Below are 57,671 nucleotides of genomic sequence, written 5' to 3' on the forward strand. Positions count from 1 at the left end.
CAACGTCGGGCCACCCCAAACGCCTCATCCACCCGAGCCAGATCCTGCTCGCTCAGGGTGCCCGTGCGGGAGCTGACCAAGGTGTCTTGCGTCATGCATCGACCTGAAAAAAACAGTCGACTATGGATTCGGTAACGCTCGATCAGGTCGATGCATTTCATAAATATCCCCCAATCGGTCCCCTCTCCCTCCGGGAGAGGGTTAGGGTGAGGGCCATTCCCAAGCCCTGCACATCAACGTCGGGCCACCCCAAACGCCTCATCCACCCGAGCCAGATCCTGCTCGCTCAAGGTGCCCGCGTAGTAATGCAACTTGGTCCAGGCCATCAGGTAGTCGTAGCGGGCCTGGGCCAGATCGCGGCGGGTCGTAAACAGTTGTTGTTCGGCGTTCAGCGCGTCCAGATTGGTTCGCTCGCCACCGAGAATGCTTTGCTTGGTCGAGACCACCAGCGCTTCGGCCGAGGTCAGGGCCTTCTGGTAGGCGCGCAGTTTGTTGACGCCGGACAGACAGGCACTGAACTGGCGACGCAGTTCGATCAGCGTTTCGCGGGTCTTGCCGTCCAGCTCGTATTCGGCCTGCTCCATGTTGCGACTGGCCTGACGGGTCGATGCCGACACCCCGCCACCGGCGTACAACGGCACGTTGACTTCGATGCCGATGGTGTTGGTGTCGTAGCGCTGGTTATAGGTGTTGCCGCTTTCCGATTCGTTCTGGCGCATCGAAGCGTAGGCACTGACTTTCGGCAGGTGTCCGGCGCGGTTGCGCTCCACTTCATAACGGGCCACTTCCACGGCCTGACGTTGTGACGCCAGGTTCGGGTTATTGCTGATCGCCAGTTCGTGCCAGGTGTCGTAGTTGGCCGGCATCAACGCGAAGGTCTGGAAATTCTGGTCCAGGGGCGCCAGGTCAGTGATGTCCACTGCTGGCACACCGACCAGCGCACCCAGCTCACGCAGCGCGGCATCCTGTTCGTTGCGGGCCTCGATTTCCTCGGCGGTCGCCAGTTCATAGCGCGACTCGGCTTCGAGAATGTCGGTCCGTGTGCCTTCGCCCTGTTTGAACATGTGCTCGTTCTGCTGGAACTGCTGCTCGTATGCCTTTTTCTTGGCCTGGGCGATGTCGATCTGATCCTGAGCGAACAAGGCCTTGGTGTAGTTGTCGAGCACTCGGACCAACAGCTCCTGGCTCTTGCCCCGGAAGTTCTCGTCGGCAAACAGCGACTGCGCCACACCTTTGCGATACGCGGCGTAGGCCTCGTAGTCGAGCAACGGTTGTTGCAGGGTCAGGTTGGAGCCGTAACTGTTGTAGTTGCGGTTTTCAGTAAAGTTGCCGCGATCGGTAAGTTGCGTAACCTTCGAGGTGTTGTGGCCCTTGTTGTAGTTGTAACCGACTTTCGGCAACAGCCCGGCGCGGCCAATGGCCCGGTTTTCAAGGCCTGCATCGCGTTCCTTGATCGCGCCGAGGAACACCGGGTCATTGCGCAACGCCTGTTCGTAGATCTCGAACGGCCCCATGGCCGCCACCGCACTGTTGCCCGCGAGCAGCGCGAACGCTGCCGCCAGCATGGAAAGCTTATTCATACAGCCGAACATCCTTATTCTTCAGTCAACGCGGAGCCGGCCCGGTCGAGCAGCGGTTTGAACAGGTAGTTGAGGAGAGAACGTTCGCCAGTGCGCACGAACATTTCCGCCGGCATGCCGGGCTTGATCACCAGGCCGTTGAGCTTCTCCATGGCCTGATCGCTGACGCTGCTGCGCAACACGTAATACGGCACGCCGGTTTTCTCATCGACCATCTGGTCGGCGGAAATCAGACTGACTTCGCCGGGAACACGCGGTGTCTTGCTCTGGTTGAAGGCGGTGAAAAGGATGTCCACTGGCAGGTGCGTGCCGACCTTGTCGATCAGGTTGATCGGCAGGTGCCCTTCCACTTCCAGGCGCGTGCCTTGCGGAACGATTTCCAACAGGGTTTCGCCCTGACGCACCACGGCGCCTTCGGTGTGCACACCGAGGTTGACCGCGACACCGTCCGACGTCGCCACGATCTCGCTGTGTTGCAGATCGAAACCTGCGGAGGTCAGTTGCTCGGACAGGGTGACGCTTTTCAGCTGCGCATCGGCCAGCTGGGTGCGGACTTCCTTCTGGTATTCCTCGCCGTGCTGTTGCAGTTTCAGGCGCGACTCAAGAATGCCCTGCTCCACACGACCGCTTTCGCCGGTGTTCTCAGCCAGTTGCTGTTGCACTTGCGACAGCTGACGCTGGTACTCCATCAAGCGGTTGCGCGGAATGTAGCCGTTGTCCGCCAGGGGTTGCAGATTGCTCAACTGCTGTTGCAGGGAGTCGGCCTGGGCGTTGAGATCGGTACGCGCACGGCGCATGCCGGCCAGTTGCGAAGTGGCGCCTTCGATGCTGGCGCGCAGTGCGGCCTGCTCGCGGGAATAGGCTTCACGGCGACTGCTGAACAGTTGGCGCTGACCTTCCAGCACCAGGGCCAGACGCGGATCCGCGTTGTCGCTCAGTTCTGCCGGAAACGTCACCTGCTTGAGGTTGTCGCGTTCTGCCTGCCAGCGCGCCAGACTGGCCCAGGCCATGCGGTACTGGGCTTGCAGCGATTGCACATCGGCGGCGACCTGGGTCTGATCGAGGCGGAACAAAGGCTGGCCCTGCTTCACGATCTCGCCTTCGCGTACCAGAATCCGGCTGACCACGCCGTTGCTCATCGATTGCACGGCTTTGCGTTTACCGGAGACCACCACCGTGCCCTGCACCGGAATCCCTTGATCCAGCGGCGCCAGTGCAGCCCAGGCAAAGAAGCTGCCGGCGCCGGCCAGTGCCAGAATCCAACCCATGCGGGCGAAGAACTTCGCGTCGCGCTCCGGACGCTCAGTGACGTAGGCCTCTTCCATGGTCGCTTCGTTTTGAGTATTCATGCTCGCGCTGCTCATACACCCGAGTTCCTTGTCGAGGGCTGGTACTGCCGGCTCATGCTGAGCCCGCCCGGTGCCTGCGCGTTTTTTTCAGTTTGTTGTGGCTGTTGCGCCTGGTTGCCGGAAAGTGCCTTGAGCACGTCATGGCTCGGGCCGAAGGCTTGCAGACGACCATCGTTAAGCACCAGCAACTTGTCGGCTTGAGCCAGTACCGAAGAACGGTGCGTCACCAGCACCACCGTGGTGCCCTGCGCCTTGAGTTGCACGATGGCGCTGGACAGTGCGGCTTCGCCGACGGTATCGAGGTTGGAGTTCGGTTCATCCAGCACCACCAGGCTCGGCGTGCCGTACAGCGCACGCGCCAGGGCCACCCGTTGTTTCTGGCCGCCGGACAGGCCGCTGCCATCCTCGCCCAGTTGCGTGTCGTAGCCTTGCGGCATGCGCAGGATCATTTCGTGTACGCCGGCCTGTTGCGCGGCGGCCACCACCTTCTGCGGGTCAGCCTCGCTGAAACGCGCGATATTTTCGGCGATGGAGCCGCTGAACAACTCGATATCCTGTGGCAGGTAGCCGATGTACGGGCCGAGATCATCGCGGTTCCAGCGATGAATGTCGGCACCGTCCAGGCGTACCGTGCCACCGAGGGTTGGCCACACGCCGACCAGTACCCGCGCCAGCGTCGACTTACCCGAGCCGGAAGCACCCAGCACACCCAGCACTTCACCGGCCGCCAGATTGAAATTGACCATGTGCAAGGTCGCGGCGCGCTGCCCGGGCGGGCCGGCACTGACTTGTTCGAAGGTGATCTGGCCTTTCGGTGCCGGCAGAGCCATGGCGTCGTCGCTCGGCGGAAAGGCCTGCAACAAGGAATCGAGACGACGGTAAGCCAGCTTCGCCCCGCTCCACTGTTTCCACACGGCAATCAACTGATCGATCGGGCTGAGCACCCGGCCCATCAGGATGGAGCCGGCGATCATCATCCCGGCGGTCATGTCGCCCTTGATCACCAGCAAGGCACCCAGGCCCAGCACCAGCGATTGCAGGCACAGGCGCAAGGTCTTGCTCAGCGAACTGATGACTGCACCGGTGTCGCTGGCCTGGTTTTGCAGGCCGAGGAACCGCGAATGCACCTGGAACCAGCGTTTACGCAGCGAGCCAAGCATGCCCATCGCCTGAATGGTTTCGGCATTGTGCAGGTGGCTGGTGGCCAACTGGCTGGATTTTTGCGAATAACCGGCGGCTTCGCCCAGCGGCTTCTTGGTCATGTATTCGTTGAGGCACGCCAGGGCGATCAACAGCAGCGCGCCGGCGGTGGCGAGAACACCGAGCCAGACGTTGAACAGATAAATCACAAACAGATAGACCGGAAACCACGGCGCATCGAAGAACGCGAACAGCGCGGGCCCGGTGACGAACTGGCGAATGTGAGTCAAGTCACCCAGGGACTGGCCGGCGTTACCCTCGCCCTTGAACAGATTGCGCTCGAACGCGGCTTGATAGACCCGCAGGTTGAAACGACGCTCCAGTTGGCTGCCGATGCGGATCACGATGAAGCTGCGCACCACTTCCAGCAGGCCGATGAATGCGAAGAATCCCACGACCATCAGCGACAGCATCGCCAGCGTGGTTTCGTTTTGCGAAGACAGCACTCGGTCATAGACCTGAAGCATATAAATAGAGGGCACCAGCATCAGCACGTTAATCAGTGCGGTAAAGCATCCGACGCTGATCAGAATGCTCTTATAGTCACCCAATGCCTTGAATAAGGGAGCGGTGGCTGGGGCCTTCGCCATCTTCATTGATTATTCCTGAAATGATATTCCTCGCCGTTCTTGGCGAGACTTCAATTAATAGCCCACACACCGGGCGGGACATACACCGCCAGTCTCTGCTTACACTTCAATAACAACTTTCGCGATTAAACCTGGCGTTCGTGTTATTCAAAGGAGGCTTATAACTGAAACGGGGTGCCTTATATTTAAACTGTGAGTCGGTTCCGATGATCAAGGCTGTTTGGCAGCTCGCTTGAGTGTAATCACCAGGCCTGACTTCAAAGTGCTCAGATAAAGCCCATCACGTTGTCGGCTGAAAAACTGGATTCTTGAGCCTTCCTTGCCGGTGATCGAAAGACCGTCCGGATCGGGAAACCAGCCGATGGCGCTGTCCTGCAGCCATGCGCTCAGACAGTCGGCACCTTTGCCCAATGTCTGGTTGGATTCAAGATCGATCAGGCAAGTATTGGACGGTTTGTCCTGCAGCGCCTGGGCCTCGGGAGCTTCGTTGCGGTCGCTCAGGGTCGCTTGCCACTGTCCGGAAAATACCGATGGGTCTTCGAGTCTCAGGCTGCTTGCCATAGTTGTTTCTCCAGAAATCATCATCAGCATCGGCAACAGATAAGCCGCCGCTTTGCGGGTAAAAGCGAATTGGATCATAGGAAATTTCACTCCGGCGAGTAGCCTTGCTTACCAGCCAAGGCGATGCAAGTGAAGAAAGCGGCGCATCACGCGCCGCTTTCCCGGTTCACATCACGCCACGATGTCGCTGAGCGCTGCCTGGCCAACGGTGCTGACCTGGAAATCAGCCACGCCGTGCCCGGAGAAGTCCACCGAGAGCAGGCTGTTGCCGCCCGAGGTGGTCAGGATGGCATCGCCCGCCGCACCGGTGAAGGAACTGACAAAGTGCAGGCCTGCGCCTTTGGTGATACCGGTCAGGTCGATTTTGTCGAGACCGCTGACAAAGTCGAGAATCTGATCGATTGCACCCGGCTTGGAGTCGGAACTGGCTGCGAACACAAAGGTGTCCGAACCCGAACCGCCCCACAGCTTGTCGGCACCGCCGCCGCCCCAGATGATGTCGTTGCCGGCGCCACCCTTGAGTTCGTTGGCTGCGCTGTTGCCGATGATCAGGTCGTTGCCCGAGCCACCGATGGCGTTCTCGATGGTGACGCCCTTGGCGATGGACACGTTGCCCACCAGGCCGCCAACGTCGGAGAACGAGGCTTCATTGAGGTTGATCTTCTGGTTCTGGGTGAAACCCGAGAAGTCGAAGGTATCCTTGCCGCCCGCATCCCACACCGAGAACACCAGCTTGTCCGTTGACGAGGACGCACTGAGGAAGTCGCGACCAGCGTTGGAGTTGAAGCCGTAGGTGGTATCACCGGTACGGGTGGTCAGGTTGGCGCCGTAAAGCTTCTGGATTGCGGCGATGTCATCCATCAGCGGGCCCGAGGCATAAGCTTCGACGCCGCCCTTGCTGAAGTTCTGGCTGGTGTTGCTTTCACTCCAGTAACTCATGAGGCTGTAGCCGCGGGTGTCTTGCCCGTAGGAAGCGTCATTGTAGGTCGGGTTGCCAGTGCCGGCGTTGTAGTCGCCAGGGTGAGACAGGCCCAGGGTGTGGCCAATTTCGTGGGTCAGGGTCTGACGCCCGTAGTTGTTCACGCCCGGAGTTTTGTTGACATCGTATCCACTGCCGGTCAGGTACCAGGATTGACCGTCATAACCTGGCTCGGTGCCTGGCAGGAAAGCAAACGCCGCCGCGCCTTCCTGGCCGCCGCTGTAGTTACCGAAGGTCATGTGGCCGTCGCCACCCTTGGCTGCTTCGGTAAATGTCACGTTGGCGACGTCGGCCCAGGATTGCATGGCGAGCACGGCCTGGGCTTTCTGCAGGGAGCTGAACTGACTGAAACCGGTGACGCCCAGGCCGCTGAAGTTGGCGGTTTTGGACGTCAGAAAGGTGTAGGTCAGCTCGATCTTGCCGCTACCGTCGAGGTCGTGCCAGGAGGCACCGTCTCGCAGCAGTTGGGTCGCAGCTTGATCCACCGAGAAGGAGGGTTTGCCATTGACCGTGAGGTTGCCGCCACGATCGTATTGATGGCTGAAGCTATTGATCTGGTTGAACGCCGAACTGGTCGCTGCCAGTGGTTGTGGCGCCGCGCTCAGCTGGAAAGCCTGTTCGGCGGTATCAATAGCATTAGCTTTTACTTTCGACATAAACACACTTCCTTGTTTAGCAATGGAACAGTTTTTGTCCGATAGCGACAACCTCTGGCGAGATTGTCCTATCACTCGCCCAATGAAGGCGTAAGAAACCTGACACAATTTGAAATCTAACGTCTAGCGTTTTTTTGAGATCAAATTGAACTATTCCGGAAAAGTCCCGTAAACAAAGCGCGTGCCGCTGGAAGAATGTTGTAAGTGTGGTGAGTTTGCCTAATTGTCTGACGATTTCTTATTTAAATATTAAATATCGGTAAGTTGCTTTTTGTTAGGCGCGTCTCACTTTTCTGCACTTTATTAGTGCGGTGCCAGCGAAGTGATATCAAACAAATAAACATAAGTTGCAGGCCTCATATGCCGCTGTCGGAGCGGGGAAAAACCCGCTCCGACAGATTTTTCAGCTGCCGGTGCGGATCTTGTTCCAGACGCGAGTGCGGATCCGGTCGATGTTCAGCGGCATGGCCTCCAGCGCGAACAATTTGCCCATCATTTCCGGGCTCGGATACACCTTGGTGTCGTTCTTGATGGCCGGGTCGATCAGGCTGTCGGCCTGCTGGTTGCCGTTGGCGTAATGCACGTAGTTGCTGATGCCAGCCATGACGTCCGGCTGCAACAGGTAGTTCATGAAGGCGTAACCGGCCTTGGCGTCCGGCGCATCGGCGGGCATGGCAACCATGTCGAACCAGATTGCAGCGCCTTCTCTGGGAATCGAATAACCGATATCGACACCGTTCTTCGCCTCCTTGGCGCGGTTTTCCGCTTGCAGGATGTCGCCGGAGAAACCGACCGCCACACAGATATCGCCGTTGGCCAGGTCGCTGGTGTACTTCGAGGAATGGAAGTAGCTGACGTACGGCCGGACTTTCATCAGCAGGGCTTCAGCTTTTTTATAGTCCTCGGGATTCTTGCTGTGATGCGGCAGCCCCAGGTAGTTGAGCGCTGCTGGCAGCAATTCCGGGCCGTTGTCGAGGATTGCCACGCCGCACTTCTGCAGCTTTTCCATGTATTCGGGCTTGAAGATCAGATCCCAGGAATCTACCGGCGCGTTGTCGCCCAATACCGCCTTGACCTTGGCGATGTTGTAGCCGATGCCAGTGCTGCCCCAAAGGTACGGGAAGCCATGCTCGTTACCCGGATCGTTGGTCTGCAAGGCCTTGAGCAATACCGGATTGAGATTCTTCCAGTTCGGCAGCTGACTCTTGTCGAGTTTCATCAGGGCCCCGCCCTGAATTTGCCGCGCCATGAAATGGTTGGACGGAAACACCACGTCATAACCGGATTTGCCGGTCATCAATTTGCCGTCGAGGGTTTCGTTACTGTCGTAGACGTCGTAGGTAATGCCGAGACCGGTGGCCTTTTCGAAGTTTTTCGCGGTGTCCGGCGCGATGTAGTCGGACCAGTTGTAGACCTTGACCGTTTCCGCTGCCTGAGCAAGGGAAGCGGCGAGCATCAAGGGGGCGAGAGCGAGGATCTTTCGGGTCATGGATCGATTCCTGTATTGGCTATTGTTGTTGGCAGGCAATCAAAAGGATCAAGCAATCAGAAAATCAGGACGTAGGTCTTGCGCACGGTCTCCTGAATGTCCCAGATGCCGAGCGTGTTGGCTGGCAACATCAGTGCGTCGCCACCTTGTATGTGCAGGATTTCGCCGCCATCGTCCGGAGTGAACGTGCAGCGCCCGGAAATGAAGTGGCAGAACTCCTGAGCGGTGATCTGCCGCCGCCAGCGGCCGGGCGTGCATTCCCAGACCCCGGTTTCGACGCCGTCGTCGCGCTCGACGCTGGTGGTCGACGCAATCGCCACCGGTGTGCCGAGCGGCACCGCCACGGGGTTGGACTCGTCCAGTTGCAGCGTGGCGGTGTTCTTGAATTGGGTGATGCTCATGGCGTTACCTGTCTTTTAGTAAAACAACATTCAGTGCATGAAACCTTCCATGAACCCGGCCACCCGACTGGCCAGCTTGCGCCGCCAGGGCGCTGTCGCCGGGTTGGCCAGGGTCTGGTCTTCGTGGACGAAGCTTTTGATGATCGCGTTGTAGCCGAGCCAGCGGCACGGTTCCGGCTCCCAGGCCCGCAGCGCATGGATCCCGCCATCCGGCAGCACCCAGGGTTGATGCACCAGTTCGGTATCGCGCTCGAGAATCAGATCGGCCAGGGTACGACCACCCAGATTGGAGGCGCCCACACCCTCCCCTCCATATCCGCCGGACAGCGCGATGCCATTGGCCCGGTCGCAGAGCATGTGCGGTTTGAAATGCCGGGACATGCCGAGGTTGCCGCCCCAGGCGTGGGTGATCGTGGTGTTTTTCAGTTGCGGGAACAGCTCGCCGAACAGATAACGTCGCAGTTCCACTTCATCCCGGGTCAGATCAAAGTTGTGGCGCAACTGGCCGGCGAACTGATAGCCGCCACGGGCGCCGAAAATCAGTCGGTTGTCGGCACTGCGCTGGCCGTAGGTAACCTGACGACTGAACTCACTGAAGGCCTGACCACGATTCAGACCGATTTCGTCCCAAGTCGCTGCCGACAACGGTTCGGTTGCGACGATCAGGCTCTGCACCGGCAATTGATAACGACCCAGCGGCGGCAGCGTCACCGAATAACCTTCAATCGCGGGAACGATCCAGCGACTGCGCACGCTGGCCTTGTCGGTACGCAGGCTTCCCGCCTGCCAATGGGTTACCGGGCTGTTTTCGTAGATCTTCACGCCCATGCCTTGAACGGTTCTGGCCAGACCGCGCACCAGTTTTGCCGGCTGAATGGTTGCCACATGCGGAGCAAAGATACCGCCGTAAGGCTTGGCGACGCGGATCTGCTGAGCCAGTTGCTCGGGATTGAGCCAGCGGTAATCGTCGTCGGTCAGGCCTTGTGCATGCAGTTTGTTCAGATAATCACGCAGGCTGGTTTCCTGCTCGGGATAGCGCGCGGCGCAGTACAGCACCCCGCCCTTGCGGTAATCGCAGTCGATGCCCTCGCGTTCGAGCACGACTTCCACTTCATCAGGAATGCTGTGCAGCAGATCGAAAGAAGCGTGGCGCTGTTGTGGCGAGAGGCCCGCGAGCAAACGATCCTCGCCCAGCAGATTGCCCATCAACCAGCCACCGTTGCGGCCGGATGCGCCAAAACCGGCGGTTTGCGCTTCGACGATGGCGATGTCCAGGCCTGGCGCGTGTTTCTTCAGGTAGTACGCGGTCCACAGCCCGGTGTAACCGGCGCCGATGATTGCCACGTCGACGTCCAGGTCTTGCCCAAGCGACGGGCGCGCGGTGAGCGGCTCGTCGAGTTGGTCCATCCACAAACTGATAGTGCGCCACGCCGGCATGCAAGACTCCGCCAATCCAGGTTTCGATGGCGTCGATCCTAGTGGCTGACCTCAGGGACTGTCTTGCGCGCGTGTCCGCAAAGAAATTTGCTTGGCGTAAGCCTTGGGCGACTGGCCGGTGTGCTGGCGAAAACAGCTATAGAACGCCGAGATCGAGTTGAATCCGGCAGCGAACGCCAACTCATCGATGCGCAGTGGCGGCGTGGCCTTGTCCAGCGATTGCAGCAAATGCTGGAGCCGTGCCTGATTGACGTAACGATAGAAGCTCTGCCCCAGCACCTGGTTCAGCAGATAGGAAATCTGGTTACGGCTGTAACCGCACTCCTTCGCCACGCGTTGCAGATCCAGTTCGGGATCGAGGTATGGCTGCTGACGCTGGAAATACTGCTGCAGGTCTTCGGCCATGAAACTCAATTGGCGTGGTGACAGGCCCAATCGGCTCGCCGCCGGACGCTGAGTCGGCGCCGCCGCACTTGAGCTCTGCTCGCGGACCAATGACGCATATTCATTTACCCGCCAGATTTTTGCGTCCTTGACGGTAATCGCTTCGCTGGAGCGGAACGACACCAGACCATTGCCGCCGCGCAGAGTCACTTCGTATTGAATGAACGCCGTGTTGCCGTCGATGCGGATCCGGTCGCAATGCTCCAGCGCTTCGTCGGACTCACGGGGCATGCTGACGCGAACGTACTCGCGCAGTTCGTCGAGGCCGAGCACGCGGTTCTGGAAGAAGTCGTTGTACTGGATGTCCGGATGGTAAAGCGCCATGACGCCATCGAGGTCCCGGTGTTTCCAGCACAGGTGATAGCGCATGACCGTTTCGGCCGTGGCCTGGGTCTGCTGCGGGCCGTCATCATCGGCGTGCATAAGGGCCTCTTGGAAAAAGAACCGAGCTTGCCCAACTTCGGGCGCTGCATCAACAAGCCGGTGGCGATGGCATTTTGGCGACGTTTACGTCGGCCGTGACTTACATCAAAAAAATCCCTGCAATCGCCAAATGGCCTGAAAATTCTCACAGGTTTTTCACATCCAGATGCTACTTTTAAGGACAGTCATCGGTTGAGCCAATGAAGGCTCTTCCCACCTACCATGAGCAAACGGAAGCGCTCGATGAAGAAGGCGGGCAACACATGAATAAAGGGTCAAGCAAGGTCACGTTCCCCAATGCCTGCCAGCTGATGCGCTGGCATTTTCATCCTATGGGTTTCGAGGCCACGATGGACGCGCCGGGCAGCATGATCGCTCGCCTGTTCGATCGGGCCAGCGGCGAAACCATGATTGCCATCGCCGGCATTCCCTGTGCCACGGTGATGAATGCGGCGGATGTTGAACGAATAATCGAAGCGGTTGAGGATGAACTGGAAGCTTTCGTTCCTCCAGAGTCGCTCAGGAGTTACGCCTAAATTATTGATAAAAAACAAAAAAGCCCGCTGCGTGCGGGCTTTTTTTGTGGGCGATCGGTTCAGGCGGTTTTCTTTTCCGGTCGGTGATCGACGAAGAACGGCTTGCCCTTGGCGACTCGGTCGGACGCTCGCGGCATGTTCACTGCCTGGGTGTCCTGCGGTTCGACGTACCAGTAGCAATGGCTCACAGCCCGGGTGATACCGACATAAGCCAGGCGCAGGATTTCGTCCTTTTGCGCCGTGTCGTAGGGCTCGTTGTCCCCGGCCTTGCCCAGCCCGGCCAAGCGGTAGACCTGATTTTTATATGGCGAACTGGTGAGGTGCTGACAGTCGCCGAGCAGGAACACCGCGTCGGCCTGCAAGCCTTTGGCGCTGTGATAAGTGAGCTGCTTCAAGCGCCGGGACTCGTAAGGCAAGCTCGAATCAACATTAACTACTGAGCGAATATACTGTTCTATCAATGACTTATCGCTACTTTTTCGATAAAGCATCAAGATCGAATCGCCGTTCCTGTAATGCTCCGCCAAGCGCTGGCCGAGCGCCTCGTCGTCGCGTTCCAGTACGTTGACCGGTTGCAGCGGCTTGTCCTCGCCACTGGCCTTGGCCTTCTTGCCGGGAATAGCCGGCGCGGCACGGACGATATGTTCGGCTGCATCAATAATGTGCTGATGGCTGCGATAGTTGTCGCTGAGCATTACCCGTGTGGTGCTCGGCGATGAAAACTCCTTGTTGAACTCCATGAAGTAGCTCGGCGAACTGCCGCGCCAGCCGTAGATCGACTGCCAGTCGTCCCCCACGCACAGCAAGGATGAACGCTGCGCGCCGCGCCCGACGTGCATGGCCGGGCCACGGCTGCGAATTTCCGCGAGGCTGGCTCGAATCCACGAGACGATCTGTGGCGATACGTCCTGAAATTCATCGATCATCAGGTGCGACATGGGGCGCAGCAGTTCATCGCTGAGCAGTTTGAGGTTTTCCGGCGAGTGCTCGCTGAACAGCGCGAACATACGGTTGTAGGTCATGACCGGCGGCTTTTGATCGAGCAAGTGATCTTCCAGCGCGCGCCAGAACAGGCTCAAGGCCTCGAAGAAAAACCGGTCGGGATCATCCTTGGCGAAACTCATGCGGCCAACGGCGTCTGGCACATCCAGGCCCAGGTTCTCGATGAAGCCTGCGGCGGCGACAAAACAATCCAGCAATGGCGCGGATGCGAGCTCGCCCTTGACCTTGTAATCGAAGCCCGGCCCGGCACTGGCATCACCTGCCAAGGTGGCCAGAACACGCTTTGACGACTCATAGCTATCCAGCCAAATCAATGGCTTACGACAGAAAGCTTGAAACAGGGTGCGCTTTACCGCCCACTCTGCGCGAACCGTCAGCTTGGCATTGGGACGGCAGACTTGTGGATTTTCCCGCGGATCGAAGCCCAGGATGACCCAGGCATCGAGACTCGGAATATAGCCATGACAGTGAAAGGTCGCACCGTTGATTTCGAAGGTCTGACGGTTCGGCTCGACACCCTTGATCGGCCAGGCACCGGCGCGAAACCACAGGTCTTCGATCACGTCGCACAGCTCTTCATCGCGCTTGGCGGCCAGTTCGGTTACCGCCATGCGTTTTTGCACGTCCGGGTGATCGCGCTCCAGCTCCTTGAGTTGCAAGGCATGTCGGGACAGTGGCTGGATCAACTGGCGGAAGCGGTCGTTGTCCGTGTAGAGGCGGTGATAACAGGCATTGAGCTGCTGACGCTGCGCGTCATTGATCCGCAGATCGAAAGGATTGCTGTCGACGTCATCGTCCCCGCCCTGAGGCCGGAGGCTGAGGTTTTCGAAGGCTTGCAAGCGTTCAAACCCCGGCAGGCTGCGAACCATCGGCAGAATGCGTGAGTGGAAAGTGCGCACCAGATCCCGTGCGGCTTTCTGGCTCAGGGAATGCCCCCAGAGGGCAAACAGCTCGATCAGCTTGCCGATGAAGTCCTTGCGCGATTCCCGGGTAAAGGTCACCACGGTCATCGAGTACAGCTCAAAGCCCAGATAATGCGTCAGCAGCAGAATGCGCAGTACCAGTGTCGTCGATTTACCGGCCCCCGCCCCGGCGATCACTGACGTTGAAGGCGTGTCACTGAAAATCATCTTCCATTGCGCCACGCTCGGCTGAGCATGCGCCGGCAGCAAGCGGGCAACGTCTGCCTTCATGCGTTTCTTCAGTTCGGCAGTCAGCGGCAGGCGCCAGTCATCGAACAGGTGATTGTCGATACCCGGTGCGCGATGCTCTGTACTGCGACTATCGCGGATCAACAGGACCTGACGGCCCTCTTCCAGCCCCTCAGCCTTGCCTTCCTTGTAGCCGTAATCGAACCCCGCGGTGTGACCGCTGCGAAAGCCATCGGCCTGGCCGTGCAGCCACGAAGCCCGATGCTGCGCGCGCAGTTGCGTCAGGCCGTGCCCAAGGAAACGCGCCGCCAGGCGTTTGAACCACGGCATCTCGGCCAGGGGACGAAGTTCGGGAGGAAGATCGGGGGTGTGTTGCGCCACGCTGACGGACTCCAGGAGGTGAGGCTGTTGGGGGCTATGGTGTCTGCATTTGCCCTTGAGTTCTAGCGAAATGCTTACAGGTCATTGAGTTAGGCGATGAACTGAAGGCTGCGTGAGAGCGCTTCGAGCTTTTTCATATCAATGCTTTCGATTGGAATGCAGCACTTTTTACGCTTTTTATCGATTGTTGGCTGATAGATGATGCCTGCCATCAATCACCGGTCTCGCTTCGTGGCTCCGGCCGAAACGCCCCATGACGAACCTTTTGAGGAGAAGATCATGCTTGAACTCAGACCCTTCAGCTCGCTGGGCGGCGCCCATCACGGCTGGCTGGATGCCCATCACCACTTTTCGTTCGCCGAGTACTACGATCCGCAACGCATGAACTGGGGCAACTTGCGGGTGTGGAACGACGACATCATTGCACCGGGTACCGGTTTCCCCACTCACCCGCACCGGGACATGGAAATCATCACTTACGTGCGTGAAGGTGCGATCACCCACCAGGACAACCTGGGTAACAAGGGCCGCACTGAAGCGGGTGACGTTCAGGTGATGAGCGCCGGCACCGGGATCGCCCACAGTGAATACAACCTTGAAGCGACCGCTACCAAGATCTTCCAGATCTGGATCATGCCGACCGAAACCGGCGCCCCGCCTTCGTGGGGTGCCAAACCGTTTCCCAAAGGCGAGCGCGAAGGCTTTGTGACACTCGCCAGCGGCAAGGACGGCGACGATGAGAGTCTGCGCATTCGCGCCGATGCGCGTTTGGTGGCAGCGACGATCAAGGCCGGCGAAACCGCCGAATATCGACTCGACGCCGGACGTCGCGCCTACCTGGTACCGGCCACGGGTGTGATTGAAGTCAACGGCTTGCGTGCGCAAGCTCGAGACGGTATCGCGGTGAGCCATGAGCCGGTGTTGACCGTCACAGCGATTGAGGACAGTGAAATCGTGCTGGTGGATCTGGCCTGATCGGCTGAATGACGGGCAAAAAAAGGGCGACCCAACGGTCGCCCTTTTTTATTCAGCGCAGATTACTTCGTGGAAATTGCACCATCCACCAGGGTTTGCGCTTCGGCCACCAGTTGCTTGAGGTGGTCGTCACCGATGAAGCTTTCGGCGTAGATCTTGTAGATGTCTTCAGTGCCCGAAGGACGCGCGGCGAACCAGCCGTTTTCGGTCATCACTTTCAGGCCACCAATGGCCTGATCGTTGCCAGGGGCCTTGCTGAGGATGCTCTGAATCTTCTCGCCCGCCAGCTCGGTCGACGTGACTTGCTCCGGCGACAGCTTGCTCAGCAGGGCTTTCTGCTCAGGGTTGGCCTTGGCGTCGACACGCACCGAGAACGGTTCGCCCAGTTCATCGGTCAGCGCGCGGTAGGCCTGGCTCGGGTCGCGGCCGGTACGGGCAGTCATTTCTGCGGCCAACAGGGCCGGAATCAGACCGTCCTTGTCGGTGCACCAGACGCCACCGTCCTTGCGCAGGAACGATGCGCCGGCGCTTTCTTCACCGCCGAAACCCAGCGAGCCGTCGAACAAACCGTCGGCGAACCACTTGAAGCCGACCGGCACTTCGTACAGACGACGGCCCAGACGCTTGGCCACGCGATCGATCAGGCCACTGCTGACCACGGTTTTACCCACGGCCGCGTCGGCGCGCCATTGCGGACGGTTCTGGAACAGGTAGTCGATCGACACCGCCAGATAGTTGTTCGGCGCCAGAAGACCGCCCGACGGGGTAACGATGCCGTGACGATCGTGGTCCGGATCGCAGGCGAACGCGACGTCGAAGCGCTCTTTAAGGCCGATCAAGCCCTGCATGGCGTGGCTGGACGATGGGTCCATGCGGATCTGGCCATCCCAGTCGACCGTCATGAAGCGGAACGTCGAATCGACGTTCTTGTTCACCACGTCGAGGTCCAGACTATAGTGCTCGGCAATGGCCGACCAGTAACGCACCCCTGCTCCACCCAGCGGATCGACACCCAGACGCAGTTTGGCACCACGGATGGCATCGAAATCGATGACGTTGATCAAGTCGGCGACGTAGGTGTTGACGTAATCGTGACGATGCGTGGTGGCGGCTTTCAACGCCTGCTCGTAGCCGATGCGTTTAACGCCGGCCAGTTTGTTGGCCAGCAGCTCGTTGGCCTTGGCTTCAATCCACTTGGTGATGTGGGTATCGGCCGGGCCACCGTTGGTCGGGTTGTATTTGTAACCACCGCTTTGTGGCGGGTTGTGCGACGGCGTGATGACGATGCCGTCAGCGAGGCCGGTTGTGCGGCCGCGGTTGTAGCAAAGAATGGCGTGAGACACCGCTGGCGTCGGAGTGTATTCGTCGCCCTCGGCAATCATCACGGTCACACCGTTGGCTGCCAGCACTTCCAGGGCACTCGCCCCTGCCGGAGTCGACAGCGCGTGGGTATCGATGCCGACAAACAGCGGGCCGGTGATGCCCTGGGCTTCGCGGTACAGGCAGATCGCCTGGCTGATGGCCAGAACGTGCCACTCGTTGAAACTCAAGTCGAAGGAGCTGCCACGATGCCCGGAAGTACCGAATGCCACACGCTGGGTGGAAATCGAGGCGTCGGGTTGACCGGTGTAATACGCCGTTACCAGTCGCGGGATGTCGACCAACAACTCTGCCGGTGCCGGTTTGCCCGCAAAAGGACTGAGTGTCATGCAAAACCTCTGAAATAGAGTGGTTCAGGAAATTACAGCGGAGTTTACTGGCAGTTTGACCGTAGTGCGATGGGATCTATCCAGTGCATCCCCGATGTTTTTTAACAGCTCAGTCATCGGGGGCCAGCCGCAAGGCATCGCCAAGCAAGCCGACGGCACCTGCCAGGTCAGGCCCGCTACAGCCTATGGCGCTCAGACGCATGTGTTGACCATGCATGCCTTGAGTGCTGAACAGTTCTCCCGGTGCTATCAGCACGTGCTGCTTGAGCAGCCGCTGAAACACGGCACCCATCGCCACCCGACGTGATGAGCGCACCCAGACCGTTGCACCGCCCTGCGGCTCGGCGATGTGCAGTGCATCGCCCAATCCTTCGCGCAGCAGTTCGATCAACTCTGTACGACGCTCCTTCAGCAATCGCTTGAGCACCGGCAGATGTTGATCGACGCGCCCGCTGGCATACAGTCGGGCAATGGCTCTCTGGCGAATCGGCGACAGGCGAAACGAGCGCAGCAGGAAGTGCCGTTGCAGGTCGTTGCGCCACTGCCGAGCAAGTACATAGCCATAGGGCGCCTCGACACCGATGACCTTTTCGAAAGTGGAAAACACCAGCAGACGATCAGGGTCCAGCAAGTCCCGCAAAGGTCGACTTTCGCGGTCATCGCCCAGCTCACCGTAACTGTCGTTTTCCAGCACCCACGTGCCGTGGAGCCTGAGCAGGCGTGCGATGGCTTCGCGATTATCGGAGGGTGCCAGGCTGCCATGGGGCATGTTCAATTGCGACGACAGCAGAATCAGCCGCACAGGCTCGGTCTCCAGTAACGTGGCCAGATGCTGTGGATCGAATTCTCCGCCAAGTTGAACAGGCAGCTCAATGACCTTCACGTTGGCGGACTGAAGCAAACGCAATATCACCCAGTCGCAGGGTGATTCGACCACCACGGTCGTGTTACGCAGCTCCAGAACGGCAATCAGGATCTCCAGTACCCCTCTCATATCGGCGCCGATATAGACATCCTCGGCATGCCAGCAATGAGTCGGCGATGAGGTATAGCGAGCGGCAAGCAGCCTGCGCAACTCCAGCTCTCCACAAGGCTGGGTGAGGGCCTGTGATTGCCGGGGATATTGACGCATGAGCTCCCGTTCAAGCATCAGCAATGGACTGTCCAGTGGTTGAATCGAAGCCGGATCATCGGCACTCAATACGCGCATGCCGAGACATCTCGCGTTGACGTAGACGGTTTCCAGCAGGTCATTGCCCCGGCCAGGCGGCATGACCGTGGACGCCGGCTGTGCGAAATACCCGGACTTGGCCACGGAGTAGATCCGGCCTTCTTTTTCAAGCAACGCGTAGGCGTACTGAATGGTCGATATCGACACATTCAGTCGTTCGGCCAGTTGCCTCAAGGATGGCAGTCGAATCGCTCCTTCGCCCCCCGGCCCGTCGATCAGTTGAGTGAGATAACGATAGACCGACTGATAAGCGAAACCGGTTTCGCGCGAGGCATTCATGAACGAGCGTCCACGGGCATTCTTTGGCGACCGTGCGCGACGCTCACACTCAACCTTCCGCCGAGCGGTCGCCGGTGGCAACCTCACAGTCAACCGGATCCGGGGCGTGCGCGACCTGATCAGCCATCTGGATGGAGTCCATGGCGTACAGCCGGCTGATCAACCGCACGGGCAAACCACTGACATCGGTCATCCATTGCAGAACCTGCTCCGGTGCGTGCAATCCCTGCATCGCGCGATGCAGGTCCGGCATGGCCACCAGCATGCCGGGGTGGCAGGTGCGCAGAAAACGTTCGAGCCCGGCTCCGCCATTGATAAAAGGCGCAAACAACAGGCAGACCAGTTGCGCCTCATTGAGCCCGAAATTCTTTTGCAAGGACGACGCGGCCAGCGATCGATGTTCACTCAGATCCGACAGATTGCCGATCGTCGCCATAAACCGTTCGCACATCTGCTCCGGTACGTTTTTGCGGTGCATCACGGCCAGGCAACGCTGCAGGTATTCCGATACCCCGACGTCATAATCGTGTCCGCCAATGTAGATGGCATGCAGACCGTTCAGATAGGCAGCGACCAAGGGATCTGGCGACTCGCCGATACCCGGCTCGAAGAGCAGCTCTTCAGTCTGAAACCCGAGAAAGTCGCTGAGCAAAGGCCATCGCTCCTCCATCTTGCCCACCACCATGTCATCGATACCGATGTAATGGGTGCGCCGACAGGCTTCGAACTGACCAAGAGGACGCCACGGCAGCAGATCGGTTTGTGCATGGAGTTCGCGATAGTAGTCGCCCCCCATGCCGTCGAGCAGGTTGAACAGTTCTTCGAATCCGCCCCCCCGCTTCGGCAACGCGCCAATGCCGGCCTTCTGTGCGGCGCGATCCAGGCCCTGGAGGAAATGCTCCTGGCTGCGTGCGGCGTCGCTGCTGACCAATGCGTCGACACCGTTGTTCCAGCGTGCAACCTGTCCGTAGAACTCGGCGGTGGCCAGGTACGCGTCGTCCCAAAGCTCCAGGCTCTCACCCCAGCATCGACGGTGGCCAACCATCAGCAGATTGATGCGATTCGCCTCACGCCCCTCGTCGGAGAGGGGCTCCTGGTGGTTGAAAGGCAAGACCTCTCGATTGTCGATCATCAGCAGTTCGACTCTCGGGTCGTCGTACAGAAACAGCGCGCTGAAGCTGCGATGCATGTTGTGCAATGCCGAAGCCGGTGTGGCGCAGCCACGCAGGGTCGCCACCCGCAGCTGAAAGGTCCCCGGAGCCCGTCCGGCAATGCTCAGCTGTGCTGCGCGCAACAGGGCCAGGCTGTAGCAGCAATCACGGGTGCCCGATTGCGTCACCAGCACCTTGAATTCGCCAATACGATCCATGCCCCCGGCGGCCACCGCCAATCGCTGAATCAACAGCTGCAATGCCGTGCGTTCGGCACGGGAAAAGAAACTCAGCAATCGTTGCAATACTTGCTGGTAGACATAGTTCATTGCCTGGTCATGGATCGTGCTCATCAGTACTTCACCCGATATCAAAGATTTTATATTGCGCAACCACGAACATCGGACGCGCAATCATTCTTCATTAATTAATAGACGCTGAAATGCTAACACTTAAGGTTTTGTAGTTATTTGAAACAGTTGAGCTCACAACAATTCACGTTTATCGCTCGCACACCGCAAGCCCCTGTCTTTACTGGGCTTCCACGACAGGGAAGTTTTCCTGGGAAATTTCTTACAATGGCCTGCGCATGATGAGCACAAGAAAAAAAGAAGGGATTACACGAGCGCCCTACAGCAATTAAACAAAAACCGAAATATCGGCTATCGACAAACGATTTGTATTGCGCGGGAAAAATAGAATGCACAGCCATAGCTCATTCCTTGAGATGAAAGTAGTCATTCAATTATCAGGGTCTGGATGGCGATTAGAAGATACAGATCAAGAGTAAAAACCAGTTCAGTTGCTGAACGTCCCCAGGCGTCGCGCCCAGGGTTTCTCATGGTCTGTAGGATGAAACGCACAAGAGTCCGTGGGGCCACGGACTCTGATCACAAAGGTCAGGCAGGTTCGACTTGCAGGGCGACCCGCTCACGGCAAGGGCATTCATCCATGTAGCGGTGAGCTTCGACAAACTCGTTGAACGGGAACACCCGGGTCTTGAGCGGAAGCAGAACGCGATCGGCCGTCAATTGGTTGATATCGCGCAGGGCACGTTGCAAGGCGACGTGATCCTGAACAATGCCCAGCTCCGGCTTCCCGGTGAAGTTGCCGATGCAGTGCACGAAGAACTGGATGTTCTTCTGGAACGCTGCGCAGGCCGGGAATGGCGTCTGATTGCCACCCTGCAGGCCATACAACACCAGACTGCCACGAGGTGCCAGCACATCACCCAGCAGTGACATCTGTGGCCCGCCGAGACCGTCGAACACAACGTTGACGCCGCGGTTGTCGGTAATCTTGTTGATCCGCATCAACAGATCTTCTTCTTCGGTGACGATGACTTTCTCGGCACCGAGGGACAGCAGGTATTCGCGCTCTTCCGCGGTTTTCGTGGCGGCAATCACTCGCACACCCAGCGCCTTGCCCAACTGGACAAAGGAAGGGCCGGCGCAATGACTGGCGTCAGTGACCAGAGCGAACTGCCCGGGTTTGACTCGAGCCAGATCGACATAACCGAAATAGGCGATCAACAGCGGCGTGTAATGCACGCTTGCTTCGATCGGGTTCAACACGTCCGGATAACGGGTCAGCGCCGTGCGTGGCAGAACGATCAGTTCGCCATAGACCGGATAGTCATTGGGACTCTCGGCCGGAAAACTCGCCACCTTGTCACCCACGACCAGGTCTTCGACACCGTCGCCGATGGCCGTGACCACACCGGCCATTTCATGGCCCAGGCCTGAAGGCAGGCGGGCCTGAGACGACGCCAGGTTCTGACGCCAGAGTGTGTCGTACCAACTGATGCCGATCGCTTCGACGCGCACCTGCACTTCGCCGGGACCTGGCTGAGCGGCCGCATGCTCTTCGCATTTGAGCACCTCGGCCGGACCAAACTTGTGAAAACGGATCGTGCGGGACATCGCAAACCTCGTCAAAGTAACCTCTAATGCCCTGAACTCTATCTGGGCTTTCCAGCCAAGACTATCAGTGGCTATTAATAGTCGACATGCCTGTCATTGATTCCGCAGTATGGCCAGCATTGAGCAAATCCATGAAAAAACTGCTGCCGCCTTCTCAGTAAAGCTGAATTACCCGGTGCAGACTACCAGCCTTTCCCCGTAAGATTCATGCCGGCCATTGTTCTCATATGGTCGCTCTCGTCAAGCTTGATGACTCTGCCAGGACTCCAGATGAATCGTAATGACCTGCGTCGTGTCGACCTGAACCTGTTGATCGTATTCGAAACGCTGATGCACGAACGCAGCGTGACCCGCGCGGCGGAGAAGCTGTTTCTCGGCCAGCCAGCGATCAGCGCGGCGCTTTCGCGCCTGCGCGGACTGTTCGACGATCCGCTATTTGTACGCACCGGGCGCAGCATGGAACCGTCTGCTCGTGCGGTGGAAATCTTCGCCCTGCTCTCGCCTGCCCTTGACTCGATTTCGACAGCGGTCAGCCGCGCAGCCGAATTCGACCCGGCCACCAGCACCTCGGTATTCCGGATCGGCTTGTCGGACGACGTCGAGTTCGCGTTGCTGCCCATGCTGCTCAAGCGCCTGCGTGCCGAGGCACCGGGGATCGTGCTGGTGGTCCGTCGCGTCAACTACATCCTGATGCCGGGCCTGCTCGCCTCCGGCGAAATCTCGATCGGCGTCAGTTACACCACCGACCTGCCGGCCAACGCCAAACGCAAAGTCCTGCGCCGCAGCCAGCCAAAACTGCTGCGCGCCGACACCGTTCCGGGGCCATTGAGCCTGGACGACTACTGCGCCCGCCCCCATGCGCTGGTGTCGTTCGCCGGCGACCTCAGCGGCTTTATCGATGAAGAACTGGAAAAGCTCGGCCGCAAACGCCACGTGGTGCTGGCCGTGCCACAGTTCAACGGTTTGAGTACGTTGCTGGCCGGGACCGATATCGTCGCGACGGTGCCGGATTACACGGCGGATGCGCTGACGTCTGCGGGTGGTGTTCGGGCGGAAGATCCGCCGTTGCCGACACGTACGTTTGAACTGCACATGGCGTGGCGTGGGTCGCAGGATAACGATCCTGGGGAGCGTTGGTTGCGGTCGCGGATTCAGATGTTCTTCGGCGATCCGGACAGTCTCTGAAAAGCCTTTCCTAAACCGCTTTGCTATCGGTAGCAAAGCGGTTCAAGCACTCAAGCAGAAGCCCCGGGCCGAGCAAGGCGATAGACCGACAGGCAGTAAAGCAACAACGCCAATGCCGCCAACATCCCGCCCACAACCCCGACATACGCAAAACCAAACTGGCTCCCCACCCAGCTTCCCATCAGTGCCCCGCCACCAATGCCGATGTTGTAGATCCCCGAAAACAGCGCCATCGCCACATCGGTCGCGTCGGGCGCCAGCACCAGAACCTTGGACTGCAACGCCAGACCAAACCCCATGATTGCCATTCCCCAGAAGATACTCAGCGTGCTCAGGTACGAGACCTTGCCATTCAACGGCAACAGCAATGCCAGACACAAGGCGAGCAGCGACACAGCGACGATCAGAAAACGCTGCGGGCTATACCGGTGCAGCCAACTGAACAGCAGAGACCCGAAAATGCCCGCGCCGCCGAATAGCAGCAGGATGAGCGTCACTGTCTCGCCACTCATACCCGCCACGACCTGAACGAAAGGTTCGATGTAGCTGTAGGCAGTGAAATGCGCCGTCACGACCATGGCCGTCAGAACATAGATCGCCACCAGCGCCGGTCGCTTCAACAATATGGGCAGACTTTTGAGCGACCCCGAGTTCTGGCTGGGTAACAAAGGCAAGACCCTGGCCAGCCAGAACACCAACGTAGCCGCCAACACCGCGATCGCGATAAACGTGGTTCGCCAGCCCGTCGCCTCGCCCAATATCCGGCCGAGAGGAATGCCCAGCACCATCGCCAGGGAAGTACCGGTTGCCAGCAAACCCAAGGCCTGAACCTGCTTGCCCGGCGGTGCCAGTCGCACGGCCAGAGAAGCCGTGATCGACCAGAACAATGCATGCGACAACGCCACACCGATCCGGCTGACCAGCAGGACAGCGAAGCTGGTCGCCAGACTCGACAGAATGTGACTGACGATGAACATCGCAAACAGCACGATCAACAGCTTGCGCCGCTCGACGTTGCGCGTCAGCAGCATGATCGGCAGCGATGTCAGCGATACCACCCATGCATAGATGGTCAGCATCAAACCGACCTGAGCCGATGTCATGTCGAAACTGCTGCCAATCGAACTCAACAGACCGACAGGGACAAACTCGGTGGTGTTGAAGACAAACGCAGCGAGTGCCAGCGCAATGACCGCATGCCAATTACCGCCGGTTGTAGTCGTAGAGTTGCTCATTTGAAAGTCGTGCCCATCTGTCGGTTTCGCGTACACCAATTGCCGGAAAGCCTCAGACGACAGGTGGTTCGATGGCGACTCTACTATAAAGAAACGCTGACTTGTTCATTGGGGACGAAACTCGCGTTGAGCACGTGCAAGTGCTCTGAACCGCAGCACACGTCATTGGCCAGCGTAACCTTTGACCCGCATGCAATCATTCGTCAGATCGATCTGCTTTTCGGCGATAACGATGCCATCCCCCACGGCGCTACCCATGCCGTGGGTCTTGTCGTTTGCCGCCGGCGTCGATTGGTAGCTGGCGGTTGCCGCTTTGGCCTGGTACTGGCACTCAGCTTTATCGTGCTGGATGTCAGAGGCGCTGGCGCCCGACCTGGACCAATCATTTACAGAGGTGACACAGGCGCTCAAGAGCATCGCGAGCAACGCAACAATTATTAACTTCATGGTTTCACCGCCTTAATTAAAGGACGCAAGGATTCGGATTGCGATAATCGAGGTCACTTGCAAACGAACGTCACATTGGCCACTTCATTCGCCGGATCCAGCGGCAAGCGAGAGTGCACTTCAAATACACCGAGTTGCTTTCCGAGCGATGCGCACTTCTTGTAGGCATTGTCCAACGCCAACTGACGCGCCCCTGAGTGGCTGTGTTTCGATAGCAGTGCATTCGCCGACGCCTGGTACTCGTAGGGGCCCAGCTTCAAGTCGTGGGATTGCCAGACATAATTGCCGACCAACGCGACAGCGCTCACAGCAATAATCATGTTGAGCTTCATGGCAGATACCGGTCGCTAAACATTTCATTCCTCATAAAGCTCACCTTGTGTGGTCAATAGCTCGACGTGTGTGCGGGTCTGAATCGATCACATCGCCGTGGTGGAATGATTGAGCAGTTCAGTATCGAGGTGAAGAAAAACGAAGTATCTTTCAGTACGGATTAGAAAAGCTTAACGAGGGGGACGGCCATGCAACTCGATGCAAAACAGATGCAGGCGTTCCTCGCTGTAGTCGACAGCGGCAGTTTCGAGAAGGCTGCGGAGCGACTTAACGTTACGCCGTCGGCCGTGTCGCAGCGGATACATGCGCTGGAAGTACGTCTGGGCAGTTCGGTGGTAGTGCGCGGGCGTCCGTGCGAACCCACTCAGGCGGGGAGAAAACTGCTGCTCTATCTTCGCCGTGCGACGGTACTTGAAGAGGAGCTTCTCAACGATCTGACCGGCGACGAAAAGGAGCATCTGCGGGTTGTCATGGCCGTCAACGGTGACACGCTGGCGACATGGTTTTTTCCTGCATTGGCCGAGATATTCGTCAGTGAGAAGATCCTCCTCGACATCGTGGTCGATGATCAGGACCACACCTATGCCTTGCTGGAAAGTGGTCAGGTCATCGGATGCATCGGTACACGCTCACAGCCGATGCGTGGATGTTTTGCAGAATTGTTGGGCTCGGTGCGCTACCAATTGGTGGCGTCGCCCGCCTTTCAGGAACGATGGTTTGCGAAGGGTCTGACACGAACCGCTGCGCGCAAGGCACCGGTTTTCGCATATTCGCGCAAAGACACGTTGCAGTCGGATTTCATGCAGTCTCGTTTCGGCCTGCAGGCTGATGCTTATCCCACCCATTACCTGTCACTTCCGGAGGCACGTCTGAAAGCCATACGCCGTGGCCTCGGATACGGGATGGTGCCGTACATGCAGGTGAGCGATTTGCTTAAAAGTCGAGATCTGGTGGATCTGGCGCCAGGGCATTTCACTGATGTAGCGCTTTATTGGCACGCCTGGGACTTGCAATCGCCGCGCATGGAAATGCTCTCCGAGCGGGCGGTACATGCTGCACGGCGCATCTTGAGCAGCAAAGAGTCAGTGAAGCGCTCAACCATGCCGAAGAAATAACGGGCTTACGGCAGAGTGCTGGCAAAGTGCCTAATGACAAATCCGGTAATACAGTTTAAGTTACCGCGCCCCGACCGATGGAGGGTCGGGCACTTGCACTCAGTTAAGGAAAACGATGGCAATGGTCTATTGTCGTGCTTGCGCCAAGGAGCTTCACGAGTCGGCGCTCACCTGCCCCCAATGCGGGGCTCCTCAAAAGGCCTCCGTGCCGCAAACGCAAGCCGAAATGCCTTGGCTGGCCATCGTTTCGTTGATCCTCGGAATTATCAGCGCACTCACTCTGTTTGATGATTCCGAATGGGACAGGGACGCGATAGTCGGTGTGGGAACTCTCAGCCTCGCGGGCCTCATTTGCGGCATCGTCTGTATCAACCAAAAACACTCAGGAAGAAACCTCGCGATTGCCGGCATTGTTTTGTCAGGTATTGCCGCGTTTGTTTTGTCCTGTTTATCGATTGAATAATTTTAGGGAAAAAAATATGAGTATGGTTTTCTGCCGCGGTTGCGCGAAGGAAATAAGCAGCCTGGCCGTGGCTTGCCCGCAGTGCGGGGCGCCTCAAGCAACTCAACCTGCCTACGCCAGCGGCCCCGCCGTTACGACGGGCAACCCATACCTGGAAGCACTGAAGAACTACGCCGAATTCAAAGGCCGCGCCACGCGCCGCGAATACTGGATGTTCGTTCTGATCAACCTGGGTATCTGCATTGTCATGGGTGTTCTCGATGCAATGCTCAATACCAAGGGCATCCTTTACAACCTCTACAGCCTGGCGATGCTGCTGCCAAGCATTGCGGTAGGTGCACGCCGCATGCACGACACCGACCGCAGCGGCTGGTGGTTGCTGCTGCCGATCGTCAACCTGGTGTTTCTGGTGCAAGACAGCCAGCCAGGTCCGAACCGTTTCGGGCCGAACCGCAAAGGCAACAACTGAGTCACTGTGCAACACGCTGATCGAGACGGCCGCCATGGCCGTCTCTTTGTATCTGCCGTACAGAATTGCGCTCGATCTCATCCTTGCAGGTCGTGCAACACAGATTTGTCATCAATTCATTTGATAGCCCCCTAACGAAAGGTGCATGCTAGAGGGCTTCGCTCGGTCTTATATCATTCCGAATGATAGTTACCTTCGTGTCATTCGATTCGTTTGCTATCAACCCGCCGAGCATCATCCGCCCATCTTCAATACATTGGCGGATGCATCCATGGAACAATCACTCAAACATTTGCGCTTCCCGTTGGCTCTGTTGGCCGTGATGGTGATGAGCGCCTGCGGCAAGACTCCAGAGACCGCCGCCGCCATGCCTGCTGCCAAGGTCAGCGTGGCCAAGGTGCTGGAACAACCGGTCAACGAGTGGGACGAATTCACCGGGCGCCTCGAGGCGCCGGAAACCGTTGAAATCCGTCCGCGGGTCTCCGGCCAGATCGACGAAGTCGCCTTCACCGAAGGTGCACTGGTCAAGAAAGGCGACCTGCTGTTCCAGATCGACCCGCGTCCGTTCCAGGCCGAGGTTCGCCGCCTTGAAGCCCTTGTAGCCCAGGCTCGCGCCAATGCCACCCGCAGCGAAAACGAAGCCGGCCGTGGCGAACGCCTGCGTGCCAGCAACGCCATTTCCGCCGAACTGGCTGACTCGCGTACCAGTGCTGCACAAGAAGCACGCGCCGCTGTCGGCGCTCTGCAAGCGCAACTGGATCTGGCCAAGCTGAACCTGAGTTTCACCCGCGTGACCGCACCGATCAGTGGCCGCGTCAGCCGCGCCGAAATCACTGCCGGTAACCTGGTGACCGCCGACACCACCCCGCTCACCAGCGTGGTTTCCACCGACAAGGTCTACGCCTACTTCGACGCCGATGAGCGTGTGTTCCTCAAATACACCCAACTCGCCCGTCAGGGTCAGCGCGGTGCAACCACTCCGGTGTACATGGGCCTGTCCAATGAAGACGGCAACCCGCACCTGGGCCAGATGAACTTCGTCGACAACCAGGTCAACCCGAAGACCGGCACCATCCGTGGTCGCGCCGTGTTCGACAACAGCGACGGCACCTACACCCCGGGCCTGTATGCACGTCTGAAACTGGTCGGCAGCGGCACCTATAACGCCATGCTGATCAACGATGAAGCGGTCGGCACCGACCTCGGCAAGAAGTTCGTGCTGGTGATGGATGGCGACAACAAGACTGCCTACCGCGCCGTTGAACTCGGTCCGAAGATCGAAGGCCTGCGCATCGTGCGCAGCGGCCTGAACAAGGACGACACGATCATCGTCAAGGGCCTGCAACGGGTTCGTCCTGGCTCTCCGGTATCCCCTGAAGTGATCCCGATGGCCAGCGAGCAAACCATTGCTGCACTGGCTCAACAACGACAAGCGCTGGAAGCCAGCAACCTGCCCAAAGTCGCACCTGCCAAAGGCGCGTCGGGATCGGTTGTGAAACTGGCTGCTGCGACCCCACGCGGTTAAGGGACGACAACTCCGATGAATTTTTCCCAATTCTTCATTTCACGGCCGATCTTCGCAGCGGTGCTTTCGCTGCTGATCCTGATCGCCGGCGCTATCTCGCTGTTCCAGTTGCCGATCAGCGAATACCCGGAAGTCGTGCCGCCAACCGTGGTGGTACGTGCCAACTTCCCGGGTGCCAACCCAAAAGTCATCGGTGAAACCGTGGCCGCTCCGCTGGAGCAGGCCATCACCGGCGTCGAGAACATGCTGTACATGTCCTCGCAGTCCACCGCTGACGGCAAGATCACCCTGACCATCACCTTCGCTCTGGGCACTGACCTGGACAACGCGCAGGTGCAGGTACAGAACCGAGTGACCCGGACCGAGCCGAAGCTTCCAGAAGAAGTGACGCGCATCGGTATCACCGTCGACAAGGCTTCGCCCGACCTGACCATGGTTGTGCACTTGACCTCGCCGGACAAACGCTACGACATGCTGTACCTGTCCAACTACGCGATCCTCAACATCAAGGATGAGCTCGCTCGTCTCGGTGGTGTCGGTGACGTGCAGCTGTTCGGTATGGGCGACTACTCGCTGCGTGTATGGCTCGACCCGAACAAGACCGCTTCGCGTAATCTGACCGCCACGGATGTGGTTACCGCGATTCGTGAGCAGAACCGTCAGGTGGCCGCCGGCCAACTGGGCGCCCCCCCTGCCCCGAATGCCCAGAGTTTCCAGCTGTCGGTCAACACTCAAGGCCGTCTGGTCTCCGAGGAAGAGTTCGAGAACATCATCATTCGCGCAGGCGACAACGGTGAAATCACTCGCCTGAAGGACATCGCCCGCGTTGAACTGGGTTCCAGCCAATACGCCCTGCGTTCGTTGCTGAACAATCAGCCGGCCGTGGCGATCCCGATCTTCCAGCGCCCGGGTTCCAACGCCATCGAAATCTCGAACGAAGTTCGCGGCAAGATGGAAGAACTGAAGAAAAGCTTCCCGCAAGGCATGGACTACAGCATCGTCTATGACCCGACGATCTTCGTGCGCGGCTCCATCGAAGCGGTGGTTCACACCCTTTTCGAAGCACTGATTCTCGTTGTTCTGGTGGTGATCCTGTTCCTGCAGACCTGGCGTGCCTCGATCATTCCGTTGGTGGCGGTGCCGGTATCGTTGATCGGTACGTTCGCGGTGATGCACCTGTTCGGCTTCTCGCTCAACGCCCTGTCGCTGTTCGGCCTGGTACTGGCGATCGGTATCGTGGTGGACGACGCCATCGTGGTGGTGGAGAACGTCGAACGGAACATTGAACTGGGGCTCAACCCCTTCGATGCGACCAAAAAGGCAATGGGTGAAGTGACCGGCCCGATCATTGCCACGGCGCTGGTGCTGTGTGCGGTGTTCGTACCGGCGGCATTCATCTCGGGCCTCACCGGTCAGTTCTACAAGCAGTTCGCACTGACCATCGCGATCTCGACCGTGATCTCGGCCTTCAACTCGCTGACCCTGTCGCCAGCACTGGCCGCTGTGTTGCTCAAAGGTCACGACGCACCGAAAGACCGCTTCTCGCGAGTGCTGGACAAGATCTTCGGTGGCTGGCTGTTCCGTCCGTTCAACCGTTTCTTCGACCGCGCCAGCCATGGCTATGTCGGCACCGTGCGCCGAGTCATCCGTGGCAGCGGCATCGCGCTGTTCCTGTACGCAGGCCTGATGGTGCTGACCTTCTTCGGTTTCTCCAGCACCCCGACCGGTTTCGTACCCGGCCAGGACAAGCAATACCTGGTGGCCTTCGCGCAACTTCCGGACGCCGCAAGCCTGGACCGCACCGAAGACGTGATCAAGCGCATGTCCGACCTGGCATTGAAACAGCCGGGCGTGGAAAGCGCCGTAGCGTTCCCGGGCCTGTCGATCAACGGCTTCACCAACAGCCCGAACGCCGGCATCGTGTTCGTGACTCTCAAACCGTTCGACGAGCGTAAAGACCCAAGCATGTCCGCCGGTGCGATTGCCGGTGCCTTGAACGGCAAATACGCCGGGATCCAGGAAGCCTATATGGCGATCTTCCCGCCGCCGCCGGTACAAGGTCTGGGCACCATCGGTGGTTTCCGCCTGCAAATCGAAGACCGGGGCAACCTGGGCTACGAAGAGCTGTACAAGGAAACCATGAACATCATTGCCAAGAGCCACAACGTTCCGGAACTGGCCAACCTGTTCACCAGCTACACCGTGAACGTGCCGCAGGTCGATGCCGCCATCGACCGGGAAAAAGCCAAGACCCACGGTGTGGCCGTCAGCGACATCTTCGATACCCTGCAGATCTACCTGGGCTCGCTGTATGCCAACGACTTCAACCGCTTCGGGCGCACCTATCAGGTCAACGTTCAGGCCGAGCAACAGTTCCGCCTCGAATCCGACCAGATCGGCCAGCTGAAAGTACGCAACAACAAGGGCGAAATGATCCCGCTGGCGACCTTCATCAAGGTCAGCGACACCTCGGGCCCGGATCGCGTGATGCACTACAACGGCTTCATCACTGCTGAAATCAACGGTGCGGCAGCCCCGGGCTACAGCTCTGGCCAGGCCGAAAAAGCCATCGAGAAACTGCTCAAGGATGAACTTCCGAACGGCATGACCTACGAATGGACCGACCTGACCTACCAGCAGATTCTGTCCGGCAACACCGCGCTGTTCGTGTTCCCGCTCTGCGTGCTGCTGGCGTTCCTGGTGCTCGCCGCTCAATACGAAAGCTGGAGCCTGCCACTGGCGGTGATCCTGATCGTACCGATGACACTGCTGTCGGCCATCACCGGTGTGATCATCTCCGGCGGTGACAACAACATCTTCACCCAGATCGGCCTGATCGTACTGGTGGGCCTGGCGTGCAAGAACGCGATTCTCATCGTCGAGTTCGCCAAGGACAAACAGCAAGAGGGTCTCGACCCGCTGGCCGCTGTACTGGAAGCCTGCCGTCTGCGTCTGCGGCCGATCCTGATGACCTCGTTCGCGTTCATCATGGGTGTGGTGCCACTGGTGTTCTCCAGCGGTGCCGGTGCCGAGATGCGTCATGCCATGGGTGTGGCGGTGTTCTCCGGGATGCTCGGCGTGACCTTCTTCGGTCTGCTGCTGACGCCTGTGTTCTATGTGCTGATCCGCAACTTCGTGGAACGCGGCGAAGCCCGCAAAGCGGCCAAGGCGCACAATCTGCAAAAGCCACTGGAGGCGCACCAATGAGTCTGAAAGTCTTCCTGCCGAGTCTGCTGGTACTGGCCCTGAGCGCCTGTGCAGTCGGCCCGGACTACAAGACCCCAGCCACGGAGGCGGCCAACATCACGGCCGCCACCGACGGCGCCGCCGGCCAGAAGAACTTTGACCGTTCGAAGTTCGAAGGCATCTGGTGGCAGCAGTTCGACGATCCGACCCTCAACCAGTTGGTGACTCAATCGCTGCAGGGCAACCGTCAACTGCGCGTGGCGTTCGCTCGCTGGAAAGCCGCACGGGCGATCCGCGACGACGTCAGCAATGACGCCATGCCGACCATCACCAGCCGCGCCAGCAGCGATCTGGCCAAGGGGCAAATCCCCGGCCAGACCACCAAACGGGTCAACAGCGAACGCTATGACCTGGGTCTGGACATGGCCTGGGAAATCGACCTGTTTGGCCGCATCCAGCGCAATCTGGAAGCCAGCGACGCTGACCAGCAGGCTGCCGAAGCGGATCTGTACCAACTGCAAGTCACCATGATTGCTGAACTGGTGGACGCCTACGGTCAACTGCGCGGTGCACAGTTGCGGGAAAAGATCGCCGTGGCCAACCTGGAAAACCAGCAGGAGTCGCGCAAGATCACCATCAGCCTGCGTGACGCCGGCGTTGGCGATCAGCTCGATGTCGAGCGTGCCGATGCGCGTCTGGCATCGGTCGAAGCCAGTGTGCCGCAATTGCAGGCCGAGCAGGTTCGGCAGAAAAACCGCATCGCAACCCTGTTGGGCGAACGTCCGGACAAACTGACCGTCGACCTGAGCCCGAAGGATTTGCCAGCCATCGCCAAGGCATTGCCGATCGGCAACCCGGGCGAACTGCTGCAACGTCGTCCGGACATTCTCAGCGCCGAACGCAAACTGGCTTCCGCCACGGCGCGCATCGGTGTGGCCAAGGCCGACCTGTTCCCACGGGTCAGCCTCAGCGGCTTCCTCGGCTGGACGGCCGGGCGTGGATCGCAGATCGGTTCCTCGGCGGCCAACGCCTGGGCACTGGGCCCGAGCATCACCTGGGCGGCGTTTGACCTTGGCAGCGTGCGGGCCCGCTTGCGTGGCGCCGACGCCGATGCCGAAGGCGCGCTGGCGACTTACGAGCAACAAGTACTGCTGGCCCTGGAAGAATCGGAAAACGCGTTCAGCGACTACGGCAAACGCCAGCAACGGTTGATCTCGTTGATCCGCCAGAGTGAATCAAGCCGCAAGGCTGCCGATCTGGCTGAAATCCGTTATCGCGAAGGCACCACGGATTTCCTCGTGTTGCTCGACGCCCAGCGTGAACGTTTGAACGCCGAAGACAGTCAGGCCCAGGCCGAAGTCGATCTGTATCGCGGCATCGTCGCGATCTACAAGGCCCTCGGCGGTGGCTGGCAGCCGGAAACGGTCGCCAGCAAGTAACAGTTTTTAAAGAGCTCCTTTGGTTGGCCGCAACCAACCAAATTCTTTGCCCCGCGTATCATTCGGTCGCGGGGCTTTTTTGTGCCTGTCTTTCAGGGTTTTCCAACACCGTGACGGTGGCTGTGGTACCAGCCCTCAATCGGCCTTTGCCCGCGTAATCCGGGTCGATGCCGATCCGAACCGGCACCCGCTGAGCAAGCTTCACCCAGGTGTAGCTGGGATTGATGTTGGCCAGCAATCGACTGCCAGGCGCGTTCTCCCGATCGGCAATGGCAAAGGCGATGCTTTGCACGGTGCCGCCAAACTTTTCGCCACTCATCAATTCAATTCGCACCCGGTCGCCCTCCTCAATCCGCGGCAACTTGGTTTCCTCGAAATAACCACTGACGTAGAACGAATCGCTGTCCACCAGCGCCAGCAGCGCGCCGCCGGCCACCGCGTAATCTCCCTGACGAGTCAACAGGTTGGTGACATAGCCGCTGACAGGCGATTCAACGCGGGTGCGCTGCAAGTCCAGCTCGGCCTGAGTCAGCGCTGCTATCGCCAACTGTACATTGGCTTGCGCAAGACCCAGATTGGCCTGGTTGCGCAGCAAATCAGCCTGGGCCACGGCCACTTCGGTGCTGGACTTTTCCCATTCCTCCCCCGAAATCGCAAAGCCCTGCTTGAGCGTGCGCCTGCGCCGCTCCTCGCTCTCGCGTTGCTTGAGCAACGCCTCGCTGGCGACGATGGCGGCCCGGGACTGGCCGAGCGTAGCCCTGGCCACTTCGACCGAACGCTTGGCATGTTCAACGGCCAGGCTGTAGCGAGCCGGGTCGATCTCCAGCAGCAACTGGCCCTTTTCGACATGCTGGTTGTCCTGCACCGCCAGACTGACGATACGCCCCGAGACATCTGCCGACAGCGTCACCACGTCCGCCCTCACCCGCGCATCCCGTGTCCAGGGGGCGCGGGTGTAATGCTCCCAGGCGAACCAGCCAAGCACGATGGCCAGGAAAACCACTGCCAATGTCGTCAATCGAGTGAGCAACGTCTTCAAGGCTTCAGGCTCCCATCAACAAAATCAAAGTGGCACACACACAGGCATACAGCGCGCCTTCAAACAGCGCTTCATGCCAGACCAGACGCAGCACGCCGAGGCGGCGCAAGACCCAGTCCAGCAACAGAAAGATCGGTATGGCCAGAATCAGGGCCTGAGCAATGGGCGGCAGGTAGACGCCACCGACCTCGAAATCAATGGGCAAGGGCCGGTACTCCTTCAGGGACGTTGTGCTGCAGATACTCACCGTGACGGTCAAGGAACGAGACAACGATCAACAGCGCCACGCGCATGCGAAACACTGACCACAGGTGCTCGTGCGTGGCGGCATGCAGGTCATCCAGTTGGTCACCGAGCACATGCAATGCCGTCAGCAAAGCTGGCAGGTGCACATCCGGACGGCCAGCTAAGAAACGGCCGGTCTGGCGCAAAGCCCCCATCAGTTGCTGGCCGAAAGCGTCCGTAAGCAAAGCGTTGCCCTGCACCTGTTGTCTGAGCTGATGGATGGCGACGCCGAGTGCCACACAGGCGAGGCTGATTTCATATCGTCGTTGCATGTCCGGATCATTGGCTGCCGGCAACAATCCCAACATGGTGGTCAGGCGATCGACCATGCGGCTTTCGAACGCGAATTGCTGTTCGTCCGTAGCGGGCACTTTCGTCAGTTGATACACCTGCTCCCGCGCTTCGTTGTAGAACCGGCGGATTCGCAACACCGGGCGGAACGGAAAGATCCAGGCATAGACGATCAGGGCCAGCATCGCCGCACTGACGTAGGCACCGGCGAATTCGAACCACTGAATGGCAGTGTTCTGCCCGGTGCCTACGTTCTGCGGACCGAGCATCAGGAAACTCGACAAGCCCAGCCCCATGCCAATGCCCGCTGTGGCCGGGCTGGCCAGTCCGACCGCGATGACGTAAAGCAGTGGTGCCAGTAATAACGCCAACCATTCGAAGTCGTTGACCGCCGGCACCAGCATGAACTGATACAGCGCCGAAACCACCAGGGCCAGACCCAGCCCCCGCGCGTAACTTTGTGCGGCGATCAAGGGGCGCGGGAACGTTGCCATCAGTGAACACAGAATTCCCACCAGAATCATCCCGCCACGGGCACCGTCCCATGCCGTTTCGATCCAGATCAGCCCGGCCACCAGTAGTGCGCTGAAGGCACGGATGGCGTTCATGGCTGCCAGGGTGAAATCCAGGTGCAACGGACTGGACTGGCCACGAAACATGCAACTGGCCTTCCGCCCTTCCTGTATCGCTTCGCTCAGCTCGAGAATCTGCTCCAGTTGTTGCAGCAGCCGCGCCTGCTCCCAGCGCAAAGCCCATGCCAGCGAACGCAAGGTCGCGCTCATGCCTTCGGTCAACTGTTCGGCCCTGTAGGCCAGCGCTTCGAACTGTTGTTGCAGGACAACCAGTTGATGCCTCATGTCTTCCGGCAGTGAGCGTCCGTACTGTGCCAGTTGATCGAGAAACGCCAGCTCGTCGGCACGCAAGCGCTGGACCTCCAGCGGCAGGTCGCCGTCCCAGCGCTCGGTCAGCAACTGGCGCTGATGACGCAAGGCTGTCAGGCGCGACGTCAGCAGCATCAGTTGATTGCCCAGCATCAACACCAGATTGTTGGCACTGCGCAGGCGTGGGGCATCGAAATACAGGTGTCGGCGTAGGCCTTCCAGCGCACTGATTTCACCGAGCAGCTGCATTTGCCGGCGCTGGAATTCGGCTTCGCTTTCTTCGGTGCGAATCACAGCGGCGGCATGGGTGGCTACCAGTTTGATCACCTGATCGACTTTGGCGAAGTAGTTACGCGAAACCGCCTCGGGACGGGCCGTCAGCAGGCTGACGACGCAGACACAGGCCACCGCGAGCAAGGTTTCAGTGACCCGGGTAACCGCCAGCAGGAAGGTGCCGTCCTGATCCGGGATCGCCAGCAACGCCACCACCACGGCGGTATAGCCACTGAGCACGAACGCCTGGGAGCTGGTGTAGCGCAGCAATGTGCCGCCGGCCGTGCACAAGGCCAGCCACAGCGCCAGGGTTGTGATGAACGGTAAAGGTGCCTGAGGAAAAATCCCCATGATCAGCACCGCCACGGCAGCACCGAGTGTGGTGCCGATGACCTGACCGAAACTGCGGGCCAACGCCATCCCGGCCAGTGGCTGACTGATGATGACCACCGCCATGATCGACCACTTGGGTTGATCCAGATCGAACAGGAACGCCAGGTATAACGTCAGCAGTCCGGCCGCGATGGTGCGCAGGGCAAACAGCAGCACCGCCTGGCCGGGCTGGATCACTGCCTTGAAATAATTGAACAGGGCTTGCATGAGCGCACTCGCCAAAGGAACTTCACCAAGCGTAGTCACTGCATCGAGAGCTGCCCGGCTTCCAGGGTCGACAGATGTTGTAGGGGTATTCACTCTCAGTAGTAGGCCAGATCAGGCAGAGTGTTTGACTCAAGGCGTCAGCTGACCGAAGCTTGCCCCTCTGCGTCAATATGAATGCTTCGGATACCTGCATGTCTCAGTCCCGCCGCTACTTGTTCATCAGTCTTGGCCTCGTGCTTGTCCTCCTGGTTGCGTGGCTGTCCCTGCGCAACACCGCACCGGTGGTGCCGGAAGCCATCAAGCATGGTTTCAGTGAAGCGTTGGCCGCCGCCCGAGCCGGTCAGCCGGGCGCGGCGCGGGTTTTGTACCAACAACTGGGACGTCCGGACCTGTCGGTCAAGCGACGTGTCTGGCTGCATGCCGAACTGCCGAACTACCCGAGCCCGCAAGCGTTGAAACTGGCGGATGCCGATCTGCAGAACGAATCCCCCGATGTACGAATCGCGGCGATCAGGAGCGTGACCGGCCTGGTGCCGGGCGGCCAGCGCAGTCTGTTGCTCGGTCCGCTGCTCGACGATGAAAACCAGGATGTTCGATTTGCCGCGATCAATGCCCTCCTCGGCTTGTCCCCCGATCAGTTGGGCCTGTATTTCGCTCCGCTGCAGCAAGGCATCGATGTGTGGGAACAGGCGCTCAAGAATCAGCCGGAAAGCGCCGCCAACTACGCGCAACTGGCGCGCCTCTATCTGCACAATGCCGAGCTCAAACAGGCGCAGGAAGCCCTTGAGCAAACCCTGCGCCTGGATCCCGCCAACCTGCCGGCGCTGGTTATGCAGATCGAGGTACTCGACCGCCAGGGTCAGAGCGACGCCGCCCGGCAATTGCTGGCCCGACAATTGAAGGCTCAGCCCGACTCGGCCTATCTGCAACATGCCTTGGGACTGTGGCTGCTGCATCACGATCAACGCGAATTCGCCCTGCTCGGTCTTTCCAAGGCCGTGGAGCTGGAGCCCGACAACAAGGACTATCGCTACGACCTCGCCACCACACTGCACAGCGCCGAGGAACTCGAAGCGGCGCAGAAACAATTGCAGGAAATCGTCCAGCGCCACCCGGCCGATCGCAAGGCGCGGGTCCTGCTGATCAATTACTGGAAAGAGAGTGGCCAGTTACAGAACGTGCAGGTTCTGCTGGCCCAGCTCGAACAGATGAACCCGGACGATCCCTCTCTGCAGCAGGGCCTCTGAGCGACTTCTGACAGCCTCCTCGACACATCCCGCAAGAAATTCGGAACCGCCATCCCGGCAAAGGGTCAAGTAAACAGGCAGCCCAGAACGGCATACATCGCCCGCTGCCCCGTTTCCCTTAGTCATTAGAGGGCATTTTTTGTCTACATCGAACGAGTTGATCAGCGCAAAAGCCGCCACAGGCATCGAAGGCCTGGATGACATTCTGGCCGGTGGTTTGTCTCGCGGTCATGTTTTCCTGCTGGAGGGCGAGCCCGGTACCGGTAAAACCACGGTAGCGTTGCATTTTCTGATTGCCGGTGCCCGTGCCGGCGAGCGCTCGTTGTACATCACCCTTTCGGAAACCGAGCGCGAACTGCGCCAGGGTGCGCTCTCCCATGGCTGGGAATTGAACGAAAATATTGAGATTTTCGAGCTGACACCGCCGGAAAGCCTGCTCAACGCCGAGCATCAGCAGAGCCTGCTCTACTCCTCTGATCTGGAGCTGGGCGAAGCCACCAAGCAGATTTTCGAAGTGGTCGAGCGTTTCAAGCCGACCCGGGTGGTGCTCGACAGCCTGTCGGAGATCCGTCTGCTGGCGCAAAGCTCTCTGCGTTATCGCCGCCAGATCCTGGCGATCAAGCACTATTTCGTGCGGTATGACGCGACGGTATTGCTGCTGGATGACCTGACCACCGAGTCCCTCGACAAGACCGTACACAGCGTGGCCCACGGTGTCATCCGCCTCGAAGAACTGACCCCCAACTACGGAGCCGAACGCCGACGCGTGCGGGTGATCAAGTATCGCGGCCAGAAGTATCGCGGCGGTTTTCACGACTTCACCATCATGGGCGATGGTGTGCATGTGTTTCCGCGTCTGGTGGCGGCCGAACACCGGGGCGATTACCCGCGCCTGCAATTGACCAGCGGAATTGCCGAAATGGACGCGCTGCTGGGCGGCGGTATCGAGACCGGTTCCAGCACTTTGATTCTCGGCCCGGCCGGTACCGGCAAATCGCTGATATCGATGATCTTCGCTGCCGCTGCGGTCATGCGTGGCGAGAAGGCGGCGCTGTTCATTTTCGACGAAGAACTGGGTCTGCTGTTCGAGCGCATGAAGAACATCGGCATCGACCTCAAGGCCCTGCAGGCCACCGGCAACCTGCTGATCGAACAGGTGGATGCAGCCGAACTGTCTCCCGGTGAGTTCTCCCACCGGGTACGCCGTTGCGTCGATGATGGCGACATCAAGACCGTGGTGATCGACAGCATCAACGGTTATCAGGCTGCGATGCCGGAAGAAAACGCGCTGGTCCTGCACATGCACGAAGTGCTGCTGTATTTGAACCGCAAGGGCGCCGCAACCTTCATGACCGTCGCCCAGCATGGTCTGGTCGGCGACATGCAGGCGCCAGTGGACATCACTTACCTGGCCGACACCGTGATTCTGTTGCGTTACTTCGAAGCGATCGGCAAGGTGCGCCGGGCCATTTCAATCATCAAGAAACGCACCGGCCGCCATGAATCGACCATTCGTGAATACCGGATTTCCACCCAGGGCATGACCATCGGTGAGCCGTTGGAAGCCTTTCAGGGCGTACTGCGCGGCGTTCCGACCTACCTCGGCGCGAGCAATCCGCTGCTCAAGGAAGACAACTTGTGACTGTCACTGTGCCGCTGTCCGAACGGGCGCTGATCCTGGCGCCCCTGGGTCGTGACAGCCAGATTGCACTGATGATCCTAAACGAGGCCGGTTACGGCGGCCTCATCACATCCGGCCTGGGGAATCTGTGCGCCGAACTTGAACCCGGCGCCGGTCTGCTGCTGATTGCCGCCGAAGCCCTGAATGGCCCGGAACTCGAAGGACTGCTGCGATACCTGGAGCAACAACCGGCGTGGTCCGACTTGCCGATCGTCTTGCTCACCCATCACGGCGGATCCGAACAAGGCCCCTCTTCGCGCCTCAGTGAATTGCTGGGTAACGTGACATTCCTTGAGCGCCCTTTCCACCCGGCGACCTTGATCAGCCTGGTCTCTACCGCTCTGCGCGGGCGTCGACGACAGTACGAAGCCCGCGACCGTCTTATCGATTTGAGCGAAAGCGAGCGGCGTCTGCAATCGACCCTCGAAACCCTTGAGCAACAAGTCGAAGAACGCACGGCGCAGTTGAGGCATAACGAAGAAGCGTTGCGCCAGTCGCAGAAAATGGAAGCGGTCGGCCAGCTCACCGGTGGTATCGCCCACGACTTCAACAACATGCTCACCGGGATCATCGGCAGCCTTGAGCTGTTGCGTCGGCGCCTTGCCCGTGGCCGTACCGACGACCTCGATAGCCTGATCGATCTGGGCGTGACATCCGCCAACCGCGCCGCCGGCCTGACCCACCGTTTGCTGGCGTTTTCACGGCGACAGTCGCTGGACTCCAAAGCCGTGCAGATGAATGATCTGGTGCAGTCGATGGGCGAACTGCTGCAGCGCAGCCTGAACGAGAGCATCCAGCTCGACATGCGTCTGCACGAACAGTTGTGGGTGGCCGAGGCCGACCCCAACCAACTGGAAAGCGCCCTGCTCAACCTGGTGATCAACGCCCGGGATGCGATGCCCAATGGCGGCAATCTGCTGGTCGAGACAGGTAATCAGGTGCTGGATCGCGATTTCACCGCGACCTACAGCAATCTGTCGCCCGGTGATTACGTGGTGTTGAGCGTGACCGACAATGGCTGCGGCATGCCGCAGAGTGTGATCAGCCGCGCTTTCGATCCGTTTTTCACCACCAAACCGATCGGCCAGGGCACAGGACTGGGGCTGTCGATGATCTATGGCTTCAGCAAGCAATCCGGTGGGCATGTATCGATCGACAGCGAGATCGATCAGGGCACCACGGTGAAACTCTATCTGCCGCGCTTCCAGGGTGAGTCCCTGCCCCACGCGCCAATCGACACGGAACAGACGCCCGATGCCGTGGAAGGCGAAACCGTTCTGATCGTCGAAGACGACCCGGCCGTACGCGTACTGGTCAGCGCAGTATTGAGTGAGTTGGGTTATGGATTTGTCGAAGCCTGCGACGCCGACGCAGCCGTGCCCATCCTGGATTCGGCGCAGCGCATTGATCTGCTGATCAGTGATGTCGGCCTGCCGGGCATGAATGGCCGGCAACTGGCGGAAATCGGCCGGCAATACCGGCCTGACCTGAAAGTCCTGTTCATCACCGGTTACGCCGAGCACGCTGCGGTACGCGGCGGGTTTCTCGACCCGGGCATGCAGATGATCACCAAGCCGTTCACCTTCGATCTGCTGACGGCGAAGGTACGGGAGATGATCAAGAGCTGAGGCGCTTAACGCCTCAGGCCAGCAATTCCTGAATTTTCTCCTGCAACACGTCCAGGTCGAACGGTTTCTCCAGAATCGGCGCCCGGCGCGTGATCGGGCTGCCGGTCTCGCGGATTTCCTGCGGATAGCCGCTGATGAAGATCACTTTCAGATCAGGACGCAATTTGACGGCGGGTTCGGCGATCTGTACGCCGGAGATCCCGCCCGGCAAGCGGAAATCAGTAATCAACATGTCCAGATGCGGCTTGCTCGCCAGAATCTCGAACGCCTGCTCGCCGTTTTCGGCCTGCAATACGCGATATCCCTGGCCTGACAAATAATCGGTCAGGACCATCAGGATCACCGGTTCGTCCTCGACGACGAGTACTACATCTTGTGCATCTACGCTCATGGGAAGCCTTTGTTCGGTCAATAGCTGCTGATACGACCGTGTGGTCACTCAGAGGTTGCGTTTGTTTCGCCGTTTTCCTGGAGCGGCAGACAAACGCGAAACAGGGCGCCCTCGTTGATCTTGCTTTCGACGACGATGGAGCCGCCATGGGCGGCGACGATCTGTTCGGAAATGAACAGACCCAGCCCGAGGCCGGCCACCACCGTCTTGGCGGAAACCCGTTCGAACTGTTGAAAAATGCGTTTCTGGTTCTCCTCGCTGATACCGATACCCTGGTCCGCGACTTCAACCCGGGCCTCATTGCCTTTGCGATAAACCCGAACCTGGATCAGACTTTTACCGCCATAACGCAAGGCATTGGTCAGCAGGTTCGACACCACTTGCTCGATGCGGAACTCGTCCCACTGCCCTTCCACCGGTTCAGCGGCGGTGAAACTGACTTCGGTCTCGGCGGCTTCAATCTGCTGAGCGAAGTTTTGCAGCAGATTGCTCACCAGTTGCGCGAGATCGAACCGACTCGGTCGGATCGACAGCTTGCCGGTGCGGATCCGCGACACGTCGAGCATGTCCTCGATCAGCCGGATCAGACTTTTGATCTGGCGCTCGTCGCGGTCGACCATGGCGTGCATCTTGTCCAGGGTGAACGCGGCGGCGTTGTCCCGGGCCAGGTGCATTTTGCGCAGTTGGGTTTCGAGGATAAGGCCGTTGAGCGGCGTGCGCACTTCGTGGGCGACGATCGACATGAAATCGTCGCGCATGCGCACCGCCTGCTCCAGTTCGCCCTGGGTGCTCTGCAACTGTTTAAGCAGCGCCTCCTGCTCGCGCCGGCTCTGCTCCAATGCTTCGACCTGTTGTTTCATCGCCTTGCTCTGGCGATACAGGTCGACAAAGACGTTGACCTTGCTCTTCACCGCATGGATATCCAGCGGCTTGTGCAGGAAATCCACCGCGCCGCTTTCGTAGCCTTTGAACGCGTAGTTCAGTTCACGGCCGGCCGCGCTGACGAAGATGATCGGGATGTTTTTGGTCTTCTCGGTGCCGCGCATCAGTTCGGCCAGTTCGAAGCCATTCATGCCCGGCATCTGCACGTCGAGGATGGCCATGGCGAATTCGTGTTGCAGCAACAGCGACAGCGCTTCGTCTGCCGACAGCGCTTTGTAGACGGTGCGGTCTTCGCGTTTGATCAGCGCCTCAAGAGCCAGCAGGTTCTCGGGCAGATCGTCGACGATCAGCAGTTTTGCCTGGATATTACTCAGCATGCAATTCGTTCCAGCTCGACAAGCAGACGGCCGATGCCGCGTATGGGAAGTATGTGATCCGGTTGATGAATCTTCAGGGCCGCCTCGGGCATGGTCGCCACCAGAGCGTCGTCCGGATCCTGAACGATGGTCAGCCCGCCATGGCGTTTGACTTGTGCCAGACCTCGCGCACCATCGTGATTGGCCCCGGTCAGCAACACGGCGGCCAACTTGGGACCGTAGACATCGGCAGCGGACTCAAACAGAAAGTCGATCGAAGGCCGCGAATGGTGCAAGCGGTCTTCCAGGCTCAACGACAGGCTACGGTCCTGCTCCACCGACAGGTGATAGCCCGGTGTGGCGAAATACACGGTGCCGGGCTGGATGTCCTGTTTATCGATGGCTTCGGTGACCGGTAACGCCACTCGCCGGGCAAACACTTCGGCAAGTTGGCTGCGCCGCTCCTCCGGCAGATGCAACACGATGATGATCGGTAACCCGAATCCTGACCGCAGCGAACCGAGCATGGTCAGCAAGGCCTCGACGCCCCCGGCGGAAGCTCCGACCACAATCGCCTCGACCCGAGGCAAATCCGCTGCACTGTTCATGATTTTCGGTAGATCCGTTCGTGTTTCACCAGGGGTTCGAACTGGTTGGAATAGCCGGAAAAGTCCAGCGTTTCCTTACTGCCCAGTACCAGGAAACCGCGGTGGCACAACGATTCATGGAACAACCCGAACGCTCGATCTTGAAGTTTTTTATTGAAATAAATCAACACGTTACGGCATGAAATTAATTGAGTTTCGGAGAATACGCTATCGGTTGCAAGGCTGTGATCGGCGAATGTCACGTTCTCGCACAGGCTCTTGTCGAAAATCGCATAGCCATACGCTGCTGTGTAGTAATCGGCGAAAGAGCGCTGACCACCGGCCTGCTGATAGTTCGCGGTGTAGGCGCGCACGTTCTCCATCGAAAAGATCCCCTGCTTGGCCTTGTCCAGCGAGCGCGGGTTGATGTCGGTGGCGTAGATGATCGTGCGATCGAGCAGACCTTCTTCGCGCAGCAGGATCGCCATCGAATAGACCTCCTCACCGGTGCTGCACCCGGCGATCCAGATCTTGATCGACGGATAAGTCTTGAGCAGCGGCACCACCTCCTGACGGATCGCCAGGAAGTGCGACGGATCACGGAACATCTCGCTGACCGGAATCGTCAGCAATTGCAGCAATTGCATGAACGCGGTCGGGTCGTGCAGGACCTTCTCCTGCAACGCCGAGATGGTCGCGCATTCGAACTGGCTCAGCGCATGCTGCACCCGGCGCTTGATCGATGCGCCGGAATAGTCACGAAAGTCATAGCTGTATTTGAGGTAGATCGCCTCGATCAGCAAGCGCAATTCGATTTCGCTGTTTCGTTCTGCTGGGTAACTACGTTCCACTAAATGCGTTCCATCTTCGGCAACCACACGCGAATCAGCGAGAACAGGCGATCCAGGTCAATGGGCTTGGCCAGGTAATCATTGGCGCCCGCCTGCAGGCAGCGCTCCTGATCGTCCTTCATGGCCTTGGCCGTTACCGCGATGATCGGCAGCTTGCGCCAGCGCGGATCCTTGCGGATTTCCATGGTGGCTTCAAAACCGTCCATTTCCGGCATCATCACGTCCATCAGCACCAGATCGATGTCCTCGACTTCATTCAGTTTTTCAATCGCTTCGCGGCCGTTACGGCCGATCACCACGACTGCACCCTTGGTTTCCAGTGCGCTGGTCAGGGCGAAGATGTTACGTACATCGTCGTCCACCAGCAGCACTTTGCGACCCTCGAAGACCTTGTCACGGCTGCGGGCGGTCTTGAGCATCTTCTGCCGTTCATGGGACAACTGCGATTCGACTTTGTGCAGAAAGAGTGTGACCTCGTCCAGCAGACGCTCCGGCGAGCGTGCGCCCTTGATGATGATCGAGCGCGAATACTTGCGCAGATCGGCCTCTTCGTCGCGGGTCAGGTTGCGCCCGGTGTAGACGATGACCGGCGGGAACGAGCAGATGTCTTCGGTGGACATGCGCTTTAGCAGATCGTTGCCGAGCATGTCCGGCAGCTTCAGGTCGATGACCATGCAATCGAAGATCGTTGTACGCAGCAGCTCCAGCGCGTCTTGCGCGAGGCCGACGGCGGTGATTTCGATGTCGTCATCACCGATCAGGCGGGCGATGCTTTCCCGTTGCAGATCGTCGTCCTCGACCAGCAGCACGCGTTTGACCTTCTGGGTCAGCTTGGCTTCAAGGCGTGCGAACACGTCCTTGAGCTCTTCGCGAGTGGTCGGTTTGACCGCGTAACCGATAGCGCCCATGTGCATGGCCGCTTCGACGCGGTCTTCCACGGAGATCACATGCACCGGAATGTGCCGGGTTTCGGCGTGCTCTTTCAAACGTTGCAGAACGGTAAGGCCCGAGTGATCCGGCAGGCGCATGTCCAGCAGGATCGCGTCCGGCACGAACTCTTTCGCCAGGTCATAACCTTCATCCGCACCGTGGGCAACCAGGCATTGATAACCCAGTTCGTGGGCCAGATCGTAGAGGATGTGGGCGAAGTTCGGCTCATCTTCCACCACCAGAATGCAGCGAGTGGCGAAGGGTGCCTTGGTGCGGTCATCGTTGAAACGCGGGATATCCACGGAGGCCAGCGGTGACACCGCCACGGCAGGCGTAATCACTGGAGCGGAGGCTGGCGGACTGAAGGTCAGCGGTGCAACCGGCGTGTCGCCCGGCTCGCGGTATTGCTGCGGCAACACCAGCGTAAAGGCACTGCCCTGCCCCGGTGCGCTGCTGACGCTGATCGAGCCGCCCAGCAATGTCGCCAGATCCCGGGAAATCGACAGGCCCAACCCGGTGCCACCGTATTTGCGGTTGGTGGTGCCGTCGGCCTGGCGGAAAGCCTCAAAAATGCTTTCCTGCTGATCCTGCGCAATCCCGATCCCGGAGTCGCGCACGATAAAGGCAATGCGATCATCTGGTTGGCCAGCGATGGTCAGGCTGACCGTACCGTGTTCGGTGAATTTCACCGCGTTGGACAGCAGGTTCTTGATCACCTGCTCCAGACGCTGGCGGTCAGTGAACAGCGTGATTGGTGCGTCCGGCTGCAACTCGACGCTGAACGCCAGTTTCTTGTCCGCCGCCAGAGGTTCGAATACACCGCGCAGGCCTTCGGCCAGGCGCGCCACACTGGTGTTTTCCGGAACCACTTCGAGTTTGCCGGCTTCGACCTTGGAAATGTCGAGAATGTCGTTGATCAGGTTGAGCAGATCGTTCCCGGCGGAATAGATCGACTCGGCAAACTTGACCTGCTCGGCGCTGAGGTTGTCCTGCGGGTTTTCCGCCAGCAGCTTGGCCAGGATCAGCGAACTGTTCAGCGGCGTGCGCAGCTCGTGGGACATGTTGGCCAGAAACTCGGACTTGTACTTGCTCGAACGCTGCAACTCTTCGGCGCGCTCTTCGAGTTGTACCTGGGCCTGATTGAGCTCGGTGTTTTTCTGATCCATGGCGTCGCGCTGCTCGGCCAGGGTCTGGGCCTGTTCGGCCAATTGCTCGTTGGTCTGTTCCAGTTCGACTTGCTGGGTTTCCAGATGCGCCTGGGACTCCTTGAGAATCCGCGACTGCTCTTCCAGCTCCTCGTTGGCGGTTTTCAGCTCTTCCTGCTGCACCTGCAACTCTTCGTTGAGTTGCTGGGTTTCGGCCAGGACTTCCTGCAAACGCTGGCGATAACGCGCGGCTTCGATGGACATGCCAATGTTGCCGGCAATCAATTCCAGAAGCGCTACATCACGGTCGGTGAGCGGACGCAGGAAACCCAGTTCGATCACGCCGTTGACCCGGTCGTCATCGCTGGTTGGCACCACCAGCACGCTGCGTGGCAGGCCTTCGCCCAATCCGGAGCTGACCTTGAAGTAGTCGGCCGGCACTGAATCGAGACGAATCACCTGCGCCTGCTGCGCAACCTGGCCGACAATGCCTTCACCGCTGTAGATCGATTGTCCCTGTTCTTCCTGCTCGCGGGAGAAGCCATAACTTGCCACGCGCTTCAGACCGCCGTGTTCTTCACGCACATAAAGCGCGGCCACGGCGCTGCCCAGATATTGGGCACAGAATTGCAGAATGTTGCGGCCCAACAGGTTGAGCGTCAGTTGCCCCAGCACTTGCTCGGCCAGTTCGGTCTGGCCGTTGCGCAACCAGGCTTGCTGCTCCAGGCGATCAGCACTGGCCTGTTGTGCGGCAAGGTTGGCGCTGTAGCTGTCAGAGAGACTGACCAGGTCGCGTCGGCCGACGTAGGCGAGTAAACCGCTGATGCCGGCGATGAATATCAGGTAAAGGCTGATGCTCCAGATCGTGGTGCGGCGCACGTCTTCGTTGCGCGTAGTGCGCAACGTCTGCTCGGTATCGATCACGTCCTCGAACTGCTTGCGGATCTCGTCGGTCAGACGCTTGCCCCGACCGGCCTTGACCGCCGCCTTGTAGTCACCGCTGGCACGCTGCAGGTCGATCATCGATTGCGCGTAGGTTGCCCACTCGGTTTGCAAGGCTTGCAGGCGACGCAAGCGGTCAGTCTGCACCGCGTTGTCGGCGGTCAGCTCAAGCAAGGTATTGAGCGCCACGTTGATTCGCGGCTTCGCCGTTTCATAGGGATCGAGGAAATGCTCATCGCCACTGAGCAGGAAACCGCGCATGCCGGTTTCCAGATCAACCGTGAGTTTCACTGCCTCATTGGCGTTATTGATCACCCGGTCGGTGTGTTCCACCCACTGGATCACCGACAACAGATAGGTGATCAGGGAAACAAAGAACACCGCGCTGATCACGCCCACACCCAAAGGCAGACTGATGTTGCGACTCAGTAGTTTGCGAAACCGTTGTTCATCAACCGAAGACGGAGAGGACATTTGGCAGCCTTGTCGAACTGTTGAAAACCAGGGAGTTTGCCCCAAAACGGCGGCATGGATCCATTTTTCTCACAGTGTTAGCACTGTTTTCCCACATTTGCCTGCGCCGATTCACAGGCCAACGGTTATCCTTACCCGCCCGTTTGCGCCTATTCTTTTTTGTATCCGCTCGGGAACTTGTGGCTATGCGCCACTTACTCATGCAGGAGCCCGGCAATTTTGATCGACCGGCGCCATCCCCCCCCATTCTTGAGAGCCGCCAATATGTCCAGCACTGCGTCCACCATCCTTGTAGTAGAAGACGACGCCATCGTGCGCATGCTGATCGTCGACGTACTGGAGGAACTGGAGTTCAAGGTTCTGGAAGCGGACGGCAGCGAGCAGGCGCTGGAGATTATCAAGGATGTGAATCAACACATTGACCTGATGATGACCGATGTCGGCCTGCCGATCATGGACGGCCGCCAATTGGCCACCGAAGCTCGCAACTTGCGCCCTGCACTACCCATCCTGTTCGCCAGCGGTTATGCCGAGACGATTGAAGTGCCGGCAGACATGCACGTCATCGGAAAACCGTTTTCGATCGATCAATTGCGCGACAAAGTAAAAAATGTATTGAAGAACTAGCCGCGAGTACTTGGGCACTTGCCCGGCTACTGCACTTTGAAAGTATTAATATCTTTCCGAATAACCTTGAAATCAGACACAGCTATTCGAGCGCTGCGGGATTCACTTACCCTGCAACGCCGCAATAGCTCTCTGCATTTCTCGCAATAAATTTGCACATCTATTGAGGGCAAACACTCTATAAGAGAACAAGGATATTTACTTATGCAGCCCGTCCAGCACGGCACTCAGACGTCGCTTGAAAAAAACATTTTCCATGCGTCGTTACTGAACCAGAAATTCGAACTCGATCTACAAGAAAGCTCGATCATCATTCGAGTTCTCAAGGATCACATCAGCCAGCGTTCGAACGACGATCTCGTCAGCCTTAAGGATGTCATCGCCCCGCGCACAGCAGGATCAACGCTTGACGACGCTCAGGAGTTTGCCAGCGCTGCGTTGGCCAAGATGCTAAAGTCCGAGGCCTTCATTGCCCTGCAGCAGCTCTACAAATTCTCTTCCGATCCTGTTGTGTCTGTCGACAAAAGCGCTTCAATCAAGGTGTTGAAAGAAGGTGCCTGGATCAACTTGACTTACGACCTTCAGACAAAATATTACTTGCAAGATGATCTTCAAGTTATTGCCGAGTGCGCTGAACAAAGCGGTGGTTTTGTCTTTGCCGGGGAGTTCATTGGAATTCAGCAGTGGCTGGAATTCCAAAAATACACACTCCCCGAAACAGTCTCCGACACAAAAAACCTGATTGCATTTCTCGAGTTCAAGATGCCGGCCAGGCCGGACACTGGGAACTATCACGAGCTGCTGATGGAGCGGCCGGACTCACCCTTTCATTTATCAAGCGACGATCGCCTGATCATCACAAGCGTGATCGCCGAGACGACTCAAGGGCGCAATAGTCTGTTGCAGCACATTGCGCTGAAAAACTTCAGCATTGTTCCCGAAGACATCCGGCGAGAACATGCAGGTTCCTACCTGAACAGCTTCCTGAGCAAGCCGGACGCAAAGAAATTGGGCCGCACCTTGCTTGAGCGACTTGAATGGCATCTCGAGACGGATGAGCCGGAGGTGGCCGAGCGTCAACTCAAGTGCATGATGGCGACGGCGGTGATTCTCGACCTGATGCCCCAAGTTGAAAAGCAGGCTGGCGAGATTGCCGGTTATGCGCTCTATCGACCCGACAACGCTTCACGGACAGCATCCGAGATCGTCAAGGAGGTCGAGAATCATCTGATCGCCGAAAAACTGATCGAGTCGCACAACGCTCAACTGGCTGCGCACCTGTTGCTGGCAGGGGTGGCACCGGAACTACTGGTACAAGGCATACCCGTCGAGTTGACCATCGACCGGCCCGGCTGGGTGGTCTTCGCACAGGCGGTGGCACTGATTGAACTGACCTCACCCGGCGCGTCCCGGCTCATGAGCTATGAGGAGGTCAAGTCCTTTTCCGATCTGGCTCCGGTCAGCCAGGAGCAACTGACACTTCATGAATTGACGGCAATCAAACCGATCATCCATTGGGCCATGCTCAATGGTCTTCTGCCCTACAGTGGCGATTCCGACTACAGCACCGAGTCCTATGCCAAAGCTGCTTCGAGCTTCGGCCAATATGCCGAAGCACTGAACCAGATCGAATCCGGCCTTTCAGCCAATCCGCCCGATCGTCGCCAACTGGCCTTGAACGCGCTGAAAAGCGTGATGCCGGCGGGTGATTATCTTGAGCAGCGGGTCTACAAGCTCAACTATTCGGCCGCCTTGACCGAGCGAAGCTGGGTGGAGTTTCTCGCGTCCTCCAATCTCATCCACCTCTGGGACAGTACTGCCGCTTTTCTGGGGGAGGACGACCTTGTCGTGTCCAGGGTATTCAAACTTCGCGCCTCCATTCTTGATCTCTACATGTCTGATGATCTGGTCGTGAACAGGCGGTTCAATCACCAATTCGTTTCCACGAAACCACTCGCCATTCCCAATGACGCCTTCTCCCGGCTCTCGGAACTCGAACCGCTCGACAAGTTGTTCAACGACGCTTTCGATCCCTATTACCAAGACCTGCAAATAGGCTTGTCCTCGGTCATGAAAATGGCAATCACCCAATTGCCAGAAGATAGCCGCAGCTTTCTTTCCAACAGCTACGTCACGCTCTACACCGTGCGCAAAGAGGTGAATTCGCTTAACGCTTTTCAGGAAACCCAACTTCAGCGCGACGCTGAAAAGGGGCGCTACGGCATTATCCTCGGATGCCAGCGAGACAATGAGTTTCGCTGCTATGAGCTATTCACCCTGAAAGGTTTGTGTCGCGAGCGACCCGATCTCGCCGCTCAATTGCAATCCAGCGGCATTGCCGACTCCGCGCCCACCCTGTCCTATACCGGCGCAGATACGGACTTCCAGGACAAAAACCCGGAACGCCAGTGGCCTGTTGACGCATCGGCTTATCTTGACGGAAGCAATCCGACAGCGGTGGCGTTCTCCAGAGTTGTCGTGGAAAAGCTCTGGCACTTTCACCTCCAGTCAGACGACGCACGGCCAGTACCTCTGTTTTTCTCCCCGGCGCTCGACAAGCTGGCAGAGGAAGTGCTGGCCTGTCATCCGATTGCAACCCGGGAAGAGCTGTACGCACTACTCAATACCCAGACGGATCTGCAAAAACTGCGCGCCCAAAACGAGGCGCTGGATACAGCGCTCGTCAATATCGTCATTCCCTTCAAGAAGTGCATCGAGGACATTGGTTCCGGCGATTCGACACGTGTCACCGAGGGAATTGGTGGATGTGTTCTGGATGGTCTTGCCTTGCTGGGGTTGATCGTCGGCTTTGGCGCTGCGGTTGCTGGCATCGTCGGCAAGACGGCTTCCACGACGTCAAAAGTGCTCAGCATTGCCAAGGCAGGCGCCCGGTTTTCGGCCTCACTTATCAATCCACTCGACGGTTTGCCGGCGCTTGCTCTGAAAGGAACGCATCTGGTCAAGAAAGGCATTCTGCTTTTGAGCAAGCACGGCGTAAGTGCCCTGGAAACTGCCACCGGCCAACTTCGCAAACTGACAGGCGGCGCCCAGTCTTATGATCTGATCAAGGCCGCGCAAAAATCGGAACTATTACAAGGAACCTGGAAAGCCAGTGGAGATTTGGGCGAACCTGCTTCGATTATTGCAGTGGAGCGCAATCTCAACTGGCACGCACTCCATCTCGGAAGTGGTGGTCCCTGGGGGCGGAGGCTGAAGCAATTCAAGAAGATCGCATCACTCCCTTTACGCCAGTTGTTCAACCACAAGAACCCTCACAGTTTCACTCGCATGTATCTAAGCAAAGCCATCCCCATTGCCAAGACCAAACTTGATAACGCAATCGATCTGTTGTCCCACGCTCCCGACGAAGAGGTCCGGATGATTGTCAAATATGTGTTTGGCAATGACTCGGACGAGGCACTTGGTTACCTGATCGACAAGTTGAAGCTCATGCGCAAGGATCTTGACTCGGTCGCACTTTCCAACATGTCCTTCAAGAAAGGGGAGCACGCTGTCGCAGCCCTTCGCCCCGAAACCTATGACCGATGGAGTTCAGCCATTAAGGCCAATACAGTCTCGGCGGAAAATCCTGAACATTTCCTCGTCATTTATCCCGATGGCCTGAATGATCTTTACAAGCACTCCAAGTACGACGATGCACGGATCGCGGACGTATTGGTTCACGAAATGTCCCACGGCGCACCCAAAACGCTGGACTTTTATTACGGATACATGATTCCCGGAAAAACGGGTCCGGCCTCCATCGATGCCGCCGGACTGATCGACTTTGCCAAAGACGCTCATAAAGCCAATCCCGCCAATATGGCCAATCCTCACTTTCGTTCGGCAGAAAGCGATACGTTCAAGTTTTTCAAAGAAGTCAGCCATGGCCACCCGGAAATTGTACAAAAGCATCCAGCCCTCCTGAATGCGGATTCCTTCGCTCTGGGGGTGGCCTTGCTAAACCAGAAGCGTACCCATCCTGAAAGACTCATGTGGAATATGTACGACATACAAGGTGCCCTGACGCATGCTCAAGGAACTTCCTACCAATTCATCTCCGGAGAACTACCCATCCAGCTCGCCAGCATCTGATACAACCAGCACAAATCGGACGCCGCCCTGTTTGTGCTTTAATACGCGCCTTTTTTTCGTCATGAATACTCCCAGGAATCGTGCCAATGCATCAGCCCGCAACCAAAGTCCTCGTCATTGGTTACGTCTGGCCGGAGCCCCGCTCCTCTGCGGCAAGCGGGCATGTGATGCAGATTCTCGAAACGTTCCTGCAACAGGGCTGGCAAGTGACCTTTGCCAGCCCTGCCGGTGTTGGCGAACACCCGGCCGATCTCGGCCAGTTGGGAATCCGCACGGTCCCGATCGAACTGAACAACAGCAGTTTCGACACATTCATCAGCGAACTTGCCCCGGATATCGTGCTCTTCGACCAGTTCATGATCGAAGAGCAGTTCGGCTGGCGAGTTGAGAAGCACTGCCCTGATGCCTTGCGCGTACTGGAAACTTCGGACCTGCAAAGTCTGCGGCATGCCCGCCACCAGCGGTTGAAGGATCGACTCAAACTCAGCGATGACGCCAACGACTTCGATCAGCTGTTTGCCCCCGCCCTGGCCGAAGAGTTCGAGCTGATGGCTGATACCGACCTGGCCAAACGCGAGATTGCCGCGCTTTATCGTTGCGATCTGAACCTGATGATCTCGCCGGTGGAAATCGCGTTGCTGGTGCAGCAATTCAAGCTGCCGCCCGAGATATTGCATTGGTGTCCCTTGATGGTTGAACCGCCCAGCGCGCCGACAAAAGACTTCGATGAACGTACGGACTTCCTCAGTATCGGCAATTTCCGCCACGCGCCGAATTGGGACGCCGTTTTGTGGTTGAAGTCGACAGTCTGGCCGCTGATCCGCGAGCAACTTCCCAAGGCCCAACTGCGAATCTATGGTGCTTACACACCACCCAAGGCGGCGGCCTTGCACAATGCCGCGCAGGGATTCCACATCATGAACTGGGCAGAAGATGCCTTGCAGGTCATGTCCGACGCACGTATCTGCCTGGCGCCCCTGCGTTTCGGTGCCGGCATCAAGGGCAAACTGATCGATGCGATGCTTTGCGGCACGCCGAGTGTCACCACGCCGATCGGGGCTGAAGGTATGCATACCGATCAGTCTTGGCCGGGGGCAATCTGTCGCACGGCTCAGGATTTCGCCAATGCGGCGGTGAAACTTTATCGAGACGAAACACATTGGCAAGCAGCCCGTACCCAGGGACAAACACTGCTTAAAGACGTTTATCAGCAAGCCGAACATGGGCCAGCACTCATTAACAAACTGCGGGAGTGCCGCAAGAACATTGAACAACTAAGACGCAAAAACTTCATTGGCAGCATGTTGCGACATCATTCCCACAAGAGCACCCAATACATGGCCCAGTGGATCGAAGCCAAAAACCAGAACAAATAAGCTTTCTGGAAAACTTTAAAAACATCAACCAACAACTTGCATCAACAACCTTATAGTCAAGCCATCAATCAAACCTTATAAGCATCCTGCAAGTGACGCCTTAAACATCAAACAGGGCGTCACTCTTTTCAATTATTTATGCAGGATGCACTTATGGCCACTTCCAACTGGATGAGCTCGACCCCCGACATCGATTCGCTGAATATCGCGGAAATGACATTGCCCGGTACTCACAACGCAGGCAGCGACTGGCGCGCTACCTACCCAATTTTCGGCCCTCCGCGTCACTGGCTGGCCTGTCAGCACGACAGCTTTCATGCGCAACTGAATCATGGTGCCCGTGCGCTCGACATTCGTTTGATATATGAAACCAAGGGTGAAGGTCCTCGAAAGTTCGTCATGCACCACAACGGTTATAAAAACTCCCGAACCCTTGAGAATCTGGCGGCCGACATAAACAACTTCCTGAAAAAGAATCCGGATGAGTTCATTATTCTGGACTTCCATAGTCTGGAAGGTAACGACTTCGATCACGAATATTTCAACAACACGATCATCGACCTTTTGGGGCAGCGCCTTATCCCACGAGCGAACCAGTCCCTCACGCTTCAAGAACTAAAACGAATCAGTACTACACAACGGGTTATTGCGGCAGCATCGTCACACTGGAAACTAGACTACAAGGTATTTCACGAAAGCATCCGTCATAAATGGTCCGGAAACGGCATTACCAACCCTGATGAATTGAAGCAATTCATTCAAAATGTGATGCAAAACCCGCCAGGCACCGGGACTCCCTGGTCGTTATCCGCGACCAGTTACACCTCCCTTGGTGGCCCCGTCGATATTCATGAAAAGCTGAACGAATGGTTCGATCTGGATAAAAGTGACTGGGCGTTGAAGTGCAGCATCATCAACGTCGACTTCATGGAAGAGTCGGACCTGGTGGAGTTCTGTCGCGTCGCCAATGTGCTGAAGGCCCGACAACGAGCGGCTTGAACCGCAATGGAAACTGGCGCAACCGTCGCGCAAAGAGGCATGATCGGCGGGCGATAACAAAATAAGTATCCAGCCATGACCCGCACCGCCCGCGTGACCGACCCCTCATACGAGTTGATGGATGACCATAACGGGTTGTCCATCATCTATCGGCAGCACGGCTTCCCTTGCCCGCTGGTGCGCTGGCATTTCCACAAGGAATACGAACTGCACCTGATCGTCGCAAGCTCTGGCAAGGTATTCATCGGCGACTACATCGGCAATTTCTACCCGCAGACCCTGTTCCTCACCGGCCCCAACCTGCCGCACAACTGGATCAGCCAGGTGGCCGAAGACGAGGTGGTGGAAAAACGCGACATGCTGGTCAATTTCACCGATGAGTTGTTTGAAAGCGGCCATCAGGTGTTCGCCGAACTCAAGACCCTGGCACCGCTGCTGGAACGTGCGCAGTACGGCATCGAATTCCGTTGCCCGCGCACCATTCGCCAAGCGACGAACCTGATGCAGAAGATCGCCGATACCAAGGGCATCACCCGCCTGGGCCATTTTTTCATCCTGATGGAATTGCTGGCCGCGACCGACGACTACCAACTGCTGTCAGGTGCGACCACCCCGCAACTTGCCGACGAAAACAATATCGACCGCACCAACCGTGCGGTGGATTACATATTCGCCCACTACGCCCGTGAACTGCCGCTGGAGGAAGTCGCCGAACACCTGGGCATGAAACCGACTTATTTCAGTCGCGTATTCAAGCAAGCCACCGGGCGCAATTTCATCGAATTCGTCAATCGCCTGCGCATCAGCAAATCCTGCGAGCTGCTGGCGGACGGCGACAAACCGGTGACCGAGGTGTGTTTCGAGTCAGGCTTCAACAACATCTCCAATTTCAATCGGCGCTTTCAGCAGCTCAAAGGCATGACGCCCTCGCATTATCGGCGGCTGGTGGTGCAGCGCCTGACCGAGCAAAACCACGGCTGACGCCGGAAAACCTGTACGGTTTCATTGCAGCTGCCCTTCTGAAACGCCCTTCCCTGTGTTTATCACTTCAATACCGAGTGCAAAAAAGTATCGATTCAAGTGCTAGGGATGATTTGTCAGCCCTGCGATTGAAGGCTGTAATCAGTGCACATTCTTCCTGCAGCCGGAAGACACAAAAACAATAACTGTCCTTCTGTCCCCCACCGGGTGCAGAAAAGGAGTGCACGATGCAACCCACTGCAAAAGCTCTGCTTGCCCTCACCTGCATGACCCTCAGCAGCGTCAGCCTTGGCGCCCAGACCCTGACCATCGCCACCGTCAACAACAGCGACATGATCCGCATGCAAAAGCTCTCGAAAACCTTCGAGACCGAGCACCCGGACATCAAGTTGAACTGGGTGGTGCTTGAAGAAAACGTCCTGCGTCAGCGCCTGACCACCGACATCGCCACTCAGGGCGGTCAGTTCGACGTGTTGACCATCGGCATGTACGAAGCCGCACTCTGGGGTGCCAAGGGCTGGCTCGAACCGATGAAAGATCTGCCGGCCAGTTACGCACTCGACGATGTGTTCCCGTCGGTGCGCGAAGGCCTGTCGGTCAAGGGTTCGCTGTACGCCCTGCCGTTCTACGCCGAAAGCTCCATCACCTATTACCGCACCGACCTGTTCAAGGATGCCGGCCTGACCATGCCGGAGCGTCCAACCTGGGAGCAGATCGCCGGCTTCGCCGAAAAACTCACCAACAAAGACAAGGAGCAATACGGCATCTGCCTGCGCGGCAAGGCCGGTTGGGGCGAAAACATGGCGCTGATCACCACCGTAGCCAATGCCTACGGCGCACGCTGGTTCGATGAGAAATGGCAGCCGGAATTCAGTGGCCCCGAGTGGAAAAACGCGCTGAACTTTTACGTCGACACCATGAAGAAATCCGGCCCGCCGGGCGCTTCCAGCAACGGTTTCAACGAAAACCTGGCGCTGTTCAACAGCGGCAAATGTGCGATTTGGGTCGACGCCAGCGTCGCCGGCTCGTTCGTCACCGACAAGACCCAGAGCAAAGTCGCCGATCACGTCGGCTTCACCTACGCGCCGCATCAGGTCACCGACAAGGGCTCGGCGTGGCTGTACTCATGGGCGCTGGCGATTCCGACCAGCTCCAAAGCCAAGGACGCTGCCAAGACATTCAGTGCCTGGGCCACCTCCAAAGAGTATGGCGAACTGGTCGCCAAGACCGACGGCATCGCCAACGTACCGCCGGGCACTCGCGCCTCTACTTACAGCGACGCCTACATGAGCGCCGCACCGTTTGCCAAGGTGACGCTGGAGTCGCTGAAAGCCGCTGATCCAAGCAAGCCGACGCTCAAGCCTGTGCCTTACATCGGCATTCAACTGGTGACCATTCCTGAGTTCCAGGGTGTCGGCACTCAGGTCGGCAAGCTGTTCTCGGCAGCACTGATCGGCCAGACCACGGTCGATCAAGCCCTGGCGGCGGCGCAGCAAACCACCGAACGCGAGATGAAGCGCGCGGGTTATCCGAAGTAACCCTGCGCATTTCCATGTGGGAGCGAGCCTGCTCGCGATAGCGGTAATCCGGTCTCAGTAAATGTGGCGGATGTACCACCCTCATCGCGAGCAGGCTCGCTCCCACAGTGGATCGAGTCTGCCTTTTAAAACGGTTGTGATCCCCATGAATACTTCAACTGCCAAAGCCCACATCGACCTGTCGCAACCCCAGCGCAAAAACCGCGTGGCCAATCCCGGCTGGTTTCTGGTCAGCCCTTCGGTCGCCCTGTTGCTGCTGTGGATGATCGTGCCGCTGGGCATGACCATTTACTTCTCGATGATTCGTTACAACCTGCTCGATCCGGGTGTGAACGAATTCGTCGGGCTGGAAAACTTCACCTACTTCCTCAGCGACTCCGGCTTCCTGCCCGGCGCCACCAATACCTTGCTGCTGGTGGGCAGTGTGTTGTTGATCAGCGTGGTGTTCGGCGTGTTGATCAGCGCGTTGCTGGAGGCCAGTGAGTTCTTCGGTCGCGGCATTGTGCGGGTGATGCTGATTTCGCCGTTCTTCATCATGCCCACGGTCGGTGCGCTGATCTGGAAAAACCTGATTTTCCACCCGGTGTCCGGAATCCTGGCCTACATCTGGAAACTGTTCGGCGCGCAACCGGTGGACTGGCTCGCTCACTACCCGCTGCTGTCGATCATCATCATTGTGTCGTGGCAATGGCTGCCCTTCGCAATCCTGATCCTGATGACCGCCATGCA

The 57,671-nt window shown here is 58.3% G+C and carries 44 protein-coding genes (1 of these 44 running past the window's edge); 19 read left to right on the forward strand and 25 right to left on the reverse strand.

The genetic code is table 11. The features are described from left to right. Positions 1–233: 233 nt before the first annotated feature. From ACW9HX_RS00755 to ACW9HX_RS00795, 9 genes are all read right to left on the reverse strand, one after another. Positions 234–1,592: a TolC family outer membrane protein gene (locus ACW9HX_RS00755; RefSeq protein ID WP_457379076.1), complete on the reverse strand. Its 1,359-nt coding sequence runs from the start codon at positions 1,590–1,592 to the stop codon at positions 234–236. A 2-nt stretch (positions 1,593–1,594) separates the two neighbouring features. Continuing rightward, positions 1,595–2,944 carry an HlyD family type I secretion periplasmic adaptor subunit gene (locus ACW9HX_RS00760; RefSeq protein ID WP_457379077.1) on the reverse strand — a complete coding sequence of 450 codons (1,350 nt, stop codon included), beginning with the start codon at positions 2,942–2,944 and terminating at the stop codon, positions 1,595–1,597. After that, on the reverse strand, positions 2,941–4,725 hold the full coding sequence (locus tag ACW9HX_RS00765; RefSeq protein WP_457379078.1) for a type I secretion system permease/ATPase: 1,785 nt from the start codon (positions 4,723–4,725) through the stop codon (positions 2,941–2,943). The genes ACW9HX_RS00760 and ACW9HX_RS00765 overlap by 4 nt, the downstream gene beginning before the upstream one ends. A 204-nt stretch (positions 4,726–4,929) precedes the next feature. Next, positions 4,930–5,358, reverse strand: a complete 429-nt coding sequence (locus tag ACW9HX_RS00770; protein ID WP_457379079.1) for an AprI/Inh family metalloprotease inhibitor — start codon at positions 5,356–5,358, stop codon at positions 4,930–4,932. Positions 5,359–5,451: 93 nt separating this feature from the next. After that, entirely contained in the window at positions 5,452–6,915 is a 1,464-nt protein-coding gene (locus ACW9HX_RS00775; protein WP_457379080.1) for a serralysin family metalloprotease, read from the reverse strand. A gap of 403 nt (positions 6,916–7,318) precedes the next feature. Continuing rightward, on the reverse strand, positions 7,319–8,404 hold the full coding sequence (locus ACW9HX_RS00780) for a polyamine ABC transporter substrate-binding protein (RefSeq protein WP_457379081.1): 1,086 nt from the start codon (positions 8,402–8,404) through the stop codon (positions 7,319–7,321). A 56-nt stretch (positions 8,405–8,460) separates the two neighbouring features. Beyond that, positions 8,461–8,805: a cupin domain-containing protein gene (locus tag ACW9HX_RS00785; protein WP_457379082.1), complete on the reverse strand. Its 345-nt coding sequence runs from the start codon at positions 8,803–8,805 to the stop codon at positions 8,461–8,463. Positions 8,806–8,835: 30 nt separating this feature from the next. Next, positions 8,836–10,242, reverse strand: coding sequence for an NAD(P)/FAD-dependent oxidoreductase (locus tag ACW9HX_RS00790; RefSeq protein ID WP_457379083.1), 1,407 nt, complete (start codon positions 10,240–10,242; stop codon positions 8,836–8,838). 51 nt (positions 10,243–10,293) lie between these two features. Further along, on the reverse strand, positions 10,294–11,109 hold the full coding sequence (locus tag ACW9HX_RS00795; protein WP_457379084.1) for a helix-turn-helix domain-containing protein: 816 nt from the start codon (positions 11,107–11,109) through the stop codon (positions 10,294–10,296). A gap of 263 nt (positions 11,110–11,372) precedes the next feature. Between ACW9HX_RS00795 and ACW9HX_RS00800 the strand changes: the two genes are divergently transcribed. Beyond that, the gene (locus ACW9HX_RS00800) at positions 11,373–11,645 is read left to right on the forward strand and encodes a DUF1652 domain-containing protein (RefSeq protein ID WP_038367758.1); all 273 of its coding nucleotides are present in this window, start codon (positions 11,373–11,375) and stop codon (positions 11,643–11,645) included. A gap of 59 nt (positions 11,646–11,704) precedes the next feature. On the opposite strand, the gene ACW9HX_RS00805 is transcribed toward ACW9HX_RS00800, so the two are convergent. Next, positions 11,705–14,179, reverse strand: a complete 2,475-nt coding sequence (locus tag ACW9HX_RS00805; protein ID WP_457379085.1) for a UvrD-helicase domain-containing protein — start codon at positions 14,177–14,179, stop codon at positions 11,705–11,707. 279 nt (positions 14,180–14,458) lie between these two features. Between ACW9HX_RS00805 and ACW9HX_RS00810 the strand changes: the two genes are divergently transcribed. Then, a complete protein-coding gene (locus ACW9HX_RS00810; protein WP_457379086.1) occupies positions 14,459–15,154 on the forward strand; it encodes a pirin family protein in 696 nt (231 codons plus the stop codon). Between the two features lie 62 nt (positions 15,155–15,216). Here the strand turns inward: ACW9HX_RS00810 and pgm are convergent, their stop codons facing one another. From pgm to ACW9HX_RS00830, 4 genes are all read right to left on the reverse strand, one after another. After that, entirely contained in the window at positions 15,217–16,863 is a 1,647-nt protein-coding gene (gene pgm / locus ACW9HX_RS00815; protein ID WP_457379087.1) for a phosphoglucomutase (alpha-D-glucose-1,6-bisphosphate-dependent), read from the reverse strand. Between the two features lie 109 nt (positions 16,864–16,972). After that, entirely contained in the window at positions 16,973–18,373 is a 1,401-nt protein-coding gene (locus tag ACW9HX_RS00820; protein WP_457379088.1) for an aminotransferase-like domain-containing protein, read from the reverse strand. Positions 18,374–18,422: 49 nt separating this feature from the next. Further along, a complete protein-coding gene (locus ACW9HX_RS00825; protein ID WP_457379089.1) occupies positions 18,423–19,877 on the reverse strand; it encodes a hypothetical protein in 1,455 nt (484 codons plus the stop codon). Positions 19,878–20,423: 546 nt separating this feature from the next. Then, positions 20,424–21,446 (reverse strand): zinc-dependent alcohol dehydrogenase family protein, encoded by a 1,023-nt coding sequence (locus tag ACW9HX_RS00830; RefSeq protein WP_457379090.1) that lies wholly within the window; start codon positions 21,444–21,446, stop codon positions 20,424–20,426. 270 nt (positions 21,447–21,716) lie between these two features. Between ACW9HX_RS00830 and ACW9HX_RS00835 the strand changes: the two genes are divergently transcribed. Further along, complete coding sequence (locus ACW9HX_RS00835) at positions 21,717–22,631, forward strand: LysR family transcriptional regulator (RefSeq protein WP_085709803.1); 915 nt, start codon at positions 21,717–21,719, stop codon at positions 22,629–22,631. Positions 22,632–22,681: 50 nt separating this feature from the next. Here ACW9HX_RS00835 and ACW9HX_RS00840 read toward each other — a convergent pair whose 3' ends face one another. The 3 genes from ACW9HX_RS00840 to ACW9HX_RS00850 all read right to left on the reverse strand — a co-directional run bounded on the left by ACW9HX_RS00840 (position 22,682) and on the right by ACW9HX_RS00850 (position 24,645). Further along, entirely contained in the window at positions 22,682–23,866 is a 1,185-nt protein-coding gene (locus tag ACW9HX_RS00840; protein ID WP_457379091.1) for a sugar transporter, read from the reverse strand. Between the two features lie 162 nt (positions 23,867–24,028). Beyond that, entirely contained in the window at positions 24,029–24,313 is a 285-nt protein-coding gene (locus tag ACW9HX_RS00845) for a hypothetical protein (protein WP_457379092.1), read from the reverse strand. Between the two features lie 53 nt (positions 24,314–24,366). Beyond that, positions 24,367–24,645: a hypothetical protein gene (locus tag ACW9HX_RS00850; RefSeq protein WP_457379093.1), complete on the reverse strand. Its 279-nt coding sequence runs from the start codon at positions 24,643–24,645 to the stop codon at positions 24,367–24,369. 189 nt (positions 24,646–24,834) lie between these two features. Here ACW9HX_RS00850 and ACW9HX_RS00855 point away from each other — a divergent pair, with 189 nt between their 5' ends. From ACW9HX_RS00855 to ACW9HX_RS00880, 6 genes are all read left to right on the forward strand, one after another. Further along, on the forward strand, positions 24,835–25,761 hold the full coding sequence (locus ACW9HX_RS00855; protein WP_457379094.1) for an HTH-type transcriptional regulator ArgP: 927 nt from the start codon (positions 24,835–24,837) through the stop codon (positions 25,759–25,761). 115 nt (positions 25,762–25,876) lie between these two features. Beyond that, the gene (locus ACW9HX_RS00860) at positions 25,877–26,224 is read left to right on the forward strand and encodes a DUF4190 domain-containing protein (RefSeq protein WP_457379095.1); all 348 of its coding nucleotides are present in this window, start codon (positions 25,877–25,879) and stop codon (positions 26,222–26,224) included. A gap of 16 nt (positions 26,225–26,240) precedes the next feature. Continuing rightward, positions 26,241–26,693 (forward strand): DUF805 domain-containing protein, encoded by a 453-nt coding sequence (locus tag ACW9HX_RS00865; RefSeq protein ID WP_457379096.1) that lies wholly within the window; start codon positions 26,241–26,243, stop codon positions 26,691–26,693. A 271-nt stretch (positions 26,694–26,964) separates the two neighbouring features. Further along, the gene (mexE, locus tag ACW9HX_RS00870) at positions 26,965–28,218 is read left to right on the forward strand and encodes a multidrug efflux RND transporter periplasmic adaptor subunit MexE (RefSeq protein ID WP_085709792.1); all 1,254 of its coding nucleotides are present in this window, start codon (positions 26,965–26,967) and stop codon (positions 28,216–28,218) included. A 15-nt stretch (positions 28,219–28,233) separates the two neighbouring features. Further along, the gene (locus ACW9HX_RS00875; protein WP_457379097.1) at positions 28,234–31,425 is read left to right on the forward strand and encodes an efflux RND transporter permease subunit; all 3,192 of its coding nucleotides are present in this window, start codon (positions 28,234–28,236) and stop codon (positions 31,423–31,425) included. Continuing rightward, positions 31,422–32,843 carry an efflux transporter outer membrane subunit gene (locus ACW9HX_RS00880; RefSeq protein ID WP_096820377.1) on the forward strand — a complete coding sequence of 474 codons (1,422 nt, stop codon included), beginning with the start codon at positions 31,422–31,424 and terminating at the stop codon, positions 32,841–32,843. Before ACW9HX_RS00875 ends, ACW9HX_RS00880 begins: the two co-directional genes overlap by 4 nt. A gap of 58 nt (positions 32,844–32,901) precedes the next feature. Here the strand turns inward: ACW9HX_RS00880 and ACW9HX_RS00885 are convergent, their stop codons facing one another. The 3 genes from ACW9HX_RS00885 to ACW9HX_RS00895 are packed head-to-tail and all read right to left on the reverse strand — an operon-like array spanning position 32,902 to position 36,212. Further along, positions 32,902–33,882 (reverse strand): biotin/lipoyl-binding protein, encoded by a 981-nt coding sequence (locus ACW9HX_RS00885; RefSeq protein WP_457379098.1) that lies wholly within the window; start codon positions 33,880–33,882, stop codon positions 32,902–32,904. 4 nt (positions 33,883–33,886) lie between these two features. Beyond that, positions 33,887–34,087, reverse strand: coding sequence for a DUF1656 domain-containing protein (locus ACW9HX_RS00890; protein WP_085731029.1), 201 nt, complete (start codon positions 34,085–34,087; stop codon positions 33,887–33,889). Continuing rightward, positions 34,077–36,212, reverse strand: coding sequence for an FUSC family protein (locus tag ACW9HX_RS00895; protein ID WP_457379099.1), 2,136 nt, complete (start codon positions 36,210–36,212; stop codon positions 34,077–34,079). The genes ACW9HX_RS00890 and ACW9HX_RS00895 overlap by 11 nt, the downstream gene beginning before the upstream one ends. A gap of 191 nt (positions 36,213–36,403) precedes the next feature. Between ACW9HX_RS00895 and ACW9HX_RS00900 the strand changes: the two genes are divergently transcribed. From ACW9HX_RS00900 to ACW9HX_RS00910, 3 genes are all read left to right on the forward strand, one after another. Then, positions 36,404–37,459 carry a tetratricopeptide repeat protein gene (locus ACW9HX_RS00900; protein ID WP_457379100.1) on the forward strand — a complete coding sequence of 352 codons (1,056 nt, stop codon included), beginning with the start codon at positions 36,404–36,406 and terminating at the stop codon, positions 37,457–37,459. A gap of 139 nt (positions 37,460–37,598) precedes the next feature. Then, positions 37,599–39,101 (forward strand): ATPase domain-containing protein, encoded by a 1,503-nt coding sequence (locus ACW9HX_RS00905; RefSeq protein ID WP_457379101.1) that lies wholly within the window; start codon positions 37,599–37,601, stop codon positions 39,099–39,101. Beyond that, positions 39,098–40,768, forward strand: a complete 1,671-nt coding sequence (locus ACW9HX_RS00910; RefSeq protein WP_457379102.1) for an ATP-binding protein — start codon at positions 39,098–39,100, stop codon at positions 40,766–40,768. Before ACW9HX_RS00905 ends, ACW9HX_RS00910 begins: the two co-directional genes overlap by 4 nt. A 13-nt stretch (positions 40,769–40,781) precedes the next feature. On the opposite strand, the gene ACW9HX_RS00915 is transcribed toward ACW9HX_RS00910, so the two are convergent. From ACW9HX_RS00915 to ACW9HX_RS00935, 5 genes are read right to left on the reverse strand one after another with little or no spacing between them, the layout of a single operon-like run. Then, a complete protein-coding gene (locus ACW9HX_RS00915; RefSeq protein WP_007954537.1) occupies positions 40,782–41,159 on the reverse strand; it encodes a response regulator in 378 nt (125 codons plus the stop codon). A gap of 44 nt (positions 41,160–41,203) precedes the next feature. Further along, on the reverse strand, positions 41,204–42,418 hold the full coding sequence (locus tag ACW9HX_RS00920) for a hybrid sensor histidine kinase/response regulator (protein ID WP_457379103.1): 1,215 nt from the start codon (positions 42,416–42,418) through the stop codon (positions 41,204–41,206). Then, positions 42,412–43,005, reverse strand: a complete 594-nt coding sequence (locus ACW9HX_RS00925) for a chemotaxis protein CheB (protein WP_457379104.1) — start codon at positions 43,003–43,005, stop codon at positions 42,412–42,414. Before ACW9HX_RS00925 ends, ACW9HX_RS00920 begins: the two co-directional genes overlap by 7 nt. Further along, on the reverse strand, positions 43,002–43,835 hold the full coding sequence (locus ACW9HX_RS00930) for a CheR family methyltransferase (protein ID WP_457379105.1): 834 nt from the start codon (positions 43,833–43,835) through the stop codon (positions 43,002–43,004). The genes ACW9HX_RS00925 and ACW9HX_RS00930 overlap by 4 nt, the downstream gene beginning before the upstream one ends. Next, complete coding sequence (locus ACW9HX_RS00935; protein ID WP_457379106.1) at positions 43,835–47,326, reverse strand: response regulator; 3,492 nt, start codon at positions 47,324–47,326, stop codon at positions 43,835–43,837. The genes ACW9HX_RS00930 and ACW9HX_RS00935 overlap by 1 nt, the downstream gene beginning before the upstream one ends. A 264-nt stretch (positions 47,327–47,590) precedes the next feature. Between ACW9HX_RS00935 and ACW9HX_RS00940 the strand changes: the two genes are divergently transcribed. The 7 genes from ACW9HX_RS00940 to ACW9HX_RS00970 all read left to right on the forward strand — a co-directional run. Beyond that, positions 47,591–47,953, forward strand: coding sequence for a response regulator (locus ACW9HX_RS00940; protein ID WP_457379107.1), 363 nt, complete (start codon positions 47,591–47,593; stop codon positions 47,951–47,953). 204 nt (positions 47,954–48,157) lie between these two features. Then, positions 48,158–52,048: a hypothetical protein gene (locus ACW9HX_RS00945; RefSeq protein ID WP_457379108.1), complete on the forward strand. Its 3,891-nt coding sequence runs from the start codon at positions 48,158–48,160 to the stop codon at positions 52,046–52,048. A gap of 86 nt (positions 52,049–52,134) precedes the next feature. Next, positions 52,135–53,424, forward strand: a complete 1,290-nt coding sequence (locus ACW9HX_RS00950) for a glycosyltransferase (protein WP_457379109.1) — start codon at positions 52,135–52,137, stop codon at positions 53,422–53,424. A 153-nt stretch (positions 53,425–53,577) separates the two neighbouring features. After that, on the forward strand, positions 53,578–54,423 hold the full coding sequence (locus ACW9HX_RS00955; protein ID WP_457379110.1) for a phosphatidylinositol-specific phospholipase C domain-containing protein: 846 nt from the start codon (positions 53,578–53,580) through the stop codon (positions 54,421–54,423). A gap of 75 nt (positions 54,424–54,498) precedes the next feature. Further along, positions 54,499–55,404, forward strand: a complete 906-nt coding sequence (locus ACW9HX_RS00960; protein WP_457379111.1) for an AraC family transcriptional regulator — start codon at positions 54,499–54,501, stop codon at positions 55,402–55,404. Positions 55,405–55,631: 227 nt separating this feature from the next. Beyond that, positions 55,632–56,942 (forward strand): ABC transporter substrate-binding protein, encoded by a 1,311-nt coding sequence (locus ACW9HX_RS00965; RefSeq protein WP_457379112.1) that lies wholly within the window; start codon positions 55,632–55,634, stop codon positions 56,940–56,942. Between the two features lie 145 nt (positions 56,943–57,087). After that, positions 57,088–57,671, forward strand: the 5' portion of a protein-coding gene (locus ACW9HX_RS00970) for a carbohydrate ABC transporter permease (protein WP_457379113.1). The gene runs 343 nt beyond the window's last position; 584 of the gene's 927 nt are visible here — the first part of the coding sequence; its start codon is at positions 57,088–57,090; its stop codon lies beyond the right edge, outside the window.

The organism is Pseudomonas sp. SDO52101_S400, assembly GCF_054071635.1.

Excerpts from the sequence above, each read along its gene's own strand:
- ACW9HX_RS00755 (WP_457379076.1), bottom strand. The coding sequence starts at position 1,592 with ATGTTCGGCTGTATGAATAAGCTTTCCATGCTGGCGGCAGCGTTCGCG.
- ACW9HX_RS00760 (WP_457379077.1), bottom strand. The coding sequence starts at position 2,944 with ATGAGCAGCGCGAGCATGAATACTCAAAACGAAGCGACCATGGAAGAG.
- ACW9HX_RS00765 (WP_457379078.1), bottom strand. The coding sequence starts at position 4,725 with ATGAAGATGGCGAAGGCCCCAGCCACCGCTCCCTTATTCAAGGCATTG.
- ACW9HX_RS00770 (WP_457379079.1), bottom strand. The coding sequence starts at position 5,358 with ATGATCCAATTCGCTTTTACCCGCAAAGCGGCGGCTTATCTGTTGCCG.
- ACW9HX_RS00775 (WP_457379080.1), bottom strand. The coding sequence starts at position 6,915 with ATGTCGAAAGTAAAAGCTAATGCTATTGATACCGCCGAACAGGCTTTC.
- ACW9HX_RS00780 (WP_457379081.1), bottom strand. The coding sequence starts at position 8,404 with ATGACCCGAAAGATCCTCGCTCTCGCCCCCTTGATGCTCGCCGCTTCC.
- ACW9HX_RS00785 (WP_457379082.1), bottom strand. The coding sequence starts at position 8,805 with ATGAGCATCACCCAATTCAAGAACACCGCCACGCTGCAACTGGACGAG.
- ACW9HX_RS00790 (WP_457379083.1), bottom strand. The coding sequence starts at position 10,242 with ATGCCGGCGTGGCGCACTATCAGTTTGTGGATGGACCAACTCGACGAG.
- ACW9HX_RS00795 (WP_457379084.1), bottom strand. The coding sequence starts at position 11,109 with ATGCACGCCGATGATGACGGCCCGCAGCAGACCCAGGCCACGGCCGAA.
- ACW9HX_RS00800 (WP_038367758.1), top strand. The coding sequence starts at position 11,373 with ATGAATAAAGGGTCAAGCAAGGTCACGTTCCCCAATGCCTGCCAGCTG.
- ACW9HX_RS00810 (WP_457379086.1), top strand. The coding sequence starts at position 14,459 with ATGCTTGAACTCAGACCCTTCAGCTCGCTGGGCGGCGCCCATCACGGC.
- pgm (WP_457379087.1), bottom strand. The coding sequence starts at position 16,863 with ATGACACTCAGTCCTTTTGCGGGCAAACCGGCACCGGCAGAGTTGTTG.
- ACW9HX_RS00820 (WP_457379088.1), bottom strand. The coding sequence starts at position 18,373 with ATGAATGCCTCGCGCGAAACCGGTTTCGCTTATCAGTCGGTCTATCGT.
- ACW9HX_RS00825 (WP_457379089.1), bottom strand. The coding sequence starts at position 19,877 with ATGAGCACGATCCATGACCAGGCAATGAACTATGTCTACCAGCAAGTA.
- ACW9HX_RS00830 (WP_457379090.1), bottom strand. The coding sequence starts at position 21,446 with ATGTCCCGCACGATCCGTTTTCACAAGTTTGGTCCGGCCGAGGTGCTC.
- ACW9HX_RS00835 (WP_085709803.1), top strand. The coding sequence starts at position 21,717 with ATGAATCGTAATGACCTGCGTCGTGTCGACCTGAACCTGTTGATCGTA.
- ACW9HX_RS00840 (WP_457379091.1), bottom strand. The coding sequence starts at position 23,866 with ATGAGCAACTCTACGACTACAACCGGCGGTAATTGGCATGCGGTCATT.
- ACW9HX_RS00845 (WP_457379092.1), bottom strand. The coding sequence starts at position 24,313 with ATGAAGTTAATAATTGTTGCGTTGCTCGCGATGCTCTTGAGCGCCTGT.
- ACW9HX_RS00850 (WP_457379093.1), bottom strand. The coding sequence starts at position 24,645 with ATGAAGCTCAACATGATTATTGCTGTGAGCGCTGTCGCGTTGGTCGGC.
- ACW9HX_RS00855 (WP_457379094.1), top strand. The coding sequence starts at position 24,835 with ATGCAACTCGATGCAAAACAGATGCAGGCGTTCCTCGCTGTAGTCGAC.
- ACW9HX_RS00860 (WP_457379095.1), top strand. The coding sequence starts at position 25,877 with ATGGCAATGGTCTATTGTCGTGCTTGCGCCAAGGAGCTTCACGAGTCG.
- ACW9HX_RS00865 (WP_457379096.1), top strand. The coding sequence starts at position 26,241 with ATGAGTATGGTTTTCTGCCGCGGTTGCGCGAAGGAAATAAGCAGCCTG.
- mexE (WP_085709792.1), top strand. The coding sequence starts at position 26,965 with ATGGAACAATCACTCAAACATTTGCGCTTCCCGTTGGCTCTGTTGGCC.
- ACW9HX_RS00875 (WP_457379097.1), top strand. The coding sequence starts at position 28,234 with ATGAATTTTTCCCAATTCTTCATTTCACGGCCGATCTTCGCAGCGGTG.
- ACW9HX_RS00880 (WP_096820377.1), top strand. The coding sequence starts at position 31,422 with ATGAGTCTGAAAGTCTTCCTGCCGAGTCTGCTGGTACTGGCCCTGAGC.
- ACW9HX_RS00895 (WP_457379099.1), bottom strand. The coding sequence starts at position 36,212 with ATGCAAGCCCTGTTCAATTATTTCAAGGCAGTGATCCAGCCCGGCCAG.
- ACW9HX_RS00900 (WP_457379100.1), top strand. The coding sequence starts at position 36,404 with ATGTCTCAGTCCCGCCGCTACTTGTTCATCAGTCTTGGCCTCGTGCTT.
- ACW9HX_RS00915 (WP_007954537.1), bottom strand. The coding sequence starts at position 41,159 with ATGAGCGTAGATGCACAAGATGTAGTACTCGTCGTCGAGGACGAACCG.
- ACW9HX_RS00920 (WP_457379103.1), bottom strand. The coding sequence starts at position 42,418 with ATGCTGAGTAATATCCAGGCAAAACTGCTGATCGTCGACGATCTGCCC.
- ACW9HX_RS00925 (WP_457379104.1), bottom strand. The coding sequence starts at position 43,005 with ATGAACAGTGCAGCGGATTTGCCTCGGGTCGAGGCGATTGTGGTCGGA.
- ACW9HX_RS00935 (WP_457379106.1), bottom strand. The coding sequence starts at position 47,326 with ATGTCCTCTCCGTCTTCGGTTGATGAACAACGGTTTCGCAAACTACTG.
- ACW9HX_RS00940 (WP_457379107.1), top strand. The coding sequence starts at position 47,591 with ATGTCCAGCACTGCGTCCACCATCCTTGTAGTAGAAGACGACGCCATC.
- ACW9HX_RS00945 (WP_457379108.1), top strand. The coding sequence starts at position 48,158 with ATGCAGCCCGTCCAGCACGGCACTCAGACGTCGCTTGAAAAAAACATT.
- ACW9HX_RS00950 (WP_457379109.1), top strand. The coding sequence starts at position 52,135 with ATGCATCAGCCCGCAACCAAAGTCCTCGTCATTGGTTACGTCTGGCCG.
- ACW9HX_RS00955 (WP_457379110.1), top strand. The coding sequence starts at position 53,578 with ATGGCCACTTCCAACTGGATGAGCTCGACCCCCGACATCGATTCGCTG.
- ACW9HX_RS00960 (WP_457379111.1), top strand. The coding sequence starts at position 54,499 with ATGACCCGCACCGCCCGCGTGACCGACCCCTCATACGAGTTGATGGAT.
- ACW9HX_RS00965 (WP_457379112.1), top strand. The coding sequence starts at position 55,632 with ATGCAACCCACTGCAAAAGCTCTGCTTGCCCTCACCTGCATGACCCTC.